Here is a 55,030-nt window from a genome sequence, read left to right on the forward strand (position 1 = left end):
TCAGGTTCCAGCCGTCGGTGACAAAATCACCGTCAATGCAGACCATTCTCTTAATGTTCCCGATAACCCGATCATTCCCTTCATCGAAGGCGACGGGATTGGCGTTGACATCAGCCCGGTGATGATCGAGGTGGTGGACGCAGCGGTGCAAAAGGCCTACGGCGGCAAGCGCAAGATTTCCTGGATGGAAGTCTATGCCGGCGAGAAAGCGACCCAAGTCTACGACCAGGACACCTGGTTGCCCCAGGAAACCCTGGATGCGGTCAAGGATTACGTGGTGTCCATCAAGGGGCCGCTGACCACCCCGGTCGGTGGCGGTATCCGTTCGCTGAACGTAGCCCTGCGTCAGCAACTGGACCTCTACGTGTGCCTGCGTCCGGTGCGCTGGTTCGAAGGCGTGCCAAGCCCGGTCAAGAAGCCTGGCGACGTGGACATGACGATCTTCCGCGAGAACTCCGAGGACATCTACGCGGGCATCGAATGGAAGGCCGGTTCGGCCGAAGCCACCAAGGTCATCAAGTTCCTGAAAGAAGAAATGGGCGTGACCAAGATCCGTTTCGACGAGGACTGCGGCATCGGCGTCAAGCCGGTTTCCAAGCAAGGCACCAAGCGCCTGGCACGCAAGGCTCTGCAATATGTAGTCGACAACGATCGCGATTCGCTGACCATCGTGCATAAAGGCAACATCATGAAGTTCACCGAGGGTGCCTTCAAGGAATGGGCCTACGAAGTGGCGGCCGAGGAGTTTGGCGCGACCCTGCTCGATGGCGGTCCATGGATGCAGTTCAAGAACCCGAAGACTGGCAAGAATGTCGTGGTCAAGGATGCCATCGCCGATGCGATGCTCCAGCAGATCCTGCTGCGTCCGGCCGAATATGACGTCATTGCAACCCTGAACCTCAACGGCGACTACCTTTCCGATGCCCTGGCGGCGGAAGTAGGGGGCATCGGCATTGCGCCGGGTGCCAACCTGTCCGACACCGTGGCGATGTTCGAAGCGACCCACGGCACCGCGCCCAAATACGCGGGCAAGGACCAGGTCAACCCGGGGTCGTTGATCCTGTCGGCTGAAATGATGCTGCGTCACATGGGCTGGACCGAAGCGGCGGACCTGATCATCAAGGGCACCAACGGGGCGATTTCGGCCAAGACCGTGACCTATGACTTCGAACGCTTGATGGAGGGCGCCACGCTGGTGTCATCCTCGGGCTTCGGCAAGGCACTGATCGAGCATATGTAAGCGGGATCAACGCGCATCACAAATGCCCGGTTCGAGTGATCGAACCGGGCATTTTTCGTGGAGCCGGGCGGCGTCTGCCGGTCAGTGGGTCTCGGTGACCCTGACGGTGACCGGGACAGGCGCTTCTTCTATCTTGGCCGGCTCTATATTGACGGCGTGCAGGCCCTTGGGGCCCTGGATAACCTGGAACGTCACAGGTTGTCCGGCTTTCAAGGTCTTGTAGCCATCCATCTGGATGGCCGAGAAGTGGGCGAAAAGGTCTTCATCGGGCATTCCGGCTGCGATGATGAAGCCGAAGCCCTTGGCGTTGTTGAACCATTTCACCTTGCCACTCATTTTGACGACCGACATAAACCATATCCCTCTGCAACGCACTCCATCACTGGAGTATCATCCAGTCAATCCGCAGGCTAATCTTGAAACAGGATAGATTCCACGGACCTTTTTAACCCACGATGGGCTCTATTGGTTGTAACACCGTTTTGCCGATAGTCAAGGTGGCCGGGTGGTCGTGGTTGAAATCGCCCACAAGCGCCCCCATCACTGTATTCGCCAACTAAACGAACCTTTCTTTCCATGCATGCAGTCAGCCAGATTCGACTAACATTCAATCAGGATCGCCCGGATCTACACGACGACGATTCCGCCGGCCTTGCTGTTCAGGAAGCGAAGCCAGCATTACAGGCGCCACCGATGTACAAGGTGGTTTTGTTCAACGATGACTACACACCGATGGATTTCGTCGTCGAAGTGCTCGAGGTGTTTTTTAACCTGAATCGCGAGCTGGCGACCAAGGTCATGCTGGCCGTTCATACAGAGGGACGGGCAGTATGTGGAGTGTTTACCCGCGACATCGCCGAGACAAAGGCCATGCAGGTCAACCAGTACGCCCGGGAAAGCCAGCATCCGCTACTCTGTGAAATCGAGAAGGACGGTTAACGCCGACCACTTGGGTATGAGGTGAAGCTATGTTAAACCGCGAGCTCGAAGTCACCCTCAATCTTGCCTTCAAGGAGGCTCGTTCGAAGCGTCATGAGTTCATGACCGTCGAACACCTGCTGCTGGCCCTATTGGATAACGAGGCTGCCGCCACCGTTTTGCGTGCCTGTGGCGCGAACCTCGATAAACTCAAGCACGACCTGCAGGAGTTCATCGACTCCACCACGCCATTGATCCCCGTGCATGACGAGGATCGGGAAACCCAGCCAACCCTGGGCTTCCAGCGTGTCCTGCAGCGTGCTGTCTTTCATGTACAGAGCTCGGGCAAGCGCGAAGTGACCGGCGCCAATGTGTTGGTCGCCATCTTCAGTGAGCAGGAAAGCCAGGCGGTTTTCCTGCTCAAGCAGCAGAGTGTTGCACGTATCGATGTGGTCAACTACATCGCCCATGGTATCTCCAAGGTGCCGGGGCATGGCGATCATTCCGAGGGTGAGCAGGAGATGCAGGACGACGAGGGCGGTGAGTCTTCTTCTTCAGGCAATCCACTGGATGCCTATGCCAGCAACCTGAATGAATTGGCGCGCCAGGGCCGCATCGATCCGCTCGTCGGACGCGAGGCGGAAGTCGAGCGCGTCGCGCAGATCCTGGCCCGGCGCCGCAAGAACAACCCGTTGCTGGTGGGCGAGGCAGGCGTGGGCAAGACCGCAATCGCCGAAGGCCTGGCCAAGCGCATCGTCGACAACCAGGTACCGGACCTGCTGGCCAACAGCGTGGTGTATTCCCTGGATCTGGGTGCCTTGCTGGCCGGCACCAAGTACCGCGGTGACTTCGAGAAGCGCTTCAAGGCGTTGCTCGGCGAGCTGAAGAAGCGTCCCCAGGCGATCCTGTTCATCGACGAAATCCACACCATCATCGGTGCCGGGGCTGCGTCGGGCGGGGTCATGGATGCCTCGAACCTGCTCAAGCCGCTGCTTTCGTCGGGTGATATCCGCTGCATCGGTTCGACCACGTTCCAGGAGTTCCGCGGGATCTTCGAGAAAGACCGTGCACTGGCCCGGCGCTTCCAGAAAGTCGACGTGTCGGAGCCTTCGGTGGAGGACACCATCGGCATCCTGCGCGGCCTGAAGGGGCGTTTCGAGCTGCACCACAACATCGAATACAGCGATGAAGCCCTGCGCGCCGCGGCTGAACTGGCCTCGCGCTACATCAATGACCGGCACATGCCGGACAAAGCCATCGACGTCATTGATGAGGCGGGCGCCTATCAGCGTCTGCAACCGCTGGAAAATCGGGTCAAGCGCATCGATGTGCCTCAGGTCGAGGACATCGTGGCGAAAATCGCCCGTATTCCGCCCAAGCATGTCACCAGTTCCGACAAGGAGCTGCTGCGTAACCTGGAGCGCGACCTGAAGCTGACGGTGTTTGGCCAGGATGCAGCCATCGATTCGCTGTCGACCGCTATCAAACTGTCCCGCGCGGGCCTGAAGTCGCCGGACAAGCCGGTGGGTTCCTTCCTGTTCGCAGGCCCTACCGGTGTCGGCAAGACCGAGGCGGCCCGGCAACTGGCCAAGGCGATGGGGATCGAGCTGGTTCGTTTCGACATGTCCGAGTATATGGAGCGTCACACCGTGTCGCGCCTGATCGGTGCGCCTCCGGGCTACGTTGGTTTCGACCAGGGCGGTCTGTTGACCGAGGCCATTACCAAGCAACCTCACTGTGTGTTGCTGCTCGATGAAATCGAGAAGGCGCATCCGGAAGTCTTCAACCTGCTGCTGCAGGTCATGGACCACGGTACGCTGACCGATAACAACGGGCGCAAGGCGGACTTCCGCAATGTGATTCTCATCATGACCACCAACGCCGGTGCCGAAACCGCTGCTCGCGCTTCGATCGGCTTCACCCATCAGGACCATTCGTCCGACGCGATGGAAGTGATCAAGAAGAGCTTCACGCCTGAATTCCGTAACCGTCTGGACACCATTATCCAGTTTGGTCGTCTCAGTCATGAGGTCATCAAAAGCGTGGTGGACAAGTTCCTTACCGAACTCCAGGCGCAGCTCGAAGACAAGCGTGTGTTGCTGGAAGTCACCGATGCGGCTCGCAGCTGGCTGGCCGAGGGTGGTTACGATGTGACGATGGGGGCACGGCCGATGGCTCGCCTGATTCAGGACAAGATCAAGCGTCCGCTGGCCGAGGAAATCCTCTTTGGCGAACTGGCCGAACATGGCGGTGTGGTTCACATCGACATCAAGGACGGCGAACTGACCTTCGACTTCGAAACCACGGCCGAGATGGCCTGATCGCTCAGGGTAATAAAGCAAAAGGCGCCGAAAGGCGCCTTTTTGCTGGTCCAGGAAAAACGACGACGAGCCCTGTGGGAGCGAGCCTGCTCGCGATAGCGTCGGTACATTCAATCACGGCAAGCTGGTCCACCGCTATCGCGAGCCGGCTCGATCCCACAGGGATTTTGCATGGCCAAAAGACCCTGTGGGATCAAATCCCAGGCAAACAAAAACGCCCGGTATCAACCGGGCGTTTTGTCTTGACCTGTTAGCGAGCGCGGTAAGTGATGCGCCCTTTGCTCAAGTCATAGGGCGTCAGCTCGACGCGCACTTTGTCACCGGTAAGAATACGAATGTAGTTCTTGCGCATCTTGCCGGAGATATGCGCGGTTACGACGTGCCCATTTTCCAACTCCACACGAAACATGGTGTTGGGCAGGGTGTCGACGACAGTGCCTTCCATTTCGAAGCTGTCTTCTTTCGACATGCAGTAAAGCCCTCGGTGTCCAGTGAATGGCCCGGTGCAACTGCGCCAGGCAAAAGCGGCGTGCATTGTGCCCGAAAAAGGGGGGTCAAGCCAAGGGGTTCTAGTTCAGGACAACCCACCGCTGATTAATCAACAGTTCGATGGGCCGATATTGCGTCTTGTAGTTCATTTTTTTGCAATTCTTGATCCAGTAGCCCAGGTATACGGCTTCAAGTCCCAGGCGCCGGCATTCGTTGATCTGCCACAGGATGGCATAGCGTCCGAGGCTGCGCCGTTCTTCCTCGGGCTCATAGAACGTGTACACCGCTGAAAGTCCGTTGGGGAGCAGGTCCGTAACGGCAATGGCCACCAGCCGTCCGCCGAGACGGAACTCATAGAAACGGGAAAACGGCAGGTCGCGCACCAGGAACGTAGAAAACTGATCGCGACTGGGCGGGTACATGTCACCGTCGGCGTGACGTTGCTCGATATAGCGCTGGTACAGGTCGAAGTATTCCTCGCTGAACTGCGGCTTGGCGGGCCGGATCTGGAGGTCGGCGTTGCGCTTGAAGATGCGCTTCTGCTGGCGATTGGGGGTAAATCGAGCCACAGGGATACGCGCCGGGACGCACGCGTTGCAGTTCTGGCAATGGGGCCGGTAGAGGTGGTCTCCACTGCGGCGGAAGCCCATCTCTGACAGGTCTGCGTAGACATGCACATCCATGGGCTGGCTAGGGTCGAGGAACAGCGTCGTGGCCTGCTCTTCGGGCAGGTAACTGCAAGAGTGGGGTTGAGTGGCATAAAACTTCAAACGCGCCAACTCGGTCATGATCAACCCTCGGGATAAGCTTTCGGTTAAGTGTAAGCCACCAGCGCCAATGTCGCTCAGCAAACCCAGGTTGCGTGGTTGGGCTGGTCCAGATGCGCCTCGAGGTAACCGGCGAACGCGGTCCGCGGAATCGAACGGGCGCCCAGGCTGTGCAAGTGTTCGGTAGGCATCTGGCAATCGATCAGCACGAAACCGGCCGTCTTGAGATGTTGGACCAGGGTGGCGAAGCCGAATTTCGAAGCATTGTCGGCCCGGCTAAACATGGACTCGCCAAAAAACAGCTGCCCCATCGCCAGGCCATACAGGCCGCCCACCAATACACCTTGGTCCCAGACTTCCACCGAATGGGCGAAGCCGCGCCGATGCAATTCCAGATAAGCGGTTTGCATGGCTTCGGTGATCCAGGTGCCGTCGGCGTAGGCCCGAGGCGCGGCGCAGGCCTGGATGACTGCCGCAAAGTCCCGGTCGAACGTCACCTGGTAGCGCTGTTTGCGCAACAGCTTGCCCAGGCTGCGGGAAACATGCAGTTCGTCGGGAAACAGTACGGTGCGCGGATCCGGCGACCACCACAGGATTGGCTGGCCTTCGGAGAACCAGGGGAAGCAGCCATGGCGATAAGCCTGGATCAACCGGTCGGCGGACAGATCGCCACCGGCGGCCAGCAACCCGTTGGGGTCGCGCATGGCTTTCTCCAGTGGCGGGAAATCGAGGGAGTGGCGTTGTAACCAGGTCAGCATTGTCATCCGGACTTGCAGAAGGGGAGGGCGGGGCTGCCGCAAAGCCGGCCGCCCACCTAAAGATTAACCGTCAAACGGCGGGAATGTCATCGAGATACTTTTCCGCATCGAGGGCCGCCATGCAACCGGCCCCGGCGGAGGTAATCGCCTGGCGATAGACATGGTCGGCGACATCGCCGGCGGCGAACACGCCTTCGATATCGGTTGCGGTGGCATTGCCCTCGCTGCCGCCGCGCACGAGCAGGTAGCCGTCACGCATGTTCAACTGGCCTTGAAACAGCTCGGTATTGGGTTTATGTCCGATGGCGATAAACACGCCCGCCAGGGACAAGGTGCTGGTTTCGCCGGTCTCGCTGTGACGCAGGCGGGCGCCGGTCACACCACTGGCATCGCCCAGTACCTCGTCCAGGTTCTGGTTCCAGTGCAGCTTTATATTGCCGTTGGCGGCTTTTTCGAAGAGTTTGTCCTGCAATATCTTCTCTGAGCGCAGCTTGTCGCGACGGTGGATCAGGTGGACCTCGCTGGCGATGTTCGACAGATACAAGGCTTCCTCGACCGCCGTATTGCCGCCGCCAACGACCGCCACCACCTGATTGCGATAGAAAAAGCCATCGCAGGTCGCGCAGGCGGAAACGCCTTTGCCGGCGAAGCTTTCTTCCGATGGCAGCCCCAGGTACTGCGCTGAAGCGCCGGTGGCGATGATCAGCGCATCACAGGTATAAGTGCCGCTGTCGCCGATCAACTCGAAGGGCCGTTGCTGCAACTTGGCGGTGTGGATATGGTCGTAGACAATCTGCGTGTCGAAGCGCTCGGCGTGCCGCTGCATGCGCTCCATCAAGACCGGGCCGGTCAGGCCTTCGACATCGCCGGGCCAGTTGTCGACCTCCACCGTGGTGGTGAGCTGGCCACCGGCCTGCAGGCCAGTGATGACAACGGGCTTGAGGTTGGCGCGGGCAGCATAGACCGCCGCGCTGTATCCCGCGGGACCGGAACCGAGAATGATCAGGCGTGAATGCTTCACTTCGCTCATAAAAACACCTCATAAGCCTTTGTCACAAAAGACAATGCATGCTCCAATTGGCGCTTGTGCATCCTATTCCTGGCTATGCTGTAAGCCGTCGCGCGGGCAATGCCGGGAAGCGGACAAATCCGTACAATGCAGGAGTTTTGAACGCAGGATCGGCCAAAGATCCAAATCTTCGGCAACACCTGTGGTTTTCTGGATGCACCGCACAGTGGTAAAAGTAGTACCGGTTGTGCACATTCACTTTTTTTACCTGCTCGTGACGGGCAGTTTTTTATGTCATTCAACAGATGGACGCGCCTTTGGCGCAGGAAAAGAAGCGTTTTGAAGAAATCCACCGCAGCACCCAAACCAGTCGTTCCGCTCTGGCGCCAGCAATTGCACTACCGACTCAAGGAAGGTGCGTTGATCGCCATCGGCGCCTTGTGCCTGTTCCTGATGATGGCCTTGCTGACCTACGGCAAGGACGATCCGGGCTGGAGCCATAACAGCAAGATCGACGACGTGCAGAATTTCGGCGGTCCGGCCGGTTCCTACAGCGCCGACATCCTGTTCATGGTGCTGGGTTACTTCGCCTATATCTTCCCGCTGTTGCTGGCGATCAAGGCCTACCAGATCTTCCGTCAGCGTCACGAGCCGTGGCAGTGGAGTGGCTGGCTGTTCTCCTGGCGCTTGATTGGCCTGGTGTTCCTGGTGTTGTCGGGGGCCGCGCTGGCCCATATCCATTTTCATGCACCTACTGGCTTGCCGGCCGGGGCGGGCGGTGCGCTGGGGGAGAGCCTCGGCGACCTGGCCCGCAACGCCTTGAATATCCAAGGCAGCACGCTGCTGTTCATCGCCCTGTTCCTGTTCGGCCTGACGGTGTTCACCGACCTGTCATGGTTCAAGGTCATGGACGTGACCGGCAAGATCACCCTCGATCTGTTCGAGCTGATCCAGGGCGCCGTGAACCGTTGGTGGGCGGCGCGTATCGAGCGCAAGCAACTGGTGGCGCAACTGCGTGAGGTCGATGATCGTGTCCACGAGGTGGTCGCGCCGACGGTGCCGGACAAGCGCGAGCAGGCCAAGGTCAAGGAACGCCTGATCGAGCGTGAGCAGGCGTTGAGCAAGCACATGTCCGAGCGCGAGAAGCAGGTGCCGCCGGTGATCACCATGGCACCGGCCAAGGCGCCGGAGCCGAGCAAGCGCGTGCAGAAAGAAAAGCAGGTGCCGTTGTTCGTCGACAGCGCCGTGGAAGGCACCTTGCCGCCGATCTCGATCCTGGACCCGGCCGAGAAGAAACAGCTCAATTACTCCCCCGAGTCCCTGGCGGCCGTCGGTCACCTGCTGGAAATCAAGCTCAAGGAGTTCGGGGTCGAGGTCTCGGTGGATTCGATCCATCCGGGCCCGGTCATCACCCGTTACGAAATCCAACCGGCCGCCGGCGTGAAGGTCAGCCGCATCGCCAACCTCGCGAAGGACCTGGCGCGGTCCCTGGCCGTGACCAGCGTGCGCGTGGTGGAAGTGATCCCCGGCAAGACCACCGTGGGTATCGAGATCCCTAACGAAGACCGGCAGATCGTGCGCTTCTCCGAAGTGTTGTCGACGCCCGAGTACGACAACCACAAATCGCCGGTCACCCTGGCCCTGGGTCATGACATCGGTGGTAAGCCGGTCATCACCGATCTGGCGAAGATGCCTCACCTGCTGGTCGCCGGTACCACCGGCTCCGGTAAGTCGGTGGGGGTGAACGCGATGATCCTGTCGATCCTGTTCAAGTCCGGGCCGGATGACGCCAAGCTGATCATGATCGACCCGAAGATGCTCGAACTGTCGATCTACGAGGGCATTCCGCACCTGCTGTGTCCGGTGGTCACCGACATGAAGGACGCTGCCAACGCCCTGCGCTGGAGCGTCGCCGAGATGGAACGCCGCTACAAGCTGATGGCGAAGATGGGCGTGCGCAACCTCTCGGGTTTCAACGCCAAGGTCAAGGAGGCCGAAGAGGCCGGCACGCCGTTGAGCGACCCGCTCTACCACCGCGAAAACATCCACGACGAAGCGCCACTGCTGCACAAGCTGCCGACCATCGTGGTGGTGGTGGACGAATTCGCCGACATGATGATGATCGTCGGCAAGAAGGTTGAAGAGCTGATCGCCCGTATCGCCCAGAAGGCCCGTGCGGCGGGTATCCACTTGATCCTGGCGACCCAGCGGCCGTCGGTGGATGTGATCACCGGCCTGATCAAGGCCAACATTCCGACCCGGATGGCGTTCCAGGTGTCGAGCAAGATCGACTCGCGGACCATCATCGACCAGGGTGGCGCCGAGCAATTGCTCGGTCACGGTGACATGCTCTACATGCCGCCGGGCACCAGCCTGCCGATCCGGGTCCACGGCGCGTTCGTCTCCGACGATGAAGTGCATCGCGTAGTGGAAGCCTGGAAACTGCGTGGCGCCCCGGAATACAACGACGACATCCTCAACGGTGTCGAAGAGACCGGCAGCGGTTTCGAGGGCAGCAGCGGTGGGGGCGAAGAGGACGCCGAAACCGATGCGCTCTACGACGAAGCGGTGCAGTTTGTCCTGGAAAGCCGTCGGGCCTCGATTTCCGCCGTCCAGCGCAAGCTCAAGATCGGCTACAACCGCGCCGCACGCATGATCGAAGCCATGGAAATGGCCGGGGTCGTGACGGCCATGAATACCAACGGTTCGCGCGAAGTACTGGCGCCGGGCCCGATGCGCGACTAACAAGCCGGGCGGCCTGCCGATGCGCCGCTCGAACCCCCACGACTTCATGAGGACTCCCATGCGCCTGATTCGCATGTTGCTGTTGCCCGTACTGGCCCTGACCACTTTGTCGGCCCAAGCCAATGAAAAGGACGTGGCTCGCCTGACCCAGCTACTGGATGGCTCCAGGACCCTGACCGCACGCTTTTCCCAATTGACTCTGGACGGCAGCGGCACCCAATTGCAGGAAACCGCCGGCGAGATGGCCTTGCAGCGTCCGGGCCTGTTCTACTGGCACACCGACGCACCGGCCGAGCAACTGATGGTATCCGACGGCCAGAAAGTCTCCCTGTGGGACCCGGACCTGGAGCAGGTCACCATCAAGAAACTCGACCAGCGCCTGACCCAGACCCCGGCGTTGTTGCTGTCCGGTGACATTTCCAAGATCAGCGAGAGTTTCGACATCAGCGCCAAGGAAGCGGGCGGGGTGATCGACTTCACCCTCAAGCCCAAGACCAAGGACAGCCTGTTCGACAGCCTGCGCCTGTCGTTCCGCAACGGCCTGGTCAATGACATGCAACTGATCGACAGCGTTGGTCAGCGCACCAATATCCTGTTTACCGGGGTCAAGGCCAACGAGGCTGTTCCTGCTTCCAAATTCAAGTTCGACATCCCCAAGGGTGCCGATGTCATCCAGGAATAAACAATAGCTGATTGGAACACTGGACCTGTGGGAGCGAGCCTGCTCGCGATAGCGTCGGGTCAGTCGGCATTGATGTTGAATGTGGTAATGCCATCGCGAGCAGGCTCGCTCCCACACGGGATTGTGCTGTTCAAGAGTGTCCAGCGGAGGTTGCATAAGCAGTGATGGACTTGTTTCGAAGCGCCCCGATTGCCCAGCCATTGGCCGCCCGTCTGCGAGCGACCAACCTGGATGAGTATGTCGGTCAGGAGCATGTGCTCGCTCGCGGCAAGCCTTTGCGCGAGGCCCTGGAGCAGGGCGCGTTGCATTCGATGATTTTCTGGGGGCCTCCGGGCGTGGGCAAGACCACCCTGGCGCGGCTGCTGGCGGAAGTCTCGGATGCGCACTTCGAAACGGTTTCGGCGGTACTGGCGGGGGTCAAGGAAATCCGCCAGGCGGTGGAAGTCGCCAAGCAGCAGGCCGGCCAGTACGGCAAGCGCACGATCCTGTTCGTCGACGAAGTGCACCGCTTCAACAAGTCTCAACAGGACGCCTTCCTGCCGTACGTCGAAGACGGCACGCTGATTTTCATCGGGGCGACCACCGAGAACCCGTCCTTCGAGCTTAACAACGCCTTGCTGTCCCGGGCGCGGGTCTATGTACTCAAGAGCCTCGATGAGACTGCGATGCGCAAGCTGGTGCACCGGGCGCTGACCGAGGAGCGCGGCCTGGGCAAGCGTCAATTGAGCCTCAGCGACGAAGGTTTTCAGATGTTGTTTTCTGCCGCCGATGGCGATGGCCGGCGTCTGCTCAACCTGCTGGAAAACGCCTCGGACCTGGCCGAGGACAACAGCGAGATCGATGTCGAGCTGCTGCAAAGCCTGCTGGGCGACACCCGTCGTCGTTTCGACAAGGGTGGCGAGGCGTTCTATGACCAGATCTCGGCGCTGCACAAATCCATTCGCGGCTCCAACCCCGACGCGGCCCTGTACTGGTTTGCACGAATGATCGACGGCGGTTGCGATCCGTTGTATCTGGCGCGGCGGGTGGTGCGCATGGCCAGCGAGGACATCGGCAACGCCGATCCCCGGGCCCTGGGCTTGTGTCTGTCGGCCTGGGACGTGCAGGAGCGCCTCGGCAGCCCCGAAGGCGAACTCGCTGTCGCCCAGGCCATCACGTACCTGGCCTGTGCGCCGAAGAGTAACGCGGTGTACATGGGCTTCAAGGCCGCGATGCGCAGCGCCACCGAGCACGGCTCCCTCGAAGTACCGTTGCACCTGCGCAACGCGCCGACCAAGCTCATGAAGCAACTGGGCTACGGCGAAGAATACCGCTATGCCCACGATGAGCCGGATGCCTATGCCGCCGGCGAAGACTACTTCCCCGAAGAACTCGAACCCCAGCGCTTCTACCAGCCGGTGCCCCGGGGCCTCGAGCTGAAGATCGGCGAAAAACTCAATCACCTGGCGCAAATGGATCGCCTGAGCCCTCGTCAGCGGAGAAAATCTTGATCCCCTTGATTCTTGCTGTGTCCGCCGGCGGGATGGTCGGCACGCTGTTGCGTTTCGCCACCGGCAACTGGATCAATGCAAATTGGCCGCGGTACTTCTATACCGCGACGCTGGCCGTTAATATCGTGGGCTGTCTGCTGATCGGCGTTCTATACGGTCTGTTTTTGATTCGCCCCGAAGTACCCATCGAGGTGCGCGCGGGGCTGATGGTCGGCTTTCTCGGCGGCCTGACGACTTTTTCATCCTTTTCACTGGATACGGTGCGCCTGCTGGAAAGCGGGCAGGTGCCGCTGGCCCTGGGCTATGCGGCGATCAGCGTATTCGGCGGGCTGCTCGCCACCTGGGTCGGCCTGTCCCTGACCAAACTTTGATAACGAGAGACCGACATGCTCGATTCCAAACTGTTACGTAGCAACCTTCAGGACGTAGCGGACCGCCTGGCATCCCGTGGCTTTGCCCTGGACGTCGCGCGCATCGAAGCGCTGGAAGAACAGCGCAAGACCGTCCAGACCCAGACTGAAAAGCTGCAAGCCGAGCGTAACGCGATCTCCAAGAGCATTGGCCAGGCCAAGCAGCGCGGCGAAGACATTGCGCCCTTGATGGCGAATGTCGAGAACATGGGGACCGAGCTCAATAACGGCAAGATCGAACTGGACCGGATCCAGACCGAGCTGGATTCAATCCTGCTGGGTATCCCGAACCTGCCTCACGAGTCGGTGCCGATCGGCGAGGACGAAGATGGCAACGTCGAGGTGCGCCGTTGGGGCACGCCGAAAGCCTTTGATTTCCCGGTGCAGGACCACGTTGCCCTGGGCGAGAAGTTCGGCTGGCTGGACTTCGAAACCGCCGCCAAGCTGTCGGGTGCCCGTTTCGCCCTGCTGCGTGGGCCGATTGCCCGCCTGCACCGCGCCCTGGCGCAGTTCATGATCAACCTGCACGTCACCGAGCACGGCTACGAGGAAGCCTACACCCCGTACCTGGTCCAGGCCCCGGCGTTGCAAGGCACCGGCCAGTTACCGAAGTTCGAGGAAGACCTGTTCAAGATCGGCCGCGACGGTGAAGCCGACCTCTATCTGATCCCGACCGCCGAAGTCTCGCTGACCAACATCGTGGCCGGCGAGATCGTCGACGCCAAGCAACTGCCGATCAAATTCGTCGCCCACACGCCGTGCTTCCGCAGCGAAGCCGGGGCGTCGGGCCGCGACACCCGTGGCATGATCCGTCAGCACCAGTTCGACAAGGTCGAGATGGTGCAGATCGTCGAGCCTTCCAAATCCATGGAAGCGTTGGAAAGCCTGACGGCCAACGCGGAGAAGGTCTTGCAACTGCTGGAACTGCCGTATCGCACCCTGGCGCTGTGCACCGGCGACATGGGCTTCAGCGCGGTCAAGACCTATGACTTGGAAGTCTGGATTCCGAGCCAGGACAAGTACCGCGAGATTTCCTCGTGCTCCAACTGCGGCGACTTCCAGGCGCGTCGCATGCAGGCGCGTTTCCGCAACCCGGAGACCGGTAAGCCGGAGCTGGTCCACACCCTCAATGGCTCCGGCCTGGCGGTGGGCCGTACCCTGGTGGCCGTGCTGGAGAACTACCAGCAGGCCGACGGCTCGATCCGCGTGCCGCAGGTGTTGAAACCCTACATGGGCGGCATCGAGGTCATCGGCTGAATGGACTACTTGCCACTGTTCCACAACCTGCGGGGCAGCCGCGTGCTGGTGGTTGGCGGCGGGGAAATTGCCTTGCGCAAGTCCCGCCTGCTGGCCGACGCTGGCGCGTTGCTGCGGGTGGTCGCACCCGATATCGAGCCGCAACTGCGGGAACTGGTCAGTGGCAGCGGCGGCGAGTGCCTGCTGCGCGGTTACCGTGAAGCGGACCTGGACGGCTGCGGCCTGATCATTGCCGCCACCGACGACGAGCCCCTCAATGCCCGGGTTTCAGCCGATGCCCACAAGCGTTGCGTACCGGTCAACGTGGTGGACGCGCCATCGCTGTGCAGTGTGATTTTCCCGGCGATTGTCGATCGCTCGCCGTTGGTGATCGCCGTGTCCAGCGGCGGCGATGCGCCGGTGCTGGCGCGGTTGATCCGGGCCAAGCTGGAAACCTGGATTCCTTCGACTTATGGCCAACTGGCCGGGTTGGCGGCGCGTTTTCGCAGTCAGGTCAAAAGCCTGTTTCCCGATGTGCAGCAGCGCCGGGCGTTCTGGGAAGACGTGTTCCAAGGGCCGATTGCCGACCGACAGTTGGCCGGGCAGGGCGCCGAGGCCGAGCGTCTGCTGCGCGAGAAGATCGCCGGCCAGGCGCCGCATGCGCCGGGCGAAGTCTACCTGGTGGGGGCAGGACCCGGTGATCCGGACCTGCTGACCTTCCGCGCCCTGCGGCTGATGCAACAGGCGGACGTGGTGCTCTACGACCGCCTGGTGGCGCCCGCGATCCTCGAGCTGTGTCGACGTGATGCCGAGCGGGTCTATGTGGGCAAGCGTCGCTCCGAACACGCCGTGCCCCAGGACCAGATCAACCAGCAACTGGTGGACCTGGCCCGACAGGGCAAGCGCGTGGTGCGGTTGAAGGGCGGCGATCCGTTCATTTTCGGTCGTGGCGGCGAAGAGATCGAAGAGCTGGCCGCCCACGGCATCCCGTTCCAGGTCGTGCCGGGTATCACCGCGGCCAGTGGTTGCGCGGCGTACGCGGGCATTCCGTTGACCCACCGCGACTACGCCCAGTCGGTGCGTTTCATCACGGGCCACCTCAAGGATGGCAGCAGCGACTTGCCGTGGGCAGACCTGGTTTCCCCGGCCCAGACGCTGGTGTTCTACATGGGGTTGGTGGGCTTGCCGATGATCTGCAGCGAGCTGATCAGGCACGGCCGCGCTGCGGATACGCCGGCAGCCTTGATCCAACAGGGCACGACGGTCAACCAGCGGGTGTTCACCGGCACCCTGGCGGACTTGCCACGGCTGGTGGCGGAGCATGAGGTGCATGCACCGACGCTGGTGATCGTGGGGGAAGTGGTGCAACTGCGCGAGAAGCTGGCGTGGTTCGAAGGGGCTCAGGGGCAGGTCTGAAGACTGCGTCGCGCCCTTCGCGAGCAAGCCCGCTCCCACATTGGACCGTTGTTCACCATGAATCGGTGGCCATACACGGTCCAGTGTGGGAGCGGGCTTGCTCGCGAAGAGGCCCTCAGTGACAACGGATCTCCCGGATCAATCCCCAGTCCCCCGCCAAATCCCTTTCCCACTCAACCGCGCCCGATCATGGGCCCCGGTGAAGTCCTGCTTCGGCCCCTTCGGTACGATCCCATTGGGGTTGATGGTCTTGTGGCTGCCGTAGTAATGACCCTGGATGTGAACGAAGTCCACGGTCTCGGCGATGCCCGGCCACTGGTACAACTCCCTCAGCCAGTTCGACAGGTTCGGATAGTCGGCGATGCGCCGCAGGTTGCATTTGAAATGGCCGAAATACACTGCGTCGAAGCGAATGAGCGTGGTGAACAGGCGGATGTCCGCCTCGGTCAGGTATTCACCGGCCAGGTAGCGGCGGCTGGCCAACAGGGCCTCCAGCCGGTCCAGCTCGGCGAACAGGCCGTCGAAGGCTTCTTCGTAGGCGGCTTGGGTGGTGGCGAACCCGGCGCGGTACACGCCGTTGTTCACCGCCGGGTAGATCCGCTCGTTGAGCGCGTCGATCTCGCTGCGCAGGTGCGCCGGGTACAGGTCCAGATGATTTTCAGTCAGGCCGTCGAATGCGCCATTGAACATGCGGATGATCTCCGCCGATTCATTGTTGACGATGCGTCGCTGATGTTTGTCCCACAGCGCCGGTACGGTGACGCGGCCGGTGTAGTCGGCGGTGTCGGCGGTGTAGCGCTGGTGCAGGAAATCCAGGTCGTCCAGTCTGTCGCCGGTGGAGCCATGGGTTTTGTCGAAGGTCCAGCCGTTTTCCAGCATCAGGTAGCTGACCACCGAGACGTCGATCAGCGCTTCCAGGCCTTTGAGCTTGCGAAAGATCAGGGTACGGTGGGCCCAAGGGCAGGCCAGGGACACGTACAAATGGTAACGCCCGGCCTCGGCAGCAAAACCGCCCTCGCCGGAGGGACCGGCGCTGCCGTCGGCAGTGATCCAGTGCCGGCGTTGCGCCTGTTCGCGCTGGAAGCGGCCGTCCTTGCTTTCATACCACTGATCCTGCCAGCGGCCTTCGACTAATAAACCCATCTTGATTTCCTCGGCCAATAAACGTTGGAGGTGAGTCTATTCCGATAGGTTCGAACTAAAAGCGCAAAGGTTGGGCGTTAATGATCGGTTAAATCGAACGGTCCCGGGCAGCCCAATACTGCCGGGCCCTGTCGAAGGCCTCTTCACGGGTCAAGCCCAGGCCGCGCAGGGCCAAAGCCATGGTGGCGATCAGTGCAAGTTGCGGGTAGCTGTCCTGCACATCGCCGCGCCAGATCGCTTTCAGGTGCTCGGGGTCGAGGCTTTCCGGCTTGACGTGGCGCTGCTCGGACAGTCGCGGCCATTCCTCATCCCAACTGACCCCGCCGCGGGTGCCATAGAGGTGACTGTCGGCGTCCGGATTGATCTCGATCTCGCCGCCGTCGCCCTTGATCACGATCGCGGTGTCGCCCAGCAAACCGCTGGCTTCGCGGTGCACGGCCTGGTAACCCGGATGGAAAATGCTCTGCAGGCCGCAGCGGGCGCCCAGCGGATTGAGGATCCGTGCCAGGGAGTGGATCGGCGAGCGCAGGCCCAGCGTGTTGCGCAGGTCGATCATCCGTTGCATCTGGGGCGCCCAGTCCACCAGCGGCATGAAGGCCAGGCCGCCGTGGTCCAGGGCGCTGCCGACTTGCTGCCAGTCCCGGCACAGCGGGATTTGCAGAAAGCTCAGTAATTGTTCGGTGTAAAGCCGACCCGCCGTATGAGCGCCACCACCGTGCATGAAGATCCGCACGCCGTTCTGCCCAAGGCATTTGGCCGCCAACAGATACCAGGGCAGATGCCGCTTCTTGCCGGCGTAGGTCGGCCAGTCGAGGTCCACGTTCAGCGCCGGTGCGGCCAGGCGCTCGCGCAAGGCCTCGGTAAAGCCGGCCATTTCCTCGGCGCTTTCTTCCTTGTGCCGCAGCAGCATCAGGAAGGCACCGAGCTGGGTGTCCTCGACCTTGTCATCAAGCACCAAGCCCATGGCTTCGCGGGCTTCTTCGCGAGTCAGGTCGCGGGCGCCGCGCTTGCCTTTGCCAAGGATGCGCACGAACTGGGCGAACGGATGTTCAGCCGGCGTTTCAAGGGTCAGCGATGGGAAGTCGGTCATAGGCAATTCGTCGGTTTGGGCAGGCCCGCCAGCTTGGCGGCGAGTTTGGCGGGAGTGCCTTTGAACAGGCGGTTCAGGTGCAGGCTGTTGCCCTTGTCCGCGCCCAGTTTCAGCGCCGTGTACTTGATCAGCGGCCGGGTCGCGGGGGAGAGCTGGAATTCATCGTAGAAGCCGCGCAGCAGTTCGAGGATTTCCCAGTGCTCGGGGCTCAACTCAATGTCTTCGGCCGCCGCCAGGGCGCTGGCGACTTCGGCGGACCAGTCGTTCAGGTCGGCCAGGTAGCCGTCCTTGTCCAGCGCGATGGCGCGGCCGCCCACGTTCAGGGTGTTCATAGCCAGCTGTTGACCTTGTCATGGCGGATCGACAATTCGACGAAGGCCGGGTAATCGATGGCTTCGGCCCAGTCGGGCGCTTGCAAGGCCCGGGCCTGAATGTCTTCGGCCATTACGAACAGTTTCAGGCCGCTGCCTTGCAGTGTGGCAAACGGCACGCTGCCCGGTTGCAGGGCATACGTCGCGTCGCCGCACAGCAGCAGTGCATCCTGTTCGCCCAGGACCCGCAGGCAAGTGGCGAGGCGGCTGTCGCCGAAGGGGGAATGAGACAACACGTGCAAAGTCGACATCAGAGGGTGATCACCTGGTCGTAACGGTCAATGAGAGCGACGATGCCCGGCGCGGCCAGTACCTGGACCTCCTCCAGCGCCAGGGCAGCGGTGTCGACGCCACGCTCGGCGGCGCTGTCGGCGCAGACGAACAGCGCTTCGACACCGAACATGGGCAATGCCTGCAAGTTCGCGCTCAGGTCCTTTTGCTGGAGGGCCTTGGCGTTCTGGTTGGCGCTTAGCTGGAACACGCCGTCGTCAAGAAACAGCAAGCCGATCGGCAGGTCGAATGCGCCACCGGCCAGCACGATGTCCAACGCTTCACGGGCACCGGGGCCGGACCAGGGCGCCTGACGGCTGATCAGCAATAAAGACTTGGCCATCATCCGCCTCCAAAACAGATCAAGCGGTCGGCGTCCTGGATCGCATCGTGCAACTGGCCCAGCCCGGACAGGGCCCACGGCGCTTCGACGCTGACGGCAGAACGCTGGTAGCGGTGGGCTTCTTCTTCGTTCAACACGCCACGACGCAGGGCGGCGGCGATGCAGACCACGCCGTCGAGCCGGTTGTCGCTGACAAATGTGCGCCACTGCTGGGGCAGGTCCTGTTCGTCCTGGGGTGTGACAACGCTGGCGCAGGCGTTGTAGACGCCGTCCTGATAGAAAAACAGCCGGACAATTTCATGCCCACCCGCCAGCGCCGCCTGGGCAAACAGCAAGGCACGGCGCGAGGAGGGCGCATGGGCGGCGGAAAACAGCGCGATGGCGAACTTCATGACAGACCCGATCAGCAAAACTGCGGCCATGATAAAGCTTTATGGGCGGTGGGGCGATTGCCAAGGGATGGTTTGGATGGTGGCTAGAGGGCTCTGTGGCGAGGGAGCTTGCTCCCGCTGGGGCGCGTAGCGGCCCTGAATCGAACAGCGAGCAATCTCAGGCAGAACGGGGCCGCTACGCAGCCCAGCGGGAGCAAGCTCCCTCGCCACGAAAGCTCAGTGCTCGATGTCCAGGGCATGCAGCTCACAATACTCCGCCCAGTCCATGCCGGCCATTTGCGCCACTTCCTTGTGCACTTCCAGGCGCTGGGCCTGGTAGTCCTCGGGCGAGGCGGCGGTCAGTTGCAGGGTCAGTTCCCAGGCAAACAGACCCTGGCGTTCGGCCTCGGCTTCGAACGCTTCATGCAGGCGCTCGGCTCGGTACTGGGCGGCGGTCTCGCCTTTGGCCTGGGCCAGCAGCGGGTTGAGGTTGTCCAGTTCGACGCGCAGCTCGGGGCGTTCGTCGAGAAATTTTTCCAGGGCCTGCTCATGGTGCTGGTCGGTCGTCGCCATGTTCACTCCTTCAAGATTGCGCCAGATGTCACAGGTTGCGCGAAACGCTGGCCACTGTCGCGCTTAAATTTCGATCATGCAGCCCGAAGGCCCGGGTCGCAGTGCTACAGTCCGGGTTTTTAACAATGAGTGAACGCAATGCGAATGTTGACGGTAGCCCTGGCCGCGACCTTGTTGGCCGGCTGCGCCGGTTCGGCGATGAACCAGGCTCGGACCCAGGCCCCCTACAAGACCCTGACCTCGGACAAAACCGAACAGGTCGTCGCCCAATGTGTGCAGTTTTCCTGGCAGGACGAGGCCGTGTTCGGCGTCGATGCCGCCGCCTACCAGCAACCCGGTGAGAAAGGTGGCCTGACGGTCTACACCCGCTCGGCCGAATCGTTTGTCGATGTCCAGGCCGGTGCCAATGGCACCACGTTGAACTACTACGCCCAGCATGACGACTTCATCGCCAAGCGCCGGCTGGCGGCGTTGGCGACTTGTTTGTAGGCAGGCAGACCTGAGAGCCCCCTGTGGGAGCGAGCTTGCTCGCGATAGCGGTGTTTCAGTCAACTACGATGTTGTAGGTACTACCGCAATCGCGAGCAAGCTCGCTCCCACAAGGGGTGGTGTTTGAGTTAGAAATCACAGGCGCTTCTGGAGAAAGAAGTGCTGATGCCCCGGCGGGTAGTCGTCAATCTGACCGACTTGCGTAAAACCGTGTTTCTTGTAGAACTCCGGTGCCTGGAAGTCGAAGGTATCCAGCCAGATGCCCACGCAGTTTTTCTCCCGGGCCAGGTCCTCCGCCATCTGCATCAAGGTCGAACCCGTGCCTTGCCCCCGGGCCTGTTCCGGCACCACCAGCAACTCGATATACAACCAACGAAAAAACACTCGCCCGTAGAGCCCGCCGACGATCTCATTGTTGTGTTCATCGCGCACCAGCCAGGCCACGAGTTCGGGTGCCGTACCGCCGGTCCTGGCGGTGTTGTAGGCGCGTAACGGCGCGAGAATGGCCTGGCGTTCTTCGTCGGTGGGAGCGTCCGTACGTTCGATTCGTAGCGTCATCGGCATTATCCATATGCGGGGAAATGATCTGCGCGAGACTACCGCAACAGGCACATTCCGCAAACCCGGCCATACTGCCTAGGTCCCAAAACAAGAAGAGACCTGACTCATGAAGTTCCAATACCTTGCCCGGACCCTCATCGCCACATCCCTGACCCTCAGTTGCCTTTACACCCAGGCCGCCTCCCAGGCGCCGGTGGCTGCCGAAAATGGCATGGTGGTCACCGCCCAGCACCTGGCGACGCACGTCGGTGTGGATGTCCTCAAGAGCGGTGGCAACGCGGTGGATGCGGCGGTGGCGGTAGGGTACGCCCTGGCGGTGGTATACCCGGCGGCGGGTAACTTGGGTGGCGGCGGTTTCATGACCCTGCAACTGGCCGACGGCCGCAAGACCTTCCTGGATTTCCGCGAAAAAGCGCCCCTGGCGGCCACGGCCAATATGTACCTGGACAAGGATGGCAACGTGGTTCCCGAGCTCAGTACCCGCGGGCACCTGGCGGTAGGTGTGCCCGGCACTGTGTCCGGCATGGAGCTGGCGCTGCAGAAATACGGCAGCAAGCCACGGGCGGAGCTGATCGCCCCGGCCATCCGTCTGGCCGAGGAAGGCTTCACCCTGGAGCAGGGCGATGTCGATCTGTTGGAAACCGCCACCGACGTGTTCAAGAAGGACATGCGCGACTCCGGCGCCATTTTCCTGCACAACGGCGAGCCGATGCAGGTCGGCCAGAAACTGGTGCAGAAAGACCTCGCCAAGACCCTGCGGGAAATCTCCAGCAAGGGCGCCGATGGTTTCTACAAAGGTTGGGTCGCCGATGCGCTGGTGACGTCCAGCCAGGCCAACAAAGGCATCATCACCCAGGCCGACCTGGACAAATACAAGACTCGCGAACTGGCCCCGGTGGAGTGCGACTATCGCGGCTACCACATCGTTTCCGCGCCGCCACCCAGCTCCGGCGGGGTGGTGCTGTGCCAGATCATGAACATCCTCGACGGCTATCCGATGAAGGAGCTGGGGTTTCATTCGGCCCAGGGCATGCACTACCAGATCGAAGCCATGCGCCACGCCTACGTGGATCGCAACAGCTACCTGGGTGACCCGGACTTCGTGAAGAACCCCATCGACCATCTGCTGGACAAGAACTACGCCGCCAAGCTGCGCGCGGTCATCGACCCGCAAAAGGCGGGCGATTCGCAGAAGATCAAGCCCGGCGTGGCCCCTCATGAGGGCAGCAACACCACCCATTACTCGATCGTCGACCAGTGGGGTAATGCCGTGTCCGTCACCTACACCCTCAACGACTGGTTCGGTGCCGGCGTGATGGCGAGCAAGACCGGGGTGATCCTCAACGATGAGATGGACGACTTCACCGCCAAGGTCGGCGTGCCCAACATGTATGGCCTGGTGCAGGGCGAAGCCAATGCCATCGCCCCCGGCAAGGCGCCGCTGTCGTCGATGAGCCCGACGATTGTCACCAAGGACGGCAAGACGGTCATGGTGGTCGGCACTCCGGGGGGCAGCCGGATCATCACCGCGACCTTGCTGACCATCCTCAACGTGATCGACTACGGCATGAATCTTCAGGAGGCGGTCGATGCGCCGCGTTTCCACCAACAGTGGATGCCCGAGGAGACCAACCTGGAAACCTTCGCCGCCAGCCCGGACACGCAGAAGATCCTGGAAAGCTGGGGCCATAAGTTTGCAGGTCCGCAGGACCCCAACCACATCGCCGCGATCCTGGTCGGCGCGCCGTCGCTGGGTGGCAAGCCGGTGGGCAAGAATCGTTTCTACGGGGCCAACGATCCACGTCGCAATACCGGGCTGTCGTTGGGTTATTGACGGATGTCTGGAAGAGGATATTCATGAACACCGCCTTGCTGATCATCGACGTCCAGAGCGCGCTGTGCACGGGAGAAGAGGAGTGCTTCGACATTCAGCGCGTGATCCGCACCATCAACGACCTTAGCACCCGGGCCAGGGCCGCCGACTCGACGGTGATTCTGGTCCAGCATGAAGAGCTCGACGGCTCGCTGCGTTACAACTCGGCCGGTTGGCAGCTGGCCGACGGGTTGCTCACCGCCGCCGATGATCTGCGGGTGCGCAAGACCACGCCGGACGCGTTCTACCAGACCGACCTGCTGTCGCTGCTGCAAGCCCGCGAGATCGATCGGCTGGTGGTCTGCGGGCTGCAAACCGACTACTGCGTCAACGCCACCGTACGCCAGGCCCATGCCCTGGGATACGACGTGGTGCTGGCGGCCGATGCCCACTCCACGGTGGACAATGGCAGCCTGCTGGCGGAGCAGAACATCGCCAATCACAACAACCGACTGGGACGCCTGAGCAGTGCTGTGTCGCGGATCGATGTGGTGCCGGCGGCGGGGATTCGCTTATGACCCCACAATCCCCTGTGGCGAGGGAGCTTGCTCCCGCTCGACCGGGCTGGCGCTCGAGTGCGAAGCGCTCGCAAGATCTCCGGGACTGCTGCGCAGTCCAGCGGGAGCAAGCTCCCTCGCCACAGGGGCAGCGGAGGCCATTGATGTTGCACTCGCTCAAGGCGCCCCAAACACCATCGTCCAATACACCCTCGCATCACTGTGCGAGTCGGTGGCGGACGCGGCGCCCATCTGGGTGAACATCGGGTTCATCAGGTTGGCGCAGTGGCCGGGGCTGGCGAGCCAGTCGCGCATCGCCTGGTTCGGCGAGCTTTGTCCGGCGGCGATGTTCTCGCCGATCTTGCGCCCACGAAAACCGGCCCCCTTGGCCCGGTCGGCCACGGAGCGACCGTCCGGGTCGCGGTGGGCGAAATAGTTACCCCGCACCATGGCCCGGCTGTGGCCCTGAGCGGCGGTTCCGAGGGCGGTGTTCCAGCTCAGGGGGCGGGCGGCGGCGAAGCGTTGGCGACCACACATCCGTGAGCTGGCCCGGGCGGCGTTGACCTGGGCCAGCAGGGATTTATCCGAGGAGGCCCCGTCGTTCACCCTGCCACCGCCCATGGGCTGTGCCAGGACCACACGCCATTCGTCACCGACCCGGTTGATGCCGATGTCGGCGTACTGGTTGTCCAACAGGGCTGCACAATGCTCGTCGGCCAGCAGGTCGAAGGCTTCCTCGGCGTCCCGGGCGTCGGTCAGGCGAATGCTGCGCACGGCCCGGGCTTGGTAGCCGGCGTCCTTCAAGGTTTCCCGCAGGCCACCGCGAAAGCCGATCGGCAGGGCCAGGCTCGAGCGCAGCGCCAAGGGCTGCGCGGAGCGGATCGTGCGCCATTCACAACGCCGGGATTGGCTGCGGTAGTCGTTGATCGCCTCCAGCAGTTGCCCTTCGCCCCGGGCATGGACGGGGCTGGCAAATAACGCAAGCAGGCTGATGAGGCAAAGCGAAGCGAGACGGCAAGAGCGAACACTGTGGCGCATGGACGAACGGCTCGGGAGGGGGGAGTTGCCATGGCGCCGGGCGTGGCGCCGATCAACCGCAAGAGGCATCGCCTGGATAGGCGAGGTTTCGCGGCTGGGGTAGGACTGTGGCTTTGAAAACAAGTTTCAGCAGGGCTGACACTTATCTCCAAGCCACCGCCGGCCCCTGTGGCGAGGGAGCTTGCTGCCGCTGGGCTGCGAAGCAGTCCTGAAAATGTTGCGACCGCTACGCGCTGGAGCGCCAGCCCGGTCGAGCGGGAGCAAGCTCCCTCGCCACAATAAATTTCGTCAGTTCAATTGCCTTGGTTCGTCAGGTCAACTACGTGCAGCCGCCCCCGCAGCAGGCTTTTCAACCTGTTCTACCTTGCGATACGTCAGCAGCACGATACCGCTGACCACAATCGCGCCGCCGAGCACCTGGCCCGGGTTGAGCATCTGGTCCAGCACCAGCCAACCGATCAGCAGCGTTGCCAGCGGCTCGATGTTCATCACCGGGGCGTTGCGGGGCATGTCCAGGCGTGGCACGCAAATGAACAGCACGATGAACCCGGTGCCGTAGAGCACCATCAGCGTCGCCAGGGCGAACCAACCGGTGTTGCTGGCCGGCAGATCGAAGCCGCCGGGGAGGGCGCCGGTCAGGCCGGCGAGGTTGACGCTGCTGAACACGATAAAGATCGTCAACAGGCTGCGGACCGAGCCGCGTACCTGGGACAGTTGGTGATCGGTGATCCACAGCGCGCAGGCGAACACACACGCGGCGCAGAACGCCAGGCCGACGCCGAGCAGCCACTGGGGGCCGACTTCCTGTCCGGACGACAGCCGATCCGGCACCTCCAGCACAAACACCAGGCCTACCAGAATCATGCCCATCAACGCGGCGGTGCGAGCGGTCGGCCGTGGCCCGCCCAACGCCCAGGTCAACAGCGCCAGCAGGATCGGGAAGACGTTCCCCACCAGCAATGCCAAGGCCACCGGCACTCGGGCCACGGCGGAGTACAAACACAGGCTTTGCGCACCGATCAGCAGCCCCAGGGTCAATTGCCAGCGCCAGGCACCGACCGGCAGGCGCAGGCTCTGGCGTTGCCACAGCACCAGCGCAGCCAGCACGAGCAAGGTGCCACCCGAGCGCAGCAGGATCGCCAGCAGCACACCCGCGCCGTCATCGAAGGCTGCCCGTGCGGCAACGTGATTACCGGCGAAGGCGCAGCCCATGCAGAGCAGGACAAGCACCGCCAGGTGACGGGGCAACGGCGTGGGCGCAGCAGTGGATTGATTCATGGCAGGGTTTCTCAAAGGCAAGCCACCGAGGTCATCCTCAGTATGGTTTTAATTATCGGTCGTCGTACAACGATGTAGATTTGTACCGCATAGGGTCGGTCTGGACAAGTATTTACTGAGTCTTCCGGCTTTAACTTGTACGATGTCTTGTTGCGGGGTAAAACTGTCGTCCCGTCCAATAACAATTAACGGAGACGCACGATGGATGTTTCGCAATCTGCAACCGCCGCCGACCAGGGTCGTCGAGTATTCCTGAAGAAATCCCTGGTGGTCTCGGCTGCGGCCGCCACCTTGGGCAACCTGCCCGGGCTGGCCCAGGCCGAACCTTTGAGCCAGCGCTACCCGGATCCGCTGATCAATATCCTCGACCCCAGCTTCATGGACCTGCGTATCTTCAACGCCAGCGTCGAGAAGCTCGCTACGGGCCTGCGTTGGGCAGAAGGGCCGGTATGGGTCGGTGACGGTCGCTACCTGCTGGTCAGTGACATTCCCAATAACCGCATCGTGCGCTGGGATGAGATCACCGGCGGCCTGTCGGTGTACCGCGAGAATTCCAACTTCTCCAATGGCATGTGCCGTGATCGCCAGGGGCGCCTGTTGGTGTGCGAGGGCTCGACTACCGCCAGCGAAGGCCGGCGCGTGACTCGCACCGAGCACAACGGCAGCATCACCGTGCTCGCCGACAGCTTCGAAGGCAAGCCACTCAATTCGCCCAATGACATTGTCTGCAAACGCGACGGTTCGGTCTGGTTCACCGACCCGCCGTTCCAGACCGGCAACAACTACGAGGGCCACAAGGTCACGCCTGCCCAGCCGCATGCGGTGTATCGCATCGACGGTGAAAGCGGCAAGGTGACCCGCGTGATCGATGACCTGGCCGGGCCGAACGGGCTGTGCTTTTCCCCGGACGAGAAAATCCTCTACGTGGTCGAAGGCCGGGCCAAGCCCAACCGCCTGATCTGGGCCATTACCGTCAAGGACGACGGCACCCTGGGCGAGCGGCGCAAGCACATCGAAGGCCTGGATTACGCCGCCATCGACGGGATCAAATGCGACGAGAGCGGCAACCTCTGGTGCGGCTGGGGCGGCAACGGTGACCCCAAGGCCGACCTGGAAAAGCTCGACGGGGTACGGGTGTTCAACCCCGAGGGCAAGGCCATCGGGCACATCTCCTTGCCGGAACGCTGCCCCAACGTGTGCTTCGGCGGACGCGAGGGCAACCGGCTGTTCATGGCCGGCAGCCATTCGCTGTACTCGCTGTTCGTGAACACCCGTGGCGCGACCTTTGCCTGATTAACCCAGCCAACCCAATCCCCTGTGTCGAGGGAGCTTGCTCCCGCTGGGCTGCGCAGCAGCCCTGGAACCTGACACCGCCGTGTGTCAGGTTGCATTGATTCCTCTTGTGTCCGATTTTCGCCCAGCGACAACAGGCTCCCTCGCCACAGCCGCCGAACTCCCCCGCACCGTTAACTCGAACGGCAACAACACATGCCGTTGCTCGACCGGTTTCTTCTCGATCAATGCAATCAACATCTGCACCGCCTTCTGACCAAAAGTCTCGGCGGGTTGGGAGATGGTGGTCAGCGGTGGATCGCAATAGGCGGCGAACGGAATGTCATCGAACCCCACCAGGGAAATGTCCTCAGGCACGCGCAAGCCCATCTGCTTGATGCGCTTGAGTGCGCCGATGGCCATCTCGTCGTTCTCGCAGAACAGCGCGCTGGGACGCTGCGCCAATTCCAGCATCGCGCCGGCACCGTCGTAGCCGGCTTTCAACGTGAAGTCGCCATGGCAGATCAGGCTCGGGTCGATGGCGATGCCGGCCAGGCGCAGCGCATCCTCATAGCCGGCCACTCGGTCCAGGGTCAACGGGCTGCTGCGAGGCCCCTTGATGATGCCGATGCGTCGGTGACCGAGGTCGATCAGGTGCTCGGTCATGGCCCGAGCGGCGGCGCGATTGTCGAGGCTGATGGTCGGGTAGGGAGCCTGCTTGACCACTTCGCAGGCGTTGACCAGCGGCAGCGGTTCGACGCCTGGCGGAAGCGATTCGAACGGGTCGCTGGCGCGCAGTTGAATCACCCCGTCCGCCTGATGGGCATAGACCAGCGCAGCAAATTCGCGCTCGATGGCTTCCTGGCCCTGGGTGTCGCACAGCAGCAAGCGATAGCCCGCCGCCTGGGCGGCCTGTTGCGCACCACTGATGACCCGGGCGAAAAACGTGTTGGCGATGGCCGGTACCAGGATCACCAGGTTGCCGGTGCGGCGGGAGCGGAACTGCACCGCCATCAGGTTCGGCCGATAGCCGGCCTGTTCCACCGCAGCATTGACCTTGTCGCGGGTTTCAGGCAGTACGCGCTCGGGCGATTTCAGCGTTCTTGAAACCGTGGCCACCGACACACCGGCCAGCCGGGCCACTTCACGGATATTGGACAAAATCACCTCGATCAATCGCCAGGGAACGGCGGCATGGGAGGGGAGCTTACCGCAGGTCAGGCGGCTGACAAATGCTCGGTGGGGTTTGACACCCACGAAACTTGAGCCTAGATTCTCGCCATGATGTAACCGGTTACATCATCATTCTGACGGAAGACAAGCGCGATGAAACCTGTAGCACCGAAAATAAGAATGGGCTTCGTCGGCGGGGGCGAGGGCGCGTTCATCGGCCAGGCCCACCGTCAGGCCGCCGGCCTGGACGGTGGCTTTGAACTGGTGTGCGGCGCGTTCAGCCGCGATGCCGCAAACAATCAGCAAACCGGCGCGGCCCTGGGGCTTGCCGCCTCGCGCTGCTACAGCGACTGGCAGCGCATGCTGGACAGCGAGGCGGCGTTGCCGGCGGACCAGCGCATGGAATTGCTGGTCATCGTGACCCCCAATCACTTGCATGCACCGATTGCCGGCCAGGCGCTGAAGGCGGGCTTCCATGTGTTCAGTGAGAAGCCTGCGGCGTTGAATCTGGATGAGTTATTGACCCTCAAGGCCGTGGTCCACAGCAGCCAGCGGCTCTACGGCCTGGCCCACACCTACCTGGGCTACCCCATGGTCTGGCAGGCCCGGGACATGGTGCGCAGCGGCGTGATCGGCACGGTGCGCAAGGTGTTGGTGGAGTACCCTCAAGGCTGGCTCAGCCAGGACGTCGCGGCCCAAGGCAACAAACAGGCCGGCTGGCGTGACGATCCCCGGCAATCCGGGATTGGCGGCTGCATCGGTGACATCGGCACCCATGCCTTTTCCCTGGCGGAATTCGTCGCCGACCAGTCCATCGAACGGATATGCGCCGCGTTGGGCACCCATGTCGACGGTCGCCAGTTGGATGACGATGCAGCGATGCTGTTGCAGATGAGCCAGGGCGCCAGTGGCGTGCTGATTGCCAGCCAGGTCTGCGCCGGTGAAGAAAACTCACTGAAGATCCGGGTCTACGGCGACAAGGGCGGGCTGGAGTGGCGCCAGGAAGAACCGGCGAGCCTGATTCATCGCTGCGTCGATCAACCGCTGCGCGTGCTGCGTTCGGGTGTCGGCCAGCCGTGGCTGTGTGAAGCGGCCCGCCAACGCATGCGCCTGCCGGCCGGGCATCCCGAAGGTTATCTGGAGGCCATGGCCAACCTCTACGGCGACTTCGCCCGAGCCATTCGCGGCCAGGTCGAAGGCCACGACGCGCCCGGCGTGCCGGGCATCGAAATCGGCCTGCGCGGCATGGCGTTCATCGAGGCCGCCATCGCCAACCATCGCGGCAACGCCAAATGGACCGAACTGGTCTGCACGGCATGAACCCGGAGAATCCTGTGTCTTCCATTTCCTCAACCACCGATGGCCTGCGCGGTCCGGGTATTTTCCTGGCGCAATTCATGTCCGCCGAGGCGCCGTTCGACAGCCTCGCCAGCATCGCCCAATGGGCTGCTGCCCAGGGCTACAAAGCGATTCAATTGCCGACTAGCGGCACCCGATACATCGACCTGGCCCGGGCCGCAGAAAGCCAGGAATATTGCGATGAACTCAAGGCCACCTGCGCCCAGGCCGGAGTCGAGATCAGTGAACTGTCGACGCACCTGCAGGGGCAATTGGTGGCGGTGCATCCGGCGTTCGACGCGCTGTTCGATGACTTCGCCCCGGCCCATCTGCGTGGCCGACCCCAGGCGCGGACCGAATGGGCTATCGAACAGTTGAAGCTCGCCGCTCGTGCCAGCCAGCGACTGGGGCTGACGGCCCATGCGACGTTTTCCGGGGCGTTGTTATGGCCGTACATGTACCCCTGGCCGCAACGCCCGGCGGGCCTGGTGGAGCAGGGCTTCGAAGAACTGGCGCGGCGCTGGCGGCCGATTCTCGATTGCTTCGATGCGGCGGGCGTGGACCTGTGCTACGAAATCCACCCCGGCGAAGACCTGCACGACGGCGCTTCGTTCGAGCGCTTCCTGGCCGCGGTCGATCACCATCCACGGGCGGCGATTCTCTACGATCCCAGCCATTTGCTGCTGCAACAGATGGACTACCTGGGCTTCATCGATCGCTATCACGAGCGCATCCGCATGTTCCACGTCAAGGACGCCGAATTCCGGCCCGACGCCCGTTCCGGGGTGTACGGCGGTTACCAGGGTTGGGTCGAGCGCCCGGGCCGGTTTCGTTCACTGGGCGACGGGCAGATCGATTTCAAGTCGATCTTCAGCAAACTGACCCAATACGATTTCAACGGCTGGGCGGTGCTGGAATGGGAGTGCTGCCTGAAGGATTCGCAACAGGGCGCGGCCGAAGGTGCGGCGTTCATCCAGCGGCACATGATCAACAAGAGTCGCAAGGCGTTCGACGATTTTGCCAGCGTGACGGCGGACGAGGATTTCAATCGACGACTGCTGGGACTTCCGAAGTAACGCCAGACCCCTGTGGCGAGGGAGCTTGCTCCCGCTGGGGCGCGAAGCGGCCCCATAAAAGCGATGAGCGCTTCGCACTCAAGCGGGAGCAAGCTCCCTCGCCACAAGCAAGCTCCCTCGCCACGCAGGTCCCTGGGTATCAGCGAGTCAATAACAACAATCAAAAACGGTGACTGTCATGACCACGATGAACGCACGCTTGAGCGTGATGATGTTCCTGCAGTTCTTTATCTGGGGCGGCTGGTTCGTCACTCTCGGAACCTTTCTCTCCAGTACCCTGGGCGCCAGCGGTGGGCAGGTCGGCATGGCGTTCTCCACCCAGTCGTGGGGCGCGATCATCGCGCCGTTCGTGATCGGCCTGATTGCCGACCGCTTCTTCAACGCCGAACGTATTCTCGCGATGTTGCACCTGGTGGGCGCGGTGTTGCTCTATCAGCTATACGCGGCGGCGGATTTCGGCGTGTTCTACCCCTATGTGCTGGCGTACATGGTGGTCTACATGCCGACGCTGGCGCTGGTCAATTCCGTGGCGTTCCGGCAAATGCGCGATCCGGCGCTGGAATTCTCGCGCATCCGAGTGTGGGGTACGGTCGGCTGGATTGTGGCGGGGCTGGTGATCAGCTTCGTGTTCGCCTGGGATTCGCGCGAGGCGATCGCGGCGGGCGGTTTGCGCAACACCTTCCTGATGGCGGCCGTCGCCTCCCTGGCCCTGGGCATCTATAGCTTCACATTGCCGGCCACGGCGCCGCTCGAGGAACAGGCCGGCGGTGGCGGCGTCAAGCAGCTGTTGGGGCTGGATGCGCTGGGTTTATTGAAGGACCGCAGCTACCTGGTGTTCTTCATCGCCTCGATCCTGATCTGCATACCGTTGGCGTTCTATTACCAGAATGCCAACCCGTTCCTGGCCGAGGCCGGCATGACCAACCCGACGGCGAAGATGGCCATCGGGCAGGTGTCCGAAGTGCTGTTCATGTTGCTGTTGCCGCTGTTCATCCAGCGCTTCGGCATCAAGCTGGCGCTGTTGGTCGGCATGCTGGCGTGGGCGTTGCGCTACCTGTTGTTCGCCTATGGCAACAACGGCGACCTGGCGTTCATGCTGTTCACCGGCATCGCGTTGCATGGCATCTGCTACGACTTCTTCTTTGTCTCGGGTCAGATCTATACCGACGCCAAGGCGCCGGGGCATTTGCGCAGCTCCGCCCAAGGGCTGATCACCCTGGCGACCTATGGCCTGGGCATGCTGGTGGGCTTCTGGGTGGCGGGTAAGGTGACCGACCATTTTGCCCTGGATGCAGGCCATGACTGGCACAGCATCTGGTTATTCCCCGCCGGTTTCGCGCTGTTGGTGTTCGTCTGCTTCCTGTTCAGCTTCAGCGGCCGACAAACGATCGTCACACCGGCGAAGGCCTGAAGCTTGGGCAAGTCTGGGCGTCGGTCATTTATGGCTGACGTCCAGTTTGGTGTAGGTCACTCTTCCGCCTTCGCTGGCGTAACCGACATTGTCCAGAGTGTAGACGCCGGCCTTGAAATAAAAGTCGTAGGCGTACCACGACGGGTCGACCTTCACCTGTTTGCCGAGGTTGTTGATCAGTACGGTGAGCTTGCCCTGCTTGTCCATCACCATGGAATAGGTGAAGGTCTTGTTCAGGGCTATGTTCGGCACGCTGAACAGCACCGGGCTCTTCACGTCCTTGGGTTTGACCCGATATTCCACATCGATGTTGCCGCTGCCCTTGGCGTAGCGATACACGAGTTTGAGCAGCGGGGCGGGGGCATCCTTGGCGTGAATCTGCGCCACCACCACGCGGCCTTCCGAGGGCACCTGGTTCACTGACAGGGTGCCATTGAGGGCATTGATCGCGCTGTTGTAGCGCCAATTGCGCAGCTTGCCGTCCTTGCTGGTCTCACGCAGTTCGGAACGCGGGTAGTCGCTCTTGCCGGTGTGGGAACCGGTGACCGGCGCCCAGAAGACGATGCGTTCGCCGGTGCGATTGAAATACGCGTTCTGCAGGGTCGGCATGGCTTTGGTGGCCACGGTCAGCGCCGGGGTTTGGATAGGCAGGGTGATGTTCCAGACAGTCATGTCGATCATGGTCAAACACTCCAACGGGGCGGCCGTTGTTTATCCGGTTTCAGCCGGCGGGGGGAGGAATCTGCCTTGCGTGGCGCATTGATTGGGTTATCGACAGAGGGCTGTCGGGCTGGAGGAGCAACTGACGGATGGCTCTGGACCGAGCCCTTCAGGCCGACGGATGGAGTTGAGGAAGGGGTGATGTCAATCTGATGCTGATCGGTTAGAGTACGCGCCGCCCGAGAGACGGATCCCGGGCGTTTATCCATGGAGTATTCAATGAATCACATCACCAAAGTTGTCGCCTCTGCACTGTTCGGCCTGGCCCTGGCGGGCTGCACCGGCACCCCGATGAAAACCCAGCAGTACGACAGCAGCCAATACACCGTGATCGGCCACAGTGAAGCGAAGGCCACCGGCCTGATGCTGTTCGGCCTGATCCCGATCCGCCAGAACAGCCGTTTCGTCCGCGCGCAGACCGCCGCGATCCAGGCCAAGGGCGGCGACGCGATGATCAACACCCAGGTACAGGAAAGCTGGTTCTGGGCCTGGGTCCTGAACGGCTACACCACCTCGGTGTCCGGTGATGTGATCAAGTTGAAAAACGTTCAGTAATACCTGGCTGAAACCTGTGGCGAGGGAGCTTGCTCCCGCTTGAGTGCGAAGCGCTCACCGCTTTTTTGGGGCCGCTTCGCCCGAGGCGTCGGACCGTCCCAGCGGGAGCAAGCTCCCTCGCCACAAAAGCCAATTAGTGACCGCCCACCACCATATGACTGAACGGCGCCACGTACGCCTGCAATGTCACCAGCCCGCCCACCAGAATCGCCAGCACCACCGAGTGGAAAAACACGTAGCGCAGGATCTCCCCTTCATGGCCGTACCACCGGGTCGCGGTGGAGGCGACCACGATCGACTGGGCATCGACCATCTTGCCCATCACCCCACCGGAACTGTTCGCCGCAGCCATCAGCACCGGACTTAGCCCCAGTTGCTCTGAAGTCACCCGCTGCAAGCCGCCGAACAGCACGTTCGAGGCGGTGTCCGAGCCGGTCAGCGCCACGCCGAGCCAACCCAGCAGGGTGCCGAACATCGGATAGAAAATCCCCGTCGCGGCGAACGCCAGGCCCATGGTGGCGTCCAGGCCCGAGTACCGCGTGAGGAACCCCAGGGCCAGCATCGCGACGATGGTGATCAGTGAATAACGCACCACCCAGAGCGTGCGCAGATAGTGGCGCAGCAGTTGCGGGATGGAATAACCCATCAGCAAGCCACCGAGGATCGCCGCCAGGAAAATCCCGCTGCCGGTGGCGGTGAACCAGTTGAACTTGTAGATCGCTTCCTCGGTTTTGGGTTGGGGCACCACCGGCGGGACTTTTTCGATCTGCTGGTGCAGGGTGCTGAAGGTCACCAGCGGCGAGAAGATCGGGTTCGCCTCGCGCATCGGCTTGCCTTGCGGGTCGAGCCGGACCGACTGGGTCTGCGGGTCCAGTGCCGGGCGGGTGTCGAACAGGTTCTTGAAGCCTTGGGTGCCCCAGGCGAACACGAACACGGTGAGGATGATCCACGGCATCCAGGCCCGCAGCACGGCGGGGCGTGCATCGCTGGCGAATGCGCCGCCGACGACGGGAGGCGCGTCTTCGCTGGCATCGATTTTCGAGTCATCGACCCGTCCCGACAAGGCGGCGGAGGTATGCACCGTCGCCGGTTTCCAGACCTTGAGGAAGCCGGTGAGGCAGGCCATGGAAATCAGGGCGGCAATCACATCCACCAGCATCGGCCCGTGATAGTTGGACACCACGAACTGCGGGACCGCGAAGCTGACACCGGCCACCAGGATCGCCGGCCAGATTTCCAGCATCTTGCGCCAGCCGGCGAACGCCCAGATCAACCAGAACGGCACGATCACCGAAAAGAACGGCAACTGCCGGCCGACCATCATTGACAGTTCCATTTCATCCAGCCCGGTGACCTTGGCAAGGGTGATGATCGGCGTGCCCAGGGCGCCGAAGGCCACCGGCGCGGTGTTGGCAATCAGCGCCAGGCCCGAGGCGGCCAGCGGCGAGAAGCCCAGGCCGATCAGGATCGCCCCGGTCACGGCCACCGGCGTCCCGAAACCGGCCGCGCCCTCGAAGAACGCGCCGAAGCAAAAGGCGATCAGCAGCAGTTGAAGGCGCCGGTCGTCGGTGATGCGCGCCAGGGAATCCTGCAGCACCTTGAACGAGCCGTTCTCGGTGGTCAGGCGGTGCAGGAAGATGATGTTGAGCACGATCCAGCCGATGGGCAACAGCCCGTTGGCCGCACCATACAACGCTGCCGAACCGGCCATGCCGGCAGGCATGCCAAAGGCGAAAATCGCGATCAGCAAGGCTGAGGCCAATGCCAGCAGCGCAGCCAGGTGTGCCTTGATATGAAAGAACGCCAGGGACGCCAGCATCACCACCACCGGCACCGCCGCCAGAAGCGTGGACAGCACCGCATTACCGAAGGGATCGTAGACTTGTTGCCAGACCATGTTCCACCTCTGCTTTTTATTGTTGGAAGTGCAGGCCCCGGGGGGATTGGCAGAAGAGTATAGAAGGGGAATGGCGGGGGATTTGGATCGGAGCACCGCCGCAAGTTGATCAACGGTCCCCTGTGGCGAGGGAGCTTGCTCCCGCTGGGTGGCGAAGCCGTCCAAGTGGGCTGACGCTTTTTTCCAGGCAAACCGCGCCGGCTGGTTCTGCGCCTGCTGCGCAGGCGAGCGGGAGCAAGCTCCCTCGCCACAGGGCGGGTGTAGGGCGGCTAGCGGGTTTCTTCCTGGCGCAGTGCCTGGCTCAGGCCATCGCAGCTCTGCGACCAGGCTGTCAACCAGTCGGGCATGGCTGGGGATGCTTCGCTCAAACCCAGCTCCCGGATGAACTCACCCGGCGCCACCGTGCCTTTGGCCGAGCGGAACAGGCCGCGCATGATGACCACGCCCACCACCCGGCCCTGGCTGACAAAACGGTGCTCCATGAACGTCCACTTGGAGTCCCAGCCCAACATCCGCGTGTGCACTTCGAACGCTTCGAACAGCCGCAGCTCACGGCGAAACTTGCCCCAGACATCCCCGACAATCGGCACCGCCCGGTTGCGCAGCGCCACTTTGTAGGCACCGCTGCGCAGCACGTAATCCATGCGGCCGACGTCGGCCAGGGTGAAATAGCGCCCGTTGGTCACGTGACGGTTGAGGTCCAGGTCCAGCGGCCACACGCGCATGCGTACCACCGTGGTGTCCAGAGGCGCCGTCGGCTTGCGCCAGGGACGGCGAAACAGCATCAGCAACAGTCGAAACCAGAGATTCATCGATACGCCGCTCGGGGTGGAAAGCGCCGCACTTTAGACATCCTGCTTGCCCCGGGCTAGGTGCATAACTGACAGATTTGCAGCGAAGCGTGCGTTTGGGTCATGTCTTGCTCAACAAGGCTCACCAAGAGCCCGCCGCTGGCCCCTTGGGCAAACTGTGGGAGGGGGCTTTCCCGCGAAGGCGTCGGTACATCCAGCATCTGTGCAAGCCGGTGTACCGCTATCGCGAGCAGGCTCGCTCCCACAGGGGCGCGGTGGCGGATGCTGGTTCTGTAACACCCCACAATCCATGTGGGAGCGGGCTTGCCCGCGAAGGCGTCGGTACATCCAGCATCTGTGCAAGCCGGTGTACGGCTATCGCGGGCAGGCTCGCTCCCACAGGGGAGCGGTGGCGGATGCTGGTTCTGTAACACCCACAATCCATGTGGGAGCGAGCCTGCTCGCGATGAGGCCATCACCGCCACCCCAAGCCCATCTGGCTCAACCTGAAGCCTCAGCCCTTGGCCGCCATCGCCGTGACTTCCACCCGCATGCCGTCCACCGCCAGGGCAGCCACACCCACCGCGGCGCGCACTGGCCAAGGCTTGGCGAAGAAGCGCCGGTAAACCTCATTGAAGGCCGCCCGGTCCGCCATGTCGGTCAGGTAGATCGTCAGGTGCAGCACCCGGTCCATGGAGCTGCCGGCGCGTTCCAGCGCGGTCTTCAGTGCTTGCAGCGTGCATTCGCTCTGCGCGGTGATGTCGCCCAGCTCCAGGCTGCCGTCGGCGCGGGTCGGGATCTGGGTGGAGACCAGCAGGCCGCCGAAACCGGCGACGTCCGAAGAAATGGAGTCAGCGTCCGGGTCAGGAATAAAAGTGATGTCTTGGTTCGCCATGAACAATCTCTAGCTGGAAAGAAAGGAGGGGCGGTACGCCGCCACAATGGCCCGCCAGTCTACCGCCCCTCTCCAAACCTTTCATTGCTTGCTGGCTGACGCGTCCTCAGCGTTGACCTTGAACCAGCCGCTGAGCAGGCATCACGTGTTCCAATTGCGGTTCAGCCACCGCCACGTGCGTCGCCATCTGTTGGGCCTGGTCCCAATCCAGGTCAGGCTTGAGCCACTGGAGTGCCTCGTCTCCAGTGAACGCCAGCAGCCGCTGTTGTTGCTGGGCGAGGTCGCCGTAGGTCACGAGCGCCAGGCCGTCGCACCCGTTGGGCGTTTCACTGGCCTGGGCCAGGGCGGCGAGGAAGATCGGCCCCGACTCCCGGGAGGTCGTGTAACTCAGGCGTTGGGTCTGGGCTGACGCCTGCGTATCCGAAGCTTCGTACCAACCGTCCACCGCTACCAGCACCCGTCCGTCGCGCTTGATCCGATCAAAGACCTTGGAGCGCATCACCAGGTGCAGCGGCAGGTGGGTCAGCGGCGGCATCGTGCCCATGGACCACACAGGCGACCAGCCCCAGCGGACCTTGATGCATTCCAGGCGCCCATCGCGATTGCGGATGGCGCTGACCTGCATGTTGGGCTTGATCACGCTTTGCCGCTCATGAAGCCTGGGTGCGGTGATCGCGTGCAGGCTTTCGGGTGACAGACGGGTATCGCCGCTGGCGCCCGGGATGTCTCGCTGGGCAAAAAATGCCAGGGAGTCCTTTGAAGAAACAGGCTGAACGAAAAACTCACACATCGCGAAAACTCCCGGCAGCAGATATAAAGTCCAGCAAGACACCCGTCGTCGAAGCCGTTGGCGTGCGGCGGTGTTATGGCGGTGCTATGGCATTGCCATGTAGTTCCGAGCGGGGTGATGACGCTTGGTTCGAAAATCCTCGGAGTGACCGGATGAGCGGAGGAACGAAGCGATTTTGCTGCACTCGGAAGACCGCTCATCGTCTGTCTGGAGAGGTGAGCGCCGCGGATGGTCGTTGTGTTATCCGAACCGTTGAAGGACACCGCCATGACTGAAACCGACCTTGAGATGGAACTGAAAGCCTGGCGACTGCTGCTGGAGGATGATGTCTATCGCCTGGATTTTCCCCAGGACTATCACGACACCCTGGTCAAGCGTGCCGATGACCTGGTGCTCAGGGAATTCATCACCCTGGAAGATTGGCAACTGCTCAAGGATGCGGCCGACCAGGCCTATGAACGCACACTGGAGATGCTGGCGCGCAACCAGCGTGATTGTCTGAATGCGGCGGCCTTGCGGTTGCCTGGGGTGCGGCGTACGGCGGGGGATTGATGGGGGGTTGAGCGCCGTCATCGCGAGCAGGCTCGCTCCCACAGTGGATGAGGGTTGGTTGAAGGTTTTGTGTGTACAGCTCAGAACCCGGTGGGAGCGAGCCTGCTGGCGATGGCAGTGTGTCAGTCGACAAAAAAGTTAAATGTAGTGACGTCTTCGCGAGCAAGCCCGCTCCCACAGAGGAAGGGGGGCTGACAAAAAGATTTGTATATGCCGCCGGTCCCCGTGGCGAGGGAGCTTGCTCCCGCTGGGCTGCGTAGCAGACCCCAAATCGGGGCCGCTGCGCGTCCAGCGGGAGCAAACTCCTTCGCCACAGGTGTTCCAGCGCTCATGCCGGCGGCAAATCACGATTCGCCTGGATGAAATTGACGAAGGCCCTCAGCGGTGACGGCAGGTAACGGCGGCCGGGGTAGTAGAGGAACGGCCCGGTGAATTGTACCCACCAGGACTCCAGGACCGGCACCAGGGCGCCGCTTTCCAGGTACGGGCGCAGCCAGTCCTCGAACAAGTAGACAATGCCCAGTCCATCCACAGCGGCCTGCACCGACAGGTCCACGGCGCTGCCGAGGCGCACGATCAACGGGCCGCTGGGATCGACGTTCACGGTTTCGCCGTCCCGCTCGAACTCCCAGAGCGGCATCGCGCCGCTGGCGAATCTGCCTCGCAGGCAGGCGTGCTGAAGCAGGTCTCGGGGATGCTCTGGTTGCCCATGGGCGGCCAGGTATGCCGGGGAAGCGGCCGTGGCGAAACGTTGGAACCGTGGGCCGATGGGGATGGCGATCATGTCCTGCTCCAGGCGCTCGTCGTAACGAATGCCCGCATCGCAACCGGCCGCGAGCATGTCGACGAAACTGTCTTCGGCGATCACTTCCAGACGAATATCGGGATGGCTTTTCAGGAAAGGTGTGATGATCGTCGGCAATACTAACCTGGCGGCACTGACCGGTACGTTCAGTCTCAGGGTGCCGGAAGGACGGTCGCGAAAGTCGTTGACCACATCCAGCGCCGACTCGACTTCACCCAGCGCCGGCACGATGCGCTCCATCAACCGGGCGCCGGCCTCGGTCGGCACCACGCTGCGGGTGGTGCGGTTGAGCAGGCGTACCCCAAGCCGGCTTTCCATGCGCCGCACTGCGTCACTGAGGCTCGAGGCGGACTTGCCGCTGAGCCGAGCGCCCTCACGAAACCCACCCGCGTTCACCACCGCCACGAAGGCCAGCAAGTCCTGGATATCCGCCGCCATTGTTCTCTCCGTCGTACAACCTGTGCCGATTGCAGCGGATTATCAGCGAAGTGGTCAATCCCTATAGTGACCTCACTCACATTGTTTCGAGGCACACCTGATGAACATCGCAAGCAAGGCAGGGCAGTTTTCACTTGGCGATCGTGCGGTCAACCGCATGGGCTACGGCGCGATGCAACTGGCCGGGCCCCAGGTGTTCGGTCCACCCAAGGACCCGGCAGCGGCCATCGCCGTGCTGCGCGAAGCCCTGGAGTCGGGCGTCAACCACATCGACACCGCCGACTTCTACGGACCGCACGTGACCAACCAGCTGATTCGCGAAGCGCTGCACCCTTATGCCGAGGATTTGGTGATTGTCACCAAGGTCGGCGCCGTCCGGGGGGCAGATGCGTCCTGGAACCCGGCCCACAGCCCGGCCGAACTGACCCGTGCGGTCCACGACAACCTGCGTAACCTCCGATTGGAGGTGTTGGACGTGGTCAATCTGCGCGTGTGGGGCGACATGCATGCGCCAGCAGAAGAGTCCATCGAGGAGTCGTTCACGACCCTGGCGGACCTGCAACGCCAGGGACTGATCCGACACCTGGGCTTGAGCAACGTCACGGCCACCCAGGTCAAGCAGGCCCAAGGTATCGCCAAGGTGGCCTGCGTGCAGAACCACTACAACCTGACTCACCGCAGCGACGAGCAACTGATTGCCGAGCTGGGACGGCAGGGCATCCCTTACGTGCCGTTTTTCCCGTTGGGCGGTTTCTCACCCTTGCAGTCGCAAACGCTCTCCAGCGTCGCTTCGCGCCTGGGCGCCTCGACCCTGTGTGTGGCGCTGGCGTGGTTGCTGCAACGAGCACCGAACATTCTGCTGATTCCGGGTACGTCATCCGTGGCGCATCTGCGGGAAAACCTCACGGCCGGTGAACTCGAGATCACGCCGCAGATGCTGGCTGAGCTGGACGGGTTGGCCTGAACCATCCACTTGTGATGAGGGGCGCGGGTCCGCTGCGCGCCCCTCATCACAACGATGCCTCAGGCTTCGCGCTCCTTGGCCTCGGCGGGATGATGCTCATGCCAGCTGTTGAGGGGCCGGGCGCGGTCTTCGTTGAACATGTCCGTGAGCAACGCATTGGCGCGCCGGTAGGCGTCGTGGCGGAAGGTGAGGTCGTCGGCCGGATGGGCCACGATTTCCTCGAGCATCTGCAGGTTCAAGCGCCGGAACTGATCGGCTCGCTCACGCGCCTCATACGCCCCGACACCCATGTGCACCAAGGCACTGCGGCCTAGCGAGAGGGCGCTCTCGAAGGTTTCCCGTTCGGCCGCCTCCACGCCCATCTGCCGCAACGTGATGATGTGGCCCATGTCCCGGGCACGCACCACCAGTTTCAACGAGGGGAAGTGCTCCTGGGCCATCCGGGTCAGTTTCAGGTTGTCTTCCTGATCGTCGATGGCGTTGATCAGCACCAGCGCCTGGCCGGCGCCGGCGGCTTCCAGCAGGTCCAGGCGCGTCGCATCGCCATAGAACACTTTCACACCGAATTTGCGCAGCGTCTCGATGTTGTCCGGGTCGTGATCGAGTACCACCACCTCGACCCCGCAAGACATCAGCAGGCGTCCGGCGATCTGCCCGAAACGCCCGAACCCGGCGATGATCACCCGTGGGTTCTGCTGGTCGACGAGGTCGGATTCGCGACGGTTTCGCTTGCTGTCCGACTCGAATCGAGCCAGCAGCAGGATCAGCAACGGGGTCAGGCACATCGACAGGGCTACCGCCAGCGTCAGGCTCTTGCCCCATTGATCGGTGAGGATGCCGGCGACAGTCGCGGCGCCGAATACCACGAAGGCGAATTCGCTGCCCTGTCCGAGCAACACCGCCTGCCATGAGCGCTGGCTGGCGGGCACGTTGAGAAAGCGCCCGGCGGACTTGATCACCAACAGCTTGATCAGGATGAAGCCCAGGGTCAGTGTCATTACCTTCAGCGGCGCATCGATCAGCGTGCCGAAGTCGATCGACATGCCCACACCAATGAAGAACAGCCCCAGCAGCAGCCCTTTGAATGGCTCGATGTCGCTTTCCAGGGCATGCCGGTATTCGGAACTGGCCAGCAACACGCCGGCGAGGAACGCGCCCATGGCCATCGACAGGCCGGCCTCTTCCAGCAAAAAGCCAAAGCCGAACACCAGGAACAAGGCGACGGCACTGAAGATTTCCCGCAGGCCGGAGCGGGCGACGAAGCGCAGCAGGGGCCGGGAAACGTAGCGGCCCAGCAGCACCACGATGCTGACGGCGGCGACGATCTTGGCGATGGAGATCGCCAGGTCAGCGCCCGACGGCGTGCCGCCGTGCGCCGCCAGCAACGGGATCATCGCCACCAGCGGAATGGCCGCGATGTCCTGGAACAGCAATACGGCAAAACTGCTGCGGCCCACGGCGGTGGCCGTCAGGTTGCGCTCATTCATCGCCTGCATGGCGATGGCGGTGGACGACAGGCTCAGCGTCAGGCCCACCAGCAGCGCCGCGGTCCAATTCAGGCCCAGGGCTGCGCAGAACGCAGCGATGGCCACGCCACAGGCGAGCATCTGCAAGGCACCACCGCCGAAGACCATTTTGCGCAAGGCCCACAGGCGTTTCGGGTCGAGTTCGAGGCCGATGATGAACAGCATCAGGACCACGCCGATCTCGGCGAACTCCAGGATCGCCTTGACGTCCGTCACCAGCTTCAGCCCCCACGGGCCGATCACGCAGCCGGCCAGCAAGTAGCCCAGGACCGGTCCCAGTCCCAACCGGACGGCGATCGGCACGATCAACGCCGCCGAACCCAGGTAAATCAGCAGTTCAATCAGACTGTGCGTTTCCATCTCAATCTTCCTTCCAGGCGGCCAGGCGGGCGCTGTAGTGCTCGATCTGTGCAAGTTGGGCGTCGCAGGCACCGGCAAAGGCGCCGTGTACGACCACCGGGTCCAGCCAGCGCATGTTGCAATACAAGGCGGTGGCTTGAAGGGGCTGGGCCAGTACCTCGAATCCGGGGTAGTCACCCATCTGGAAATGATCATGCGCGCCGCCGGTGGTGACGGCCCATAGCAGGCTCTTGCCTTTGAGGCCGGTGGCGCCTTTGCCGTAGGCCCAACCGTGGGTGAACACTTTATCGATCCACAGTTTCAACAGGGGCGGGGCGCTGTACCAGTACATCGGGTGTTGCAGCACGACGAGCCCGGCCTGCTCGACTGCCCGTTGCTCGGCCTCGACATCGATATCGAAACCTGGATAAAGGTCATACAGAGAGCGTACGACCACGTCCGGATGATTCGAGACCTGCTCGAGCATCGCCTGGTTGACCCGAGATTGTTCGGGGTAGGGGTGCGCATAAATGATAAGAATCATCGGTGAACTCCATGGTGTTCAGTGGCCTCCGTCGATCCTTGCCTGTGGTGAGCGCGAGCGGTGGGAACGCGGGTTCCCGGTATGGTTGCCGAGCGATACAAACAAGAGCGCCTTGCCGGGGGAGAGGGTCCAGTGCCGGAAGGCCGGACATCCTACCGAGGAAGGCGCCGATTGTTTAGCGCGAGTTGGCCTGATGGGTTGAAGGGGACCGTCGGTGATTCAGTCGAGGGGCAGCGAAACCCTGGCTTCCAGGCCCCCACCGTTTCGGTTTCTGAGAACGAGGGTGCCGCCATGCTCCAACACTGTCGCCCGCGCCGCCGACAGGCCCAGCCCGACACCGCCGGTGTGCTTGTTGCGTGATCCTTCCAGACGAAAGAACGGAGCGAACACCTGCTCGTGAAATTCGGCAGCGATGCCGGGGCCTCGGTCGAGGATCCGTATCTCGACACGCCCGGTGCAAATCTCCAGGCGCACGGCCGGTTCGCTGGCATATTTGATCGCGTTATCGATCAGGTTGGTCAACGCTCGCTTGAGCCCGATGGGGCGACCCAGGTAGACCAGTCGATGCGCACCTTCGAATGAAACCTCGGTGCCGGCGTCCTTGAAGTCATCGACGATGGTGTGCAGCAACTCAGCCAGGTCGAACGCCGTGGCGTGTTCGAGGCGGGCATCGTCGCGGAAAAACTCCAGGGCCGAATTGACCATGGTCTGCATCTCGTCCACGTCCCGGAACAGCCGGGCCTGCTGTTCGGCATCCTCGATGAACTCGCCGCGCAGACGCATGCGGGTCAAGGGCGCGCGCAGGTCATGGGAAATCGCCGCGAGCATTTGCGTGCGGTCTTGCAGAAAGTGCTTGAGTTGGGCCTGCATGGCGTTGAAGGCGAGGATTGCCTGGCGGATTTCATGGGGGCCGATGACCGGAATGGGCGGTGCCTGATGATCGACGCCAAAGCGTCGGGCGCCTTTGGCGAAGCGTTCCAGGGGAGCCGCCAGGTATCGTGTGGCGATCAGGGTGACGACCAGAGTCGACAGGATCATCAACGCGACGGTGATCAGGTTGCGCTCCCATTCGTCCAACCCCCAATTGCGCGCAGGCATGGAGTACATCACCCATGATCGATCGCTCAGCTCGACCAGTGCCGTGTAGCGGGCACCGGGCCAATCGGCGGGCCAGTCGCTCGGTTGATAGCCTTCTACCCTGGCATCCGGCCGTCCCAGCTGCTGGCGCAGTCGCACCGCACCGTCGCTGTATTCCGGATCGTCGACCACCGGCACGCGAGCTTCGGCATACTGCTTGAGCCACTGCGTATTGAATTGCTGGTCACTGGCCGCGCTGGCAATGGCGGGCCGCTGTTCAGGCGTTGCCGAGTCGATGATCCGGGTGATCGCGGCGATCTTTTCAATCAGGCCGGTTTCCATCAGGGGCGGGCGCGCCCAGGCACCGGCCAATTGGCTGAACAACGCGTTCAGGGCCAGCAGCGTCAGCATGGCGCCGAGGGTCGTCAGGGCGATCCAGCGCGCCAGGGTGTCCCGTGGACGCTGGGTGCCCGAGCGTTGCGCAATCATCGCTTCACCACGTGAGGGCTGAACAGGTAGCCGCTGTTGCGCACGGTGCGGATCATCGACGCGCCGCTGACATCGGTCTCGAGCTTGCGGCGCAATCGGCTGACCTGCACGTCGATGCTGCGGTCGAACGCCTCGAAGGTCTCGCCGCGTGCCAGGTCCAGTAGCTGCTGGCGGGTCAATACCCGGCGCGGGTGTTCAGCGAATACCAGCAATAGCTCGAACTCGCCGCTGGACAACGGGATCATGACTTTTTCCGGTGAGCGCAATTCCCGGCGAGTAACGTCCAGCTGCCATCGTTCGAATTCCAGGATCGGGCGTGCGGAGTCGCTCGACGTGGCTCGGGTCTCGCCGGTGCGCCTGAGCACAGCGCGCACCCGGGCCAGTAATTCTCGGGCGTCGAAGGGTTTGGTCAGGTAATCGTCGGCGCCCAGTTCCAGCCCGACGACGCGGTCGCTCAACTCGCCCATGGCAGTCAGCATGATAATGCCGACCCTGTGCTCGGCCCGCAGGCGCTGGCAGAGCACCAACCCATTGTCGCCCGGCAGCATGACGTCGAGGATGACCAGGTCCGGCAGCTGGCGCGCCACCGCTTGCCACAGGGCGTTGCCGTCGGCGGCGACCTCGACGCTGTAGCCATGCTGTTCCAGGAATTTGCGCAAGAGGGCGAGGACCTCGAGGTCATCGTCCACCAGTAATAAGTGACTCACGGCGGCCCCGCTGGGCTAGGGATATGGGAGCCGATACTAGGGGCAATCCAGGGGGTACGTCATATATTTCAATCCGGAAATAAAGTGTCCGACCGGCAATGAAACGGAAATCTTCGGGCAAGCAAGCGAGGGCAGGATGCGGGTCGATGTCAGTCAGTTGATGCACGGCGGTACGCGATACCCGTGGCGAGAGAGAGTCGTTTGTGGCGAGGGAGCTTGCTCCCGCTTGAGTGCGAAGCACTCACTGCTTTTATGGGAGCAGCTTCGCCCGAGGCGTCGGACCGTCCCAGCGGGAGCAAGCGCCCTCGCCACCGGTTATGTGTACAGCCAACTGATATGGGCAGCCCCATCACTCGTCGAGATTGCTCTGAATGCCAATCACCCAATCAGTTCCGATGTTCGCTCGAACTACTGTCGTCGTTGCACTGGCAACCCTCGCCAGCGGCTGCTCAAACACTCCCGCCGCCACACCCGGCAGCTGCGACAGTGTTCCCTACACCGTCCATGACCCCGCCGAATCCATTAACCGTGGCATTTTCGCCTTCAACCGGACCGTGGACGACTACGCGCTGGCCCCCGTTGCCCGTGGTTATCGCCAGTTGCCGCAGACGCTACAGACCGGCGTCCACAACTTCGTGGCGAACTTCGGCGAGCCCAAGGTGTTCGTCAACGACCTGCTGCAAGGCAATGCCCAACGCTCGGTGAACACCCTGGGCCGTTTCGTGATCAACACGACGGTGGGTATCGTCGGGCTGATCGATGTATCCGGCAAGCTCGGCATCGAACGTCACGAGGCCGACTTCGGCCAGACCTTCGGTGTCTGGAACATCGCCCCCGGGCCGATCGTGGAGTTGCCGCTGCTGGGCAGTGCGAACCTGCGCGATGCCACGGGCAAGGTGGCGAGCTTCGCGTTCGATCCGTTTGGCGACAACAGCAGCACCGTCGAGACGCTGGGCACGATCAACACCGCAGGTGGCATCGTCGATGGCCGCGCCGAGGCGCTGCCGCTGACCGACGAGTTGCAGACCCAGCCCGATTATTACGCAGCGCTTCGAGATTCGGTCGCCCAGCGGCGCGCCGACTTTGTCGCCCAGGGCAAGCTCGGTGCGGTGGTGCAGGATCACGCGCAATGCCAGGGCAGGGGGACGACGGATGAATGACCAGGTATTGAGCCTGCACCGGCGGATGCGCACGCCGGCCCCGGACGCATTGCATTGCCGTGAAGTCGAACTGCGGTTGGCTGAGGATGGCAGTCATGTGGTGCTCAGCCGCTACGTCGAGGTGTATCGCCATGAGCGTGGCAGTCGGCCGTCCGTGCGCCATCACCGCGTGTCGCTGGCCAACATGGTTCGCTGGATGGTCGATCATGGGGAGCAGATCAGCCCGGATTCCTGATCCGGGCGGGAGTCGAACGGTCCGGACCCAATGAAACATTTCCACATAATTACAGATCAGTTTAAGTTGTACGATGTCGTATGTAATGTGTTCGACTGTCGCCGTTCTCACAAAAAAAATAACGGAGACTCCATCCATGTCGAGCATTCCTTCAGCCGAAGGGGCCGCGGTGCCCGCGCAAAGCCGCTTTATACGTCTGTTGAAGCTACTGGGTCCGGGCATCATCGCCGTGTTGTCCTGGCTCGGGGCGGGTGACCTGATCACCTCATCCGTAGCCGGCGCGAACTACGGCTACGCAATGATGTGGGTGCTGGCGGTGTCGTTGCTGCTCAGGTACCTGATCGTCAACATCATCGCCCGCTTCCAGCTGTGCAATAACCAGGGCATGACCATCCTGCAGGGCTACGCTCAGCTCAACCCGTTTTTCGCCTGGTTCCTGCTGGTCTATGCACTGCTCATGGGGCACCTGATGAATGCCTACATGATCAAGGGGGCCGGCGAGGCCCTGGCGATGTTGCTGCGGGTCGATTCCCCGTTGCTGTGCTCGGTGGCGGTGGTGCTGGCGGTGTGGCTGCTGGTGGGGCGCAACATCTATTCGATGATCGAAGGCGTGATGAAAGCGCTGCTGGCGATCATGACCCTGGCGTTCATCGCCCTGGCGGTGATGTCCGGTCCCGACGTGGCCGGTATCGTCAAAGGCACCATCGGTTTCAGTATTCCGCCCGACGAAGGGGTGCACGGTGCGTTGCTGGTGGCGGTCTCGGTCATCGGCGCGGTAGCCGGCTCCATCGCCAATTTCGTCCATCCGTACGTGATGCGGCAGAAGGGCTGGACCGGGCCCGAGCACAAGCGCATCCAGCGTAACGACCTGCTGTTCGCGGTGTTCGTCGGGATCGTGATCAACCTGGCGATCTGGATCGTCGGCGCGGAAATCCTGCGACCCAACGGCATTGAAGTGAAAACCCTGGGAGACCTGGGCAAGGCGCTGGAAATCTTCTTTGGCCCTATTGGCTGGTACGTGTTCTTCATCGGCGTATTCGCCACGCTGTTTGCCAGTATTTCCGGCAAGACCACCGCGTTCCCGATGCTGATCACCGACGCCTTCCAGCACGTGCGGCCCAAGCGTCGGGAGCGCTACGGCAAAGAATTCCACCACGACCCGATGCACAAATGGTTCATGCTGTTCATCCTCGTGACGCCGTTGATCTGGTCGATGCCGGGCATGCCGGATTTCGTCACCCTGACCATCGGCGTCAATGCGCTGAATATCATTGGCCTGCCGGTCATTTCCCTGGGCCTGTTGATCATGTCCAACCAGAAGAAACTGCTGGGCAAGGAATACCGCAATAACTTGTTCGAGAACATCGCCCTGATGTTCGCCACCGGCCTGGCGCTCTGGGTCGCGTTCCAGCTGGGCGTTGACCTGTTCACCTGAGGCCGGCTTCCACTGCGCGAGGGGACTGCTAGACTTCAGCGTCCAGTCCCCTTCCAGGAGAGCCCGGATGAACAACAAAAACACGGTTTGTCTCTGGTACGACCGCAACGCGTTGGAGGCGGCGCAGTTCTACGCGGCGACCTTCCCGGACAGTGCGGTGCAAGCGGTTCATTACGCCCCTGGCGATTATCCGGCGGGCAAGCAGGGCGACGAGTTGACGGTGGAGTTCACCGTGATGGGCATTCCCTGCCTCGGCTTGAACGGCGGGCCGTCGGTCCAGCACAACATCGCCTTCTCGTTCCAGGTAGCGACCGATGACCAGGCCGAAACCGACCGCTTGTGGCAGGCGATTGTCAGCAACGGCGGCGAGGAAAACGCCTGTGGCTGGTGCAAGGATAAATGGGGCATTTCCTGGCAAATCACGCCGCGCATTCTCAGCGCAGCCATCACTGATCCCGACCGGACGCGTGCCAAGCGGGCCTTCGACGCCATGATGCAGATGACCAAAATCGATATTGCCGGGATTGAAGCAGCGCTCAAAGGCTGACCCGTGGTTATCGCGAGCAGGCTCGCTCCCACAACGGTTTGCGGCGACCTGTATCCAAGTCTCTCACCCCTGTGGGAGCGAGCCTGCTCGCGATAGCGGGGTCCAGTCAGCCCTTCCTACCGGATCAGCCCATCACTCAGGCAACCTGGCAATCACCTTGATCTCGAAATCAAAACCATACAGCCACGTCACACCCACCGCCGTCAGCGTCGGATGCGGTGCATTGCCCCAGAACTCAGGCACGACTTTCCAGATCGTCTCGAACTTCGCTTGCGGGTCGACCATGAAGACGGTGACGTCCACCACATCGTCAAACGTGCAATCAGCGGCCGCGAGAATCGCCTTGAGGTTATTGAACGCCCGCCGGGTCTGATCCTCCAGGTCCGGTTCCGGCGAGCCATCCTCGGTACTGCCTACCTGACCCGAGACAAACAGGAAACCATTGGAGCGAATCGCCGGTGAGTACCGGTTGCGCTCATAAAGTGCCTGGCGCCCGGCTGGGAAAACAACGTCACGCTGTGTCATACGACCTCCATCAAGGGCCTGTTGCGGCCCGAATCAACGATGAAAGCGACTCTAGGGGCTTGTGCCGGGGCGATAAACGAGCAACCTTGGCGATCACTGTTTGTAGAATCCAAACAATCGCTACAACGACCGGGGAAAAAATGGACCGTTTCGATGCGATGCAGGCGTTCGTGCGCGTGGTGGAGGCGGGCAGCTTCACCAAGGCTGCCGAAACCCTGCACATGAGCAAGACCACCGTCACCCAACTGGTGCAGCAGTTGGAGGCACGGCTGCGGGTCAAGTTGCTTAACCGCACCACGCGCAAAGTCAACGTCACCGCTGATGGCGCTGCGTTCTATGAGCGGGTGATTCGCTTATTGGCCGACATGGACGATGCCGAGACCAGCCTTTCCGGGGCACAAGCATTGCCCAGGGGCCGGTTGCGAGTGGACGTGCCGAGCCCGCTGGCTGCGATGATCCTGATCCCGGCATTGCCAGCGTTCTACGAGCGCTACCCGGATATCCAGATTGACCTGGGGGTGAGTGATCGCATCGTTGACATCATTGATGAAAATGTCGATTGCGTCGTGCGCGGAGGCGAGCTGACGGATCAGTCGCTGATCGCCCGACGCATCGGCGACCTTGCCCTGGGCGTCTACGCTGCCCCAAGCTATCTGGCGCGCATGGGCGTCCCGGCGCATCCGCTGGAGCTGGAGGAGTCAGCCCATCGTATCGTCGGCTTCCTATGGGCGCGCACCGGCAAACCCGTGCCCTATGCCATGCACAATCAACATGAGCACCTGCACATCAAAGGCCGCTACGCCCTGGCCGTCGACGATGGCAACGCTTACCTGGCCGCTGGCCTGGCGGGGCTGGGCGTGCTCTGGCTGCCCACCTACATGTCCAGGTACCACGAAGCGCAGGGCAAACTGGTGCCGCTGTTCGAAGACTGGCGCCTCGACCCGATGCCGCTGTACATCGCTTACCCGCCGAACCGGCATATCAGCGCCAAGTTGCGGGTGTTCATCGACTGGGTTGTGGAACTGATGGCGCAGCAGGCGCCTGTCACTGTCAAGGGAAGTGCCGAATGATTGCGCAAGGGATCGCTGTGCTGCTGGAATACGCCGTTTGCCTGGCACCGGGCCTCATACTCTTTGGCTTCTGGTTCGGCCTGATGCCCAGGAACCAGACTGGACTGCGCATCCTGATTCTGGTGTTGGCATTTGTGCTGATGCGTGACGTGATGACCCCGTTGCAGATGTGGCGGTTGAACGGCGATCTGCAGATCGGATTTCTCGCCAACCCGTTCGTGCTGGCCCTGTTGGGCGGTTCATCATTGCTGCTGGTCGCGCTGATCGCTCGCGGGTTGCCGGACTTATGGCGGCTGGTTGTTCTATCCAAGGGTAACCGGTTGGCCGGCCCGGTCGTGGGCATTGTCGTCGGTTGTTTGATCGGCTTGCCGCTGCGCTTTTTCCAAGGCGCTGACCCAACGGGCATCGCGGGCTACTGGACCTGGCTGCCGGGCATGGCGCTGCTCGCCTATGGGGCCAATGCGCTGGAAGAGGTGCTGTTTCGTGGATTGCTGCAAGGGTATCTGGAGCAGCATGCCCGTGCGCTGCGAGCAGCGTTGCTCAGTGCGCTGGCGTTCTCGGCATTGCACGCCTTCCTCGCCCTGAGCGTCACCCAGCTCGGGTGGCCCATCCTGGTTTTCACCTTGATCGAGGGTTTGGCGTGCGGGCTCGTTCGCATGCGCTACGGCGTGGTCGCGTCGACGGCGACCCATGGGACTGCGATATTGCTGATCGCGGTGCCGATCGTCGCGGCTTAGGGATTAAACCAAGCGCGGGCAGGGGAGTCGAAGGGTACATCCGAAGCTGTAATTGTTGAGGAGACCCACCATGGACCCATTCACCGGCAGTTGCCTGTGCGGTAACGTTCGTATCCGGGCCTCAGGACGCCCGTACCGGGTTGGCCTGTGCCACTGCCTCGACTGTCGCAAGCACCACGGCGCGCTGTTTTTCGCCGCAGCAGTGTTCCCCCGGCAGGCTGTGACCATCGAGGGCGAGACCCGGGACTATGCCGGGCGCTTTTTCTGCCCTCGCTGCGGCTCATCGGTTTTCGCCTGCAGCAGCGATGAAATCGAGATCCACCTGGGCATCCTCGATGCCCCCGATCAACTGGTGCCCACCTACGAAAGCTGGACCGTGCGCCGTGAGTCCTGGCTGCCGTCGTTCCCGCTCAGCAGGCATTACGCCCATGATCGTGAGGGCAGCGGGCGGTTCGAGGAGGAGTGAACGCAGGGACGAGATTGTGCTGCGCACGTTGCTGAGGCATCGAGGGCGTCAGGGTTACGAGGCTCCCGTGCCGTGATCATCGGGCTGAAGCAACTTGCGCACGCGCTGGCCGAGCTCAGCCAGGCGGAAAGGCTTGGTCATCACCCGGGTCTTTGCATCCGCCGAAACCAGACGCTCGCCTTCGGCAAACCCGGTAATGAAGAGCACCTTCAATGACGGATCCCTGGATCGAAGTTCCTCCGCCAGGCCCACGCCATTCATGGCGCCGGGCAAGCCGATGTCTGTCAGCAACAGATCGATGTGCGGGTTTTTCTCCGCCTGCTTCAAGGCCGAGACGCTGTCCAATGCGTCGATGATGCGGTAGCCGGTTTCGCTCAGGTATTCGGCGACCATCTGCCGGATGGCGGCTTCGTCGTCCACCAACAGGATCGTTTCGTTATGGCCCGGTAACGGCGCCGGGGCCTGTGAGGCAGCGGCCGCCTTGAAAGGGGTAACCGAATGCCGCACCAGCGGAAAATACATGGTCACCGTGGTGCCCAGCCCGACGGTGCTCTGGATTTTCACCTGGCCTCCGGACTGTTGGGCGAAGCCGTAGATCATCGACAGGCCTAGACCGGATCCCTCGCCGATGCGCTTGGTGGTGAAGAACGGGTCGAATACCCGGGAGATGATATCGGCACCGATCCCCGTGCCGGAGTCCGCGACCGAAATCGCCACATATGCGCCGGGTGGTATCAGCTTTTCGCCGGCGGACTTCTCGTCGATCACGCTGCGCTGCACCTCGATTCTCAAGGTTCCGCCCGTAGGCATCGCGTCCCGGGCGTTGATCGCCAGGTTGAGCAGGGCGTTTTCCAGTTCGTTCGGGTCGCACTTGATCGTGTCGTTGCTGCTGAAAATCGACTCGACCTGGATGCTCGGGCCCACCGAACGGCGGATCATATCTTCCAGCCCAGCGACGACCTTGCGTGGTTCGAGCACTTCCGGGCGCAGCGACTGCTGCCGGGAAAACGCCAGCAGCCGTTGGGTGAGGGCGGCGGCGCGGGCCGTCGATGTCAACGCCACCGCGTTGTAGCGAGACAGTTCATCGTAGCGTTGGCTGTCGATGCGCCGTTGCATTAGTTCCAGGCTACCGGTGATGCCCGCCAACAGGTTGTTGAAGTCGTGGGCGATGCCGCCCGTCAACTGGCCGACCGCTTCCATTTTCTGGCTTTGCCGCAGTTTCGATTCGGCCACGGCCCGCTCGTGCTGTTCGGCCTCCAGTTGCGCGGTGCGCTTGGCGATTCGTTCTTCGAGCAGGTCGTTCCAGTCCCGTAGTGCGGCTTCCAGCTGCACCCGCTCGTTGATGTCCTCGACGGTGCCGTACCACTGCTGGCAGTGCCCGTCGGCGTCCAGGCTGCAAAACGCCCGGATCCGGAACCAGCGGTACTCGCCCGTGTGTTTGCGCAAGCGGATCTGCGCATCGAACGGCTGCGTATTTTCCAGGGACTGATTCCATAGCCTGGCGAAGGAAATCTTGTCGTCGGGGTGCGCTGCGTTCAGCCACTGGCGGCCCAGTGTCTGTTCCGAGGTGCGTCCTGTGTATTCATACCAGCGCGGGTCCAGGGACAACACTGCACCCTGGTTGTCGGCAGTCCATGGCCAGAGTGGGTTGAGCTGCGCGGCGATGCGGTAGTGGCGTTCGCTTTCGCGCAGTTTTTCCTGGGTCAGCTGCATCGCCTGCATGGCTTTGGAACGCTTGAACGCGGCCCCTAGCAGGTTGGCGTAGCCGCGAAGAAAGTCGACATCGCTTTCGCTGAACGAGCGAGGGTCGCGACTATCCACCTCGAAGATGCCGAAGGGGCGTGTCTCGGTGGCGCCATGGACCAGCACGTTGACGAACGCCCGGACCCCGTTGCGCTGTTGGAACTCATGGTAACGAAAGCGTGTTTCGGCCGAGACATCTGCCGAAATGACGGCGTTGCTGGTGTCCAGCGAGTACCGTTCGGGAGTTCCTTGCTCCGCCCGCACCCGCACGTTGCCCACCACCCCCGGTGTCCAGCCCACGCCGCTTTGCAAAGTGAGCGTGACGCCGTCGTCCTCCAGCAACATGAACTTCGCCAGATGGGTTTGCAGTGCATCGCCCACCAGGTGACAGGCTTGGTCGAGGATCTGTTGCAGGTCGTCCGATAGCAGCGCCAGCTCACCAAATTCGGCGAGCACCTTGCGTTGACGTAATAAAGTGTCTTCGATTGCCATGTGCATCATCCAGGATACGTCCTCAATATCCGAGGGCCGGGTGACGCGCAGGTTCCTGCCAATTGATGAGCGTCGCATCCCCAGAGCCGCTTGACGTGAGGGCGGCAACGCAAAAGCCCTCTCGGGGAGGGCTTGGTTTGAGCGATATGAGGTTGATCTGTGGCTCCGAGACCCCCTGTGGGAGCGAGCCTGCTCGCGATAGCGGTGTGTCGGTTTGCATCAATGTGAACGCACCGCCTTCATCGCGAGCAGGCTCGCTCCCACAGGTCTTGTGGTGGGCTTATTCCTGAAGAAACTTCAACAGATCCTGGTTCAGACGATCCTTGTGCGTCTCGGTCAGGCCATGCGGCGCACCCTTGTAGACAATCAGTCGAGCACCTTTGATCAGCGCCGCGGAAGCGCGGCCGGACGCGTCGATAGGCACGATCTGGTCGTCGTCGCCATGGATCACCAATGTCGGCACGTCGAATTTCTTCAGGTCTGCACGGAAGTCAGTGGCCGAGAATGCCGCGATCGAATCATAGGTATTCTTGGCGCCGCCCTGCATGCCCTGGTCCCAGAACGACTGGATCAGACCCTGGGACGGCTTGGCACCCTTGCGGTTGTAGCCAAAGAACGGGCCCGAAGCGATGTCCAGGTAGAGCTGTGAACGGTTCTCCAACGAGGCCTTGCGCAGGCCGTCGAACACTTCCATAGGCAGGCCGCCTGGGTTGGTGTCAGTTTTGAGCATCAGTGGTGGCACGGAAGACACCAGGACTGCCTTCTTCACGCGGCCGGTGCCATGGCGACCGATATAGCGCGCCACTTCACCGCCACCCGTCGAGAAACCCACCAACGTCACGTTCTTCAGGTCCAGGGCTTCGATGACTGCAGCCAGGTCGTCCGCATAGTGATCCATGTCGTTGCCTTCCCAAGGCTGGCTGGAACGACCATGACCGCGACGGTCATGGGCAACGACTCGGTAGCCTTTCGAGGCGAGGAACATCATCTGCGCTTCCCAGCTGTCGGAGTTCAGCGGCCAGCCGTGGCTGAACGTGACCACCTGACCGTCCCTCGGGCCCCAGTCCTTGTAGTAGAGCTGCACGCCGTCCTTGGTCGTGATGTAACTGGCCGACTGCACCACGCTGCCGACGGCGGATGCGCTGGCACCGGCCTGGACTGGCGATGCGGCTTCGGCGCTGAGGGTGGCGAGTGCCAAGGTGGCGATGGCCAGGGTGCGGTTGAAGGTGTTCATCGTTTTTCTCTCCATAAGGGGGTGGTTTGTGCCGCTGCGATCGTCGTCGTTCGCGTTGGTGTGCAGATTAGAGAGAGAGGCTGGTGTCGAGAACGGCGGTGGTGTTGATACCAACTATTGGAAATAACGGATGGCTGGGGTTCGGTGCGTCTGTTTTGTGATGCGAGGCATCGTTCAGATAGATGTCTCGGAGCAGTACGAAGGCAGATCGCTTTGGACGAAATTGGAGAAATCTCCGACAACGTTTTCAGGTTGGCCTTCGGAAGCCCGGTACATAGGATCGGGCACTGAGTTGGCGGGCGGCAGAGCTGCCGATCGCTCAGCTTGATTTGTCTATGAGGACAGAACGGCGCCTGGGGCAGGAAGATCAAGTTGACCATTTTGCGACATTTGGCGTTACGATTGCGTCAGATGTCATCTAAAGGTAAAGGTCATGCCTATAACGAAGCAAGCAGACAAGCCTGTCCTCAAAACCCCGCGCAGAACCGGGGGGAAGCCAGAGGTCGTGAATGCCACCAGGAAACCCACTGAAGCGTTGTTGCATGGCCGCAAAGGTGATGAACGCATGCTGATCATCCGATATACCCAAGAGGGCTTTAGCCTCAGCGATGTCCGAGACATGCTCTCGACGTCCAGGCTCTTCATGGAG

Annotated in this window: 56 protein-coding genes (2 of these 56 only partly in view); 27 read left to right on the forward strand and 29 right to left on the reverse strand. The window is 62.1% G+C overall.

Going from position 1 to position 55,030, the window contains the following annotated elements:
- Positions 1–1,240, forward strand: the 3' portion of a protein-coding gene (gene icd / locus ACLEJQ_RS05635) for an NADP-dependent isocitrate dehydrogenase (RefSeq protein WP_440792938.1). Its footprint begins 17 nt before the window's first position; the window shows 1,240 of its 1,257 coding nt (coding positions 18–1,257); its start codon lies off the left edge, out of view; the stop codon is at positions 1,238–1,240.
- An 81-nt stretch (positions 1,241–1,321) separates the two neighbouring features.
- On the opposite strand, the gene cspD is transcribed toward icd, so the two are convergent.
- Complete coding sequence (gene cspD / locus ACLEJQ_RS05640) at positions 1,322–1,576, reverse strand: cold shock domain-containing protein CspD (protein ID WP_440793085.1); 255 nt, start codon at positions 1,574–1,576, stop codon at positions 1,322–1,324.
- Between the two features lie 240 nt (positions 1,577–1,816).
- Here cspD and clpS point away from each other — a divergent pair, with 240 nt between their 5' ends.
- Positions 1,817–2,179, forward strand: coding sequence for an ATP-dependent Clp protease adapter ClpS (clpS, locus tag ACLEJQ_RS05645; RefSeq protein WP_245144843.1), 363 nt, complete (start codon positions 1,817–1,819; stop codon positions 2,177–2,179).
- Between the two features lie 29 nt (positions 2,180–2,208).
- On the forward strand, positions 2,209–4,479 hold the full coding sequence (gene clpA, locus ACLEJQ_RS05650; protein WP_440792940.1) for an ATP-dependent Clp protease ATP-binding subunit ClpA: 2,271 nt from the start codon (positions 2,209–2,211) through the stop codon (positions 4,477–4,479).
- A gap of 250 nt (positions 4,480–4,729) precedes the next feature.
- Here the strand turns inward: clpA and infA are convergent, their stop codons facing one another.
- The 4 genes from infA to trxB all read right to left on the reverse strand — a co-directional run bounded on the left by infA (position 4,730) and on the right by trxB (position 7,523).
- Complete coding sequence (infA, locus tag ACLEJQ_RS05655; RefSeq protein WP_002553999.1) at positions 4,730–4,948, reverse strand: translation initiation factor IF-1; 219 nt, start codon at positions 4,946–4,948, stop codon at positions 4,730–4,732.
- Between the two features lie 100 nt (positions 4,949–5,048).
- On the reverse strand, positions 5,049–5,756 hold the full coding sequence (locus ACLEJQ_RS05660) for an arginyltransferase (RefSeq protein ID WP_440792942.1): 708 nt from the start codon (positions 5,754–5,756) through the stop codon (positions 5,049–5,051).
- 56 nt (positions 5,757–5,812) lie between these two features.
- Positions 5,813–6,493, reverse strand: coding sequence for a leucyl/phenylalanyl-tRNA--protein transferase (aat, locus tag ACLEJQ_RS05665; protein WP_440792944.1), 681 nt, complete (start codon positions 6,491–6,493; stop codon positions 5,813–5,815).
- A 70-nt stretch (positions 6,494–6,563) separates the two neighbouring features.
- Positions 6,564–7,523 carry a thioredoxin-disulfide reductase gene (trxB, locus tag ACLEJQ_RS05670; protein WP_440792946.1) on the reverse strand — a complete coding sequence of 320 codons (960 nt, stop codon included), beginning with the start codon at positions 7,521–7,523 and terminating at the stop codon, positions 6,564–6,566.
- 270 nt (positions 7,524–7,793) lie between these two features.
- On the opposite strand from trxB, the gene ftsK reads away from it, so the two are divergent.
- From ftsK to cysG, 6 genes are all read left to right on the forward strand, one after another.
- Positions 7,794–10,247 carry a DNA translocase FtsK gene (ftsK, locus tag ACLEJQ_RS05675; RefSeq protein ID WP_440792948.1) on the forward strand — a complete coding sequence of 818 codons (2,454 nt, stop codon included), beginning with the start codon at positions 7,794–7,796 and terminating at the stop codon, positions 10,245–10,247.
- Positions 10,248–10,305: 58 nt separating this feature from the next.
- Entirely contained in the window at positions 10,306–10,929 is a 624-nt protein-coding gene (lolA, locus tag ACLEJQ_RS05680; protein ID WP_440792949.1) for an outer membrane lipoprotein chaperone LolA, read from the forward strand.
- Between the two features lie 164 nt (positions 10,930–11,093).
- Complete coding sequence (locus ACLEJQ_RS05685) at positions 11,094–12,419, forward strand: replication-associated recombination protein A (protein WP_440792951.1); 1,326 nt, start codon at positions 11,094–11,096, stop codon at positions 12,417–12,419.
- Positions 12,416–12,790, forward strand: coding sequence for a fluoride efflux transporter CrcB (gene crcB / locus ACLEJQ_RS05690; protein WP_440792953.1), 375 nt, complete (start codon positions 12,416–12,418; stop codon positions 12,788–12,790). The genes ACLEJQ_RS05685 and crcB overlap by 4 nt, the downstream gene beginning before the upstream one ends.
- A gap of 15 nt (positions 12,791–12,805) precedes the next feature.
- Complete coding sequence (gene serS, locus ACLEJQ_RS05695; protein ID WP_440792954.1) at positions 12,806–14,086, forward strand: serine--tRNA ligase; 1,281 nt, start codon at positions 12,806–12,808, stop codon at positions 14,084–14,086.
- Positions 14,087–15,481, forward strand: a complete 1,395-nt coding sequence (cysG, locus tag ACLEJQ_RS05700; RefSeq protein WP_440792956.1) for a siroheme synthase CysG — start codon at positions 14,087–14,089, stop codon at positions 15,479–15,481.
- 138 nt (positions 15,482–15,619) lie between these two features.
- On the opposite strand, the gene ACLEJQ_RS05705 is transcribed toward cysG, so the two are convergent.
- The 7 genes from ACLEJQ_RS05705 to ACLEJQ_RS05735 all read right to left on the reverse strand — a co-directional run bounded on the left by ACLEJQ_RS05705 (position 15,620) and on the right by ACLEJQ_RS05735 (position 19,642).
- Positions 15,620–16,624 carry a glutathione S-transferase family protein gene (locus ACLEJQ_RS05705; protein ID WP_440792958.1) on the reverse strand — a complete coding sequence of 335 codons (1,005 nt, stop codon included), beginning with the start codon at positions 16,622–16,624 and terminating at the stop codon, positions 15,620–15,622.
- Between the two features lie 88 nt (positions 16,625–16,712).
- A complete protein-coding gene (locus ACLEJQ_RS05710; protein WP_440792960.1) occupies positions 16,713–17,714 on the reverse strand; it encodes a glycosyl transferase family protein in 1,002 nt (333 codons plus the stop codon).
- On the reverse strand, positions 17,711–18,046 hold the full coding sequence (locus ACLEJQ_RS05715) for a TusE/DsrC/DsvC family sulfur relay protein (RefSeq protein WP_440792962.1): 336 nt from the start codon (positions 18,044–18,046) through the stop codon (positions 17,711–17,713). Before ACLEJQ_RS05715 ends, ACLEJQ_RS05710 begins: the two co-directional genes overlap by 4 nt.
- Positions 18,043–18,336 carry a sulfurtransferase complex subunit TusB gene (gene tusB / locus ACLEJQ_RS05720; protein ID WP_440792964.1) on the reverse strand — a complete coding sequence of 98 codons (294 nt, stop codon included), beginning with the start codon at positions 18,334–18,336 and terminating at the stop codon, positions 18,043–18,045. The genes ACLEJQ_RS05715 and tusB overlap by 4 nt, the downstream gene beginning before the upstream one ends.
- Positions 18,336–18,698 (reverse strand): sulfurtransferase complex subunit TusC, encoded by a 363-nt coding sequence (tusC, locus tag ACLEJQ_RS05725; RefSeq protein WP_440792966.1) that lies wholly within the window; start codon positions 18,696–18,698, stop codon positions 18,336–18,338. Before tusC ends, tusB begins: the two co-directional genes overlap by 1 nt.
- Positions 18,698–19,090 (reverse strand): sulfurtransferase complex subunit TusD, encoded by a 393-nt coding sequence (gene tusD / locus ACLEJQ_RS05730; RefSeq protein ID WP_440793087.1) that lies wholly within the window; start codon positions 19,088–19,090, stop codon positions 18,698–18,700. The genes tusC and tusD overlap by 1 nt, the downstream gene beginning before the upstream one ends.
- A gap of 216 nt (positions 19,091–19,306) precedes the next feature.
- The gene (locus ACLEJQ_RS05735; protein ID WP_440792968.1) at positions 19,307–19,642 is read right to left on the reverse strand and encodes a DUF6388 family protein; all 336 of its coding nucleotides are present in this window, start codon (positions 19,640–19,642) and stop codon (positions 19,307–19,309) included.
- Positions 19,643–19,780: 138 nt separating this feature from the next.
- On the opposite strand from ACLEJQ_RS05735, the gene ACLEJQ_RS05740 reads away from it, so the two are divergent.
- Positions 19,781–20,131 carry a hypothetical protein gene (locus ACLEJQ_RS05740; protein WP_440792970.1) on the forward strand — a complete coding sequence of 117 codons (351 nt, stop codon included), beginning with the start codon at positions 19,781–19,783 and terminating at the stop codon, positions 20,129–20,131.
- Positions 20,132–20,266: 135 nt separating this feature from the next.
- Here ACLEJQ_RS05740 and ACLEJQ_RS05745 read toward each other — a convergent pair whose 3' ends face one another.
- Positions 20,267–20,689 carry a GNAT family N-acetyltransferase gene (locus ACLEJQ_RS05745; protein ID WP_440792972.1) on the reverse strand — a complete coding sequence of 141 codons (423 nt, stop codon included), beginning with the start codon at positions 20,687–20,689 and terminating at the stop codon, positions 20,267–20,269.
- Positions 20,690–20,798: 109 nt separating this feature from the next.
- On the opposite strand from ACLEJQ_RS05745, the gene ggt reads away from it, so the two are divergent.
- Together ggt and ACLEJQ_RS05755 are read left to right on the forward strand one after the other, a co-directional pair.
- Positions 20,799–22,526 (forward strand): gamma-glutamyltransferase, encoded by a 1,728-nt coding sequence (gene ggt, locus ACLEJQ_RS05750; RefSeq protein ID WP_440792974.1) that lies wholly within the window; start codon positions 20,799–20,801, stop codon positions 22,524–22,526.
- Positions 22,527–22,549: 23 nt separating this feature from the next.
- A complete protein-coding gene (locus ACLEJQ_RS05755; RefSeq protein WP_440792976.1) occupies positions 22,550–23,083 on the forward strand; it encodes a cysteine hydrolase family protein in 534 nt (177 codons plus the stop codon).
- A 156-nt stretch (positions 23,084–23,239) separates the two neighbouring features.
- Here ACLEJQ_RS05755 and ACLEJQ_RS05760 read toward each other — a convergent pair whose 3' ends face one another.
- Complete coding sequence (locus ACLEJQ_RS05760) at positions 23,240–24,100, reverse strand: CAP domain-containing protein (RefSeq protein ID WP_440792978.1); 861 nt, start codon at positions 24,098–24,100, stop codon at positions 23,240–23,242.
- Positions 24,101–24,415: 315 nt separating this feature from the next.
- Positions 24,416–25,378: an EamA family transporter gene (locus ACLEJQ_RS05765; RefSeq protein ID WP_440792980.1), complete on the reverse strand. Its 963-nt coding sequence runs from the start codon at positions 25,376–25,378 to the stop codon at positions 24,416–24,418.
- Positions 25,379–25,579: 201 nt separating this feature from the next.
- Here ACLEJQ_RS05765 and ACLEJQ_RS05770 point away from each other — a divergent pair, with 201 nt between their 5' ends.
- Positions 25,580–26,671: an SMP-30/gluconolactonase/LRE family protein gene (locus tag ACLEJQ_RS05770; RefSeq protein ID WP_440792982.1), complete on the forward strand. Its 1,092-nt coding sequence runs from the start codon at positions 25,580–25,582 to the stop codon at positions 26,669–26,671.
- 87 nt (positions 26,672–26,758) lie between these two features.
- On the opposite strand, the gene ACLEJQ_RS05775 is transcribed toward ACLEJQ_RS05770, so the two are convergent.
- On the reverse strand, positions 26,759–27,811 hold the full coding sequence (locus tag ACLEJQ_RS05775) for a LacI family DNA-binding transcriptional regulator (RefSeq protein ID WP_440793089.1): 1,053 nt from the start codon (positions 27,809–27,811) through the stop codon (positions 26,759–26,761).
- A 165-nt stretch (positions 27,812–27,976) separates the two neighbouring features.
- Between ACLEJQ_RS05775 and ACLEJQ_RS05780 the strand changes: the two genes are divergently transcribed.
- From ACLEJQ_RS05780 to ACLEJQ_RS05790, 3 genes are all read left to right on the forward strand, one after another.
- Positions 27,977–29,143 (forward strand): Gfo/Idh/MocA family protein, encoded by a 1,167-nt coding sequence (locus tag ACLEJQ_RS05780; RefSeq protein ID WP_440792984.1) that lies wholly within the window; start codon positions 27,977–27,979, stop codon positions 29,141–29,143.
- On the forward strand, positions 29,140–30,237 hold the full coding sequence (locus tag ACLEJQ_RS05785; protein WP_440793091.1) for a sugar phosphate isomerase/epimerase family protein: 1,098 nt from the start codon (positions 29,140–29,142) through the stop codon (positions 30,235–30,237). The genes ACLEJQ_RS05780 and ACLEJQ_RS05785 overlap by 4 nt, the downstream gene beginning before the upstream one ends.
- A gap of 178 nt (positions 30,238–30,415) precedes the next feature.
- A complete protein-coding gene (locus tag ACLEJQ_RS05790; protein ID WP_440792986.1) occupies positions 30,416–31,648 on the forward strand; it encodes a nucleoside permease in 1,233 nt (410 codons plus the stop codon).
- 24 nt (positions 31,649–31,672) lie between these two features.
- Here the strand turns inward: ACLEJQ_RS05790 and ACLEJQ_RS05795 are convergent, their stop codons facing one another.
- Positions 31,673–32,329 carry a polysaccharide lyase family 7 protein gene (locus tag ACLEJQ_RS05795; protein WP_440792988.1) on the reverse strand — a complete coding sequence of 219 codons (657 nt, stop codon included), beginning with the start codon at positions 32,327–32,329 and terminating at the stop codon, positions 31,673–31,675.
- Between the two features lie 258 nt (positions 32,330–32,587).
- Between ACLEJQ_RS05795 and ACLEJQ_RS05800 the strand changes: the two genes are divergently transcribed.
- Complete coding sequence (locus ACLEJQ_RS05800; RefSeq protein ID WP_440792990.1) at positions 32,588–32,923, forward strand: hypothetical protein; 336 nt, start codon at positions 32,588–32,590, stop codon at positions 32,921–32,923.
- 133 nt (positions 32,924–33,056) lie between these two features.
- Here ACLEJQ_RS05800 and ACLEJQ_RS05805 read toward each other — a convergent pair whose 3' ends face one another.
- The 4 genes from ACLEJQ_RS05805 to ACLEJQ_RS05820 form a co-directional block, all read right to left on the reverse strand.
- Positions 33,057–34,820: an L-lactate permease gene (locus ACLEJQ_RS05805; RefSeq protein ID WP_440792991.1), complete on the reverse strand. Its 1,764-nt coding sequence runs from the start codon at positions 34,818–34,820 to the stop codon at positions 33,057–33,059.
- Between the two features lie 269 nt (positions 34,821–35,089).
- Complete coding sequence (locus tag ACLEJQ_RS05810; protein ID WP_440792993.1) at positions 35,090–35,632, reverse strand: thioesterase family protein; 543 nt, start codon at positions 35,630–35,632, stop codon at positions 35,090–35,092.
- Between the two features lie 493 nt (positions 35,633–36,125).
- Complete coding sequence (locus ACLEJQ_RS05815; protein ID WP_440792995.1) at positions 36,126–36,506, reverse strand: RidA family protein; 381 nt, start codon at positions 36,504–36,506, stop codon at positions 36,126–36,128.
- A gap of 106 nt (positions 36,507–36,612) precedes the next feature.
- Positions 36,613–37,296 carry an SOS response-associated peptidase family protein gene (locus ACLEJQ_RS05820; RefSeq protein ID WP_440792997.1) on the reverse strand — a complete coding sequence of 228 codons (684 nt, stop codon included), beginning with the start codon at positions 37,294–37,296 and terminating at the stop codon, positions 36,613–36,615.
- Positions 37,297–37,563: 267 nt separating this feature from the next.
- Between ACLEJQ_RS05820 and ACLEJQ_RS05825 the strand changes: the two genes are divergently transcribed.
- The gene (locus tag ACLEJQ_RS05825) at positions 37,564–37,848 is read left to right on the forward strand and encodes a hypothetical protein (RefSeq protein WP_440792999.1); all 285 of its coding nucleotides are present in this window, start codon (positions 37,564–37,566) and stop codon (positions 37,846–37,848) included.
- A gap of 328 nt (positions 37,849–38,176) precedes the next feature.
- On the opposite strand, the gene ACLEJQ_RS05830 is transcribed toward ACLEJQ_RS05825, so the two are convergent.
- Entirely contained in the window at positions 38,177–39,091 is a 915-nt protein-coding gene (locus ACLEJQ_RS05830) for a LysR family transcriptional regulator (protein WP_440793001.1), read from the reverse strand.
- Between the two features lie 100 nt (positions 39,092–39,191).
- Here ACLEJQ_RS05830 and ACLEJQ_RS05835 point away from each other — a divergent pair, with 100 nt between their 5' ends.
- Positions 39,192–40,055 (forward strand): aldo/keto reductase family oxidoreductase, encoded by an 864-nt coding sequence (locus ACLEJQ_RS05835; protein WP_440793003.1) that lies wholly within the window; start codon positions 39,192–39,194, stop codon positions 40,053–40,055.
- A 59-nt stretch (positions 40,056–40,114) separates the two neighbouring features.
- Here the strand turns inward: ACLEJQ_RS05835 and kefC are convergent, their stop codons facing one another.
- The 4 genes from kefC to ACLEJQ_RS05855 all read right to left on the reverse strand — a co-directional run bounded on the left by kefC (position 40,115) and on the right by ACLEJQ_RS05855 (position 44,737).
- Positions 40,115–41,941, reverse strand: a complete 1,827-nt coding sequence (gene kefC / locus ACLEJQ_RS05840) for a glutathione-regulated potassium-efflux system protein KefC (RefSeq protein ID WP_440793005.1) — start codon at positions 41,939–41,941, stop codon at positions 40,115–40,117.
- Position 41,942: 1 nt separating this feature from the next.
- Positions 41,943–42,464 (reverse strand): glutathione-regulated potassium-efflux system oxidoreductase KefF, encoded by a 522-nt coding sequence (gene kefF / locus ACLEJQ_RS05845; protein ID WP_440793007.1) that lies wholly within the window; start codon positions 42,462–42,464, stop codon positions 41,943–41,945.
- Positions 42,465–42,683: 219 nt separating this feature from the next.
- A complete protein-coding gene (locus ACLEJQ_RS05850; RefSeq protein ID WP_440793009.1) occupies positions 42,684–44,030 on the reverse strand; it encodes a HAMP domain-containing sensor histidine kinase in 1,347 nt (448 codons plus the stop codon).
- Positions 44,027–44,737: a response regulator gene (locus ACLEJQ_RS05855; protein ID WP_440793011.1), complete on the reverse strand. Its 711-nt coding sequence runs from the start codon at positions 44,735–44,737 to the stop codon at positions 44,027–44,029. The genes ACLEJQ_RS05850 and ACLEJQ_RS05855 overlap by 4 nt, the downstream gene beginning before the upstream one ends.
- A 371-nt stretch (positions 44,738–45,108) precedes the next feature.
- On the opposite strand from ACLEJQ_RS05855, the gene ACLEJQ_RS05860 reads away from it, so the two are divergent.
- The 4 genes from ACLEJQ_RS05860 to ACLEJQ_RS05875 all read left to right on the forward strand — a co-directional run bounded on the left by ACLEJQ_RS05860 (position 45,109) and on the right by ACLEJQ_RS05875 (position 48,114).
- Positions 45,109–45,897, forward strand: coding sequence for an MlaA family lipoprotein (locus ACLEJQ_RS05860; RefSeq protein WP_440793013.1), 789 nt, complete (start codon positions 45,109–45,111; stop codon positions 45,895–45,897).
- Positions 45,890–46,132 carry a hypothetical protein gene (locus ACLEJQ_RS05865; RefSeq protein WP_440793015.1) on the forward strand — a complete coding sequence of 81 codons (243 nt, stop codon included), beginning with the start codon at positions 45,890–45,892 and terminating at the stop codon, positions 46,130–46,132. Before ACLEJQ_RS05860 ends, ACLEJQ_RS05865 begins: the two co-directional genes overlap by 8 nt.
- Positions 46,133–46,268: 136 nt before the next feature.
- Positions 46,269–47,567 (forward strand): Nramp family divalent metal transporter, encoded by a 1,299-nt coding sequence (locus tag ACLEJQ_RS05870; protein WP_440793017.1) that lies wholly within the window; start codon positions 46,269–46,271, stop codon positions 47,565–47,567.
- 67 nt (positions 47,568–47,634) lie between these two features.
- A complete protein-coding gene (locus tag ACLEJQ_RS05875) occupies positions 47,635–48,114 on the forward strand; it encodes a VOC family protein (protein ID WP_440793019.1) in 480 nt (159 codons plus the stop codon).
- Positions 48,115–48,246: 132 nt separating this feature from the next.
- On the opposite strand, the gene ACLEJQ_RS05880 is transcribed toward ACLEJQ_RS05875, so the two are convergent.
- A complete protein-coding gene (locus tag ACLEJQ_RS05880) occupies positions 48,247–48,639 on the reverse strand; it encodes a RidA family protein (protein ID WP_440793021.1) in 393 nt (130 codons plus the stop codon).
- A 140-nt stretch (positions 48,640–48,779) separates the two neighbouring features.
- Between ACLEJQ_RS05880 and ACLEJQ_RS05885 the strand changes: the two genes are divergently transcribed.
- The 3 genes from ACLEJQ_RS05885 (at position 48,780) to ACLEJQ_RS05895 (ending at position 50,912) form a co-directional block, all read left to right on the forward strand.
- Complete coding sequence (locus ACLEJQ_RS05885; RefSeq protein ID WP_440793023.1) at positions 48,780–49,709, forward strand: LysR substrate-binding domain-containing protein; 930 nt, start codon at positions 48,780–48,782, stop codon at positions 49,707–49,709.
- Positions 49,706–50,446: a CPBP family glutamic-type intramembrane protease gene (locus ACLEJQ_RS05890; RefSeq protein ID WP_440793025.1), complete on the forward strand. Its 741-nt coding sequence runs from the start codon at positions 49,706–49,708 to the stop codon at positions 50,444–50,446. The genes ACLEJQ_RS05885 and ACLEJQ_RS05890 overlap by 4 nt, the downstream gene beginning before the upstream one ends.
- 70 nt (positions 50,447–50,516) lie before the next feature.
- Positions 50,517–50,912 (forward strand): GFA family protein, encoded by a 396-nt coding sequence (locus tag ACLEJQ_RS05895; RefSeq protein ID WP_440793026.1) that lies wholly within the window; start codon positions 50,517–50,519, stop codon positions 50,910–50,912.
- Between the two features lie 54 nt (positions 50,913–50,966).
- On the opposite strand, the gene ACLEJQ_RS05900 is transcribed toward ACLEJQ_RS05895, so the two are convergent.
- Together ACLEJQ_RS05900 and ACLEJQ_RS05905 are read right to left on the reverse strand one after the other, a co-directional pair.
- Entirely contained in the window at positions 50,967–53,147 is a 2,181-nt protein-coding gene (locus ACLEJQ_RS05900; RefSeq protein WP_440793027.1) for an ATP-binding protein, read from the reverse strand.
- 280 nt (positions 53,148–53,427) lie between these two features.
- Positions 53,428–54,381, reverse strand: coding sequence for an alpha/beta fold hydrolase (locus ACLEJQ_RS05905; protein ID WP_440793029.1), 954 nt, complete (start codon positions 54,379–54,381; stop codon positions 53,428–53,430).
- A 433-nt stretch (positions 54,382–54,814) separates the two neighbouring features.
- Between ACLEJQ_RS05905 and ACLEJQ_RS05910 the strand changes: the two genes are divergently transcribed.
- Positions 54,815–55,030: the 5' portion of an antitoxin Xre/MbcA/ParS toxin-binding domain-containing protein gene (locus ACLEJQ_RS05910; protein WP_440793031.1), read on the forward strand. Its footprint extends 294 nt past the window's final position; only the first 216 of its 510 coding nucleotides appear in the window; the start codon lies at positions 54,815–54,817; the stop codon falls past the right edge of the window.

It is taken from the genome of Pseudomonas sp. SMV71 (genome assembly GCF_052042015.1).
GTDB lineage: Bacteria > Pseudomonadota > Gammaproteobacteria > Pseudomonadales > Pseudomonadaceae > Aquipseudomonas.

Coding starts and splice junctions, on each gene's coding strand:
- cspD (WP_440793085.1), bottom strand. CDS start 1,576: ATGAGTGGCAAGGTGAAATGGTTCAACAACGCCAAGGGCTTCGGCTTC.
- clpS (WP_245144843.1), top strand. CDS start 1,817: ATGCATGCAGTCAGCCAGATTCGACTAACATTCAATCAGGATCGCCCG.
- clpA (WP_440792940.1), top strand. CDS start 2,209: ATGTTAAACCGCGAGCTCGAAGTCACCCTCAATCTTGCCTTCAAGGAG.
- infA (WP_002553999.1), bottom strand. CDS start 4,948: ATGTCGAAAGAAGACAGCTTCGAAATGGAAGGCACTGTCGTCGACACC.
- ACLEJQ_RS05660 (WP_440792942.1), bottom strand. CDS start 5,756: ATGACCGAGTTGGCGCGTTTGAAGTTTTATGCCACTCAACCCCACTCT.
- aat (WP_440792944.1), bottom strand. CDS start 6,493: ATGCTGACCTGGTTACAACGCCACTCCCTCGATTTCCCGCCACTGGAG.
- trxB (WP_440792946.1), bottom strand. CDS start 7,523: ATGAGCGAAGTGAAGCATTCACGCCTGATCATTCTCGGTTCCGGTCCC.
- ftsK (WP_440792948.1), top strand. CDS start 7,794: ATGTCATTCAACAGATGGACGCGCCTTTGGCGCAGGAAAAGAAGCGTT.
- lolA (WP_440792949.1), top strand. CDS start 10,306: ATGCGCCTGATTCGCATGTTGCTGTTGCCCGTACTGGCCCTGACCACT.
- ACLEJQ_RS05685 (WP_440792951.1), top strand. CDS start 11,094: ATGGACTTGTTTCGAAGCGCCCCGATTGCCCAGCCATTGGCCGCCCGT.
- serS (WP_440792954.1), top strand. CDS start 12,806: ATGCTCGATTCCAAACTGTTACGTAGCAACCTTCAGGACGTAGCGGAC.
- cysG (WP_440792956.1), top strand. CDS start 14,087: ATGGACTACTTGCCACTGTTCCACAACCTGCGGGGCAGCCGCGTGCTG.
- ACLEJQ_RS05705 (WP_440792958.1), bottom strand. CDS start 16,624: ATGGGTTTATTAGTCGAAGGCCGCTGGCAGGATCAGTGGTATGAAAGC.
- ACLEJQ_RS05710 (WP_440792960.1), bottom strand. CDS start 17,714: ATGACCGACTTCCCATCGCTGACCCTTGAAACGCCGGCTGAACATCCG.
- ACLEJQ_RS05715 (WP_440792962.1), bottom strand. CDS start 18,046: ATGAACACCCTGAACGTGGGCGGCCGCGCCATCGCGCTGGACAAGGAC.
- tusB (WP_440792964.1), bottom strand. CDS start 18,336: ATGTCGACTTTGCACGTGTTGTCTCATTCCCCCTTCGGCGACAGCCGC.
- tusC (WP_440792966.1), bottom strand. CDS start 18,698: ATGGCCAAGTCTTTATTGCTGATCAGCCGTCAGGCGCCCTGGTCCGGC.
- tusD (WP_440793087.1), bottom strand. CDS start 19,090: ATGAAGTTCGCCATCGCGCTGTTTTCCGCCGCCCATGCGCCCTCCTCG.
- ACLEJQ_RS05735 (WP_440792968.1), bottom strand. CDS start 19,642: ATGGCGACGACCGACCAGCACCATGAGCAGGCCCTGGAAAAATTTCTC.
- ACLEJQ_RS05740 (WP_440792970.1), top strand. CDS start 19,781: ATGCGAATGTTGACGGTAGCCCTGGCCGCGACCTTGTTGGCCGGCTGC.
- ACLEJQ_RS05745 (WP_440792972.1), bottom strand. CDS start 20,689: ATGACGCTACGAATCGAACGTACGGACGCTCCCACCGACGAAGAACGC.
- ggt (WP_440792974.1), top strand. CDS start 20,799: ATGAAGTTCCAATACCTTGCCCGGACCCTCATCGCCACATCCCTGACC.
- ACLEJQ_RS05755 (WP_440792976.1), top strand. CDS start 22,550: ATGAACACCGCCTTGCTGATCATCGACGTCCAGAGCGCGCTGTGCACG.
- ACLEJQ_RS05760 (WP_440792978.1), bottom strand. CDS start 24,100: ATGCGCCACAGTGTTCGCTCTTGCCGTCTCGCTTCGCTTTGCCTCATC.
- ACLEJQ_RS05765 (WP_440792980.1), bottom strand. CDS start 25,378: ATGAATCAATCCACTGCTGCGCCCACGCCGTTGCCCCGTCACCTGGCG.
- ACLEJQ_RS05770 (WP_440792982.1), top strand. CDS start 25,580: ATGGATGTTTCGCAATCTGCAACCGCCGCCGACCAGGGTCGTCGAGTA.
- ACLEJQ_RS05780 (WP_440792984.1), top strand. CDS start 27,977: ATGAAACCTGTAGCACCGAAAATAAGAATGGGCTTCGTCGGCGGGGGC.
- ACLEJQ_RS05785 (WP_440793091.1), top strand. CDS start 29,140: ATGAACCCGGAGAATCCTGTGTCTTCCATTTCCTCAACCACCGATGGC.
- ACLEJQ_RS05790 (WP_440792986.1), top strand. CDS start 30,416: ATGACCACGATGAACGCACGCTTGAGCGTGATGATGTTCCTGCAGTTC.
- ACLEJQ_RS05795 (WP_440792988.1), bottom strand. CDS start 32,329: ATGATCGACATGACTGTCTGGAACATCACCCTGCCTATCCAAACCCCG.
- ACLEJQ_RS05800 (WP_440792990.1), top strand. CDS start 32,588: ATGAATCACATCACCAAAGTTGTCGCCTCTGCACTGTTCGGCCTGGCC.
- ACLEJQ_RS05805 (WP_440792991.1), bottom strand. CDS start 34,820: ATGGTCTGGCAACAAGTCTACGATCCCTTCGGTAATGCGGTGCTGTCC.
- ACLEJQ_RS05810 (WP_440792993.1), bottom strand. CDS start 35,632: ATGAATCTCTGGTTTCGACTGTTGCTGATGCTGTTTCGCCGTCCCTGG.
- ACLEJQ_RS05815 (WP_440792995.1), bottom strand. CDS start 36,506: ATGGCGAACCAAGACATCACTTTTATTCCTGACCCGGACGCTGACTCC.
- ACLEJQ_RS05820 (WP_440792997.1), bottom strand. CDS start 37,296: ATGTGTGAGTTTTTCGTTCAGCCTGTTTCTTCAAAGGACTCCCTGGCA.
- ACLEJQ_RS05825 (WP_440792999.1), top strand. CDS start 37,564: ATGACTGAAACCGACCTTGAGATGGAACTGAAAGCCTGGCGACTGCTG.
- ACLEJQ_RS05830 (WP_440793001.1), bottom strand. CDS start 39,091: ATGGCGGCGGATATCCAGGACTTGCTGGCCTTCGTGGCGGTGGTGAAC.
- ACLEJQ_RS05835 (WP_440793003.1), top strand. CDS start 39,192: ATGAACATCGCAAGCAAGGCAGGGCAGTTTTCACTTGGCGATCGTGCG.
- kefC (WP_440793005.1), bottom strand. CDS start 41,941: ATGGAAACGCACAGTCTGATTGAACTGCTGATTTACCTGGGTTCGGCG.
- kefF (WP_440793007.1), bottom strand. CDS start 42,464: ATGATTCTTATCATTTATGCGCACCCCTACCCCGAACAATCTCGGGTC.
- ACLEJQ_RS05850 (WP_440793009.1), bottom strand. CDS start 44,030: ATGATTGCGCAACGCTCGGGCACCCAGCGTCCACGGGACACCCTGGCG.
- ACLEJQ_RS05860 (WP_440793013.1), top strand. CDS start 45,109: ATGCCAATCACCCAATCAGTTCCGATGTTCGCTCGAACTACTGTCGTC.
- ACLEJQ_RS05865 (WP_440793015.1), top strand. CDS start 45,890: ATGAATGACCAGGTATTGAGCCTGCACCGGCGGATGCGCACGCCGGCC.
- ACLEJQ_RS05870 (WP_440793017.1), top strand. CDS start 46,269: ATGTCGAGCATTCCTTCAGCCGAAGGGGCCGCGGTGCCCGCGCAAAGC.
- ACLEJQ_RS05875 (WP_440793019.1), top strand. CDS start 47,635: ATGAACAACAAAAACACGGTTTGTCTCTGGTACGACCGCAACGCGTTG.
- ACLEJQ_RS05880 (WP_440793021.1), bottom strand. CDS start 48,639: ATGACACAGCGTGACGTTGTTTTCCCAGCCGGGCGCCAGGCACTTTAT.
- ACLEJQ_RS05885 (WP_440793023.1), top strand. CDS start 48,780: ATGGACCGTTTCGATGCGATGCAGGCGTTCGTGCGCGTGGTGGAGGCG.
- ACLEJQ_RS05890 (WP_440793025.1), top strand. CDS start 49,706: ATGATTGCGCAAGGGATCGCTGTGCTGCTGGAATACGCCGTTTGCCTG.
- ACLEJQ_RS05895 (WP_440793026.1), top strand. CDS start 50,517: ATGGACCCATTCACCGGCAGTTGCCTGTGCGGTAACGTTCGTATCCGG.
- ACLEJQ_RS05900 (WP_440793027.1), bottom strand. CDS start 53,147: ATGGCAATCGAAGACACTTTATTACGTCAACGCAAGGTGCTCGCCGAA.
- ACLEJQ_RS05905 (WP_440793029.1), bottom strand. CDS start 54,381: ATGAACACCTTCAACCGCACCCTGGCCATCGCCACCTTGGCACTCGCC.